The 56,108-nt window shown below is 74.6% G+C and carries 54 protein-coding genes and 4 tRNA genes (2 of these 58 cut by a window edge); 14 read left to right on the top strand and 44 right to left on the bottom strand.

Features of this window, described 5'->3' with window-relative positions; genetic code table 11:
• The 7 genes from J3473_RS08905 to glgX form a co-directional block, all read right to left on the bottom strand.
• Positions 1–488, bottom strand: partial view of an ABC transporter ATP-binding protein gene (locus tag J3473_RS08905; RefSeq protein WP_030527449.1) — the 5' portion only. 196 nt of this gene lie to the left of the window's left edge; 488 of the gene's 684 nt are visible here — the first part of the coding sequence; it begins with the start codon at positions 486–488; its stop codon lies beyond the left edge, outside the window.
• Positions 485–1,414 carry an ABC transporter ATP-binding protein gene (locus J3473_RS08900; protein WP_207022785.1) on the bottom strand — a complete coding sequence of 310 codons (930 nt, stop codon included), beginning with the start codon at positions 1,412–1,414 and terminating at the stop codon, positions 485–487. The genes J3473_RS08905 and J3473_RS08900 overlap by 4 nt, the downstream gene beginning before the upstream one ends.
• Positions 1,411–4,260 (bottom strand): hypothetical protein, encoded by a 2,850-nt coding sequence (locus J3473_RS08895; RefSeq protein WP_207022784.1) that lies wholly within the window; start codon positions 4,258–4,260, stop codon positions 1,411–1,413. Before J3473_RS08895 ends, J3473_RS08900 begins: the two co-directional genes overlap by 4 nt.
• Positions 4,257–7,406, bottom strand: a complete 3,150-nt coding sequence (locus J3473_RS08890) for an FtsX-like permease family protein (protein WP_207022783.1) — start codon at positions 7,404–7,406, stop codon at positions 4,257–4,259. Before J3473_RS08890 ends, J3473_RS08895 begins: the two co-directional genes overlap by 4 nt.
• A 56-nt stretch (positions 7,407–7,462) precedes the next feature.
• A complete protein-coding gene (treZ, locus tag J3473_RS08885) occupies positions 7,463–9,256 on the bottom strand; it encodes a malto-oligosyltrehalose trehalohydrolase (RefSeq protein ID WP_256437938.1) in 1,794 nt (597 codons plus the stop codon).
• 134 nt (positions 9,257–9,390) lie between these two features.
• The gene (gene treY, locus J3473_RS08880) at positions 9,391–11,913 is read right to left on the bottom strand and encodes a malto-oligosyltrehalose synthase (protein WP_207022782.1); all 2,523 of its coding nucleotides are present in this window, start codon (positions 11,911–11,913) and stop codon (positions 9,391–9,393) included.
• A 3-nt stretch (positions 11,914–11,916) separates the two neighbouring features.
• Positions 11,917–14,067, bottom strand: a complete 2,151-nt coding sequence (gene glgX, locus J3473_RS08875; RefSeq protein ID WP_207022781.1) for a glycogen debranching protein GlgX — start codon at positions 14,065–14,067, stop codon at positions 11,917–11,919.
• A gap of 189 nt (positions 14,068–14,256) precedes the next feature.
• Here glgX and fabG point away from each other — a divergent pair, with 189 nt between their 5' ends.
• The gene (gene fabG, locus J3473_RS08870; RefSeq protein ID WP_207022780.1) at positions 14,257–15,012 is read left to right on the top strand and encodes a 3-oxoacyl-ACP reductase FabG; all 756 of its coding nucleotides are present in this window, start codon (positions 14,257–14,259) and stop codon (positions 15,010–15,012) included.
• 186 nt (positions 15,013–15,198) lie between these two features.
• Here fabG and J3473_RS08865 read toward each other — a convergent pair whose 3' ends face one another.
• Complete coding sequence (locus J3473_RS08865; protein ID WP_207022779.1) at positions 15,199–16,344, bottom strand: acyl-CoA dehydrogenase family protein; 1,146 nt, start codon at positions 16,342–16,344, stop codon at positions 15,199–15,201.
• Positions 16,345–16,437: 93 nt separating this feature from the next.
• Here J3473_RS08865 and J3473_RS08860 point away from each other — a divergent pair, with 93 nt between their 5' ends.
• Both J3473_RS08860 and J3473_RS08855 read left to right on the top strand, forming a co-directional pair.
• Complete coding sequence (locus tag J3473_RS08860) at positions 16,438–17,094, top strand: TetR/AcrR family transcriptional regulator (protein WP_030527458.1); 657 nt, start codon at positions 16,438–16,440, stop codon at positions 17,092–17,094.
• 68 nt (positions 17,095–17,162) lie between these two features.
• Entirely contained in the window at positions 17,163–17,888 is a 726-nt protein-coding gene (locus tag J3473_RS08855; protein ID WP_207022778.1) for a class I SAM-dependent methyltransferase, read from the top strand.
• Between the two features lie 17 nt (positions 17,889–17,905).
• Here J3473_RS08855 and J3473_RS08850 read toward each other — a convergent pair whose 3' ends face one another.
• From J3473_RS08850 to J3473_RS08825, 6 genes are all read right to left on the bottom strand, one after another.
• On the bottom strand, positions 17,906–18,862 hold the full coding sequence (locus tag J3473_RS08850) for an NAD-dependent epimerase/dehydratase family protein (RefSeq protein WP_207022777.1): 957 nt from the start codon (positions 18,860–18,862) through the stop codon (positions 17,906–17,908).
• Positions 18,859–19,854 (bottom strand): glycosyltransferase family 2 protein, encoded by a 996-nt coding sequence (locus J3473_RS08845; protein WP_207022776.1) that lies wholly within the window; start codon positions 19,852–19,854, stop codon positions 18,859–18,861. Before J3473_RS08845 ends, J3473_RS08850 begins: the two co-directional genes overlap by 4 nt.
• Before the next feature lie 42 nt (positions 19,855–19,896).
• On the bottom strand, positions 19,897–21,579 hold the full coding sequence (ettA, locus tag J3473_RS08840; protein ID WP_030527462.1) for an energy-dependent translational throttle protein EttA: 1,683 nt from the start codon (positions 21,577–21,579) through the stop codon (positions 19,897–19,899).
• Between the two features lie 61 nt (positions 21,580–21,640).
• Positions 21,641–22,144, bottom strand: coding sequence for a single-stranded DNA-binding protein (locus tag J3473_RS08835; RefSeq protein ID WP_207022775.1), 504 nt, complete (start codon positions 22,142–22,144; stop codon positions 21,641–21,643).
• Positions 22,145–22,318: 174 nt separating this feature from the next.
• Entirely contained in the window at positions 22,319–23,983 is a 1,665-nt protein-coding gene (locus J3473_RS08830; protein WP_207022774.1) for a GTPase, read from the bottom strand.
• Positions 23,980–25,686, bottom strand: coding sequence for a dynamin family protein (locus tag J3473_RS08825; protein ID WP_207022773.1), 1,707 nt, complete (start codon positions 25,684–25,686; stop codon positions 23,980–23,982). The genes J3473_RS08830 and J3473_RS08825 overlap by 4 nt, the downstream gene beginning before the upstream one ends.
• A 69-nt stretch (positions 25,687–25,755) precedes the next feature.
• Here J3473_RS08825 and thpR point away from each other — a divergent pair, with 69 nt between their 5' ends.
• A complete protein-coding gene (gene thpR / locus J3473_RS08820) occupies positions 25,756–26,322 on the top strand; it encodes an RNA 2',3'-cyclic phosphodiesterase (RefSeq protein ID WP_207022772.1) in 567 nt (188 codons plus the stop codon).
• Positions 26,323–26,520: 198 nt separating this feature from the next.
• Positions 26,521–26,594 (top strand) — tRNA-Arg (locus J3473_RS08815).
• A 454-nt stretch (positions 26,595–27,048) separates the two neighbouring features.
• Here J3473_RS08815 and J3473_RS08810 read toward each other — a convergent pair.
• Positions 27,049–28,263, bottom strand: coding sequence for a M20 family metallopeptidase (locus J3473_RS08810; protein ID WP_242525781.1), 1,215 nt, complete (start codon positions 28,261–28,263; stop codon positions 27,049–27,051).
• A gap of 16 nt (positions 28,264–28,279) precedes the next feature.
• Positions 28,280–29,440, bottom strand: a complete 1,161-nt coding sequence (locus J3473_RS08805) for a PrsW family intramembrane metalloprotease (protein WP_207022771.1) — start codon at positions 29,438–29,440, stop codon at positions 28,280–28,282.
• A gap of 61 nt (positions 29,441–29,501) precedes the next feature.
• Between J3473_RS08805 and orn the strand changes: the two genes are divergently transcribed.
• On the top strand, positions 29,502–30,188 hold the full coding sequence (gene orn / locus J3473_RS08800) for an oligoribonuclease (protein ID WP_207022770.1): 687 nt from the start codon (positions 29,502–29,504) through the stop codon (positions 30,186–30,188).
• Between the two features lie 103 nt (positions 30,189–30,291).
• Positions 30,292–30,367, top strand: a tRNA-His gene (locus J3473_RS08795).
• A gap of 87 nt (positions 30,368–30,454) precedes the next feature.
• Here the strand turns inward: J3473_RS08795 and J3473_RS08790 are convergent.
• The 4 genes from J3473_RS08790 to J3473_RS08775 all read right to left on the bottom strand — a co-directional run bounded on the left by J3473_RS08790 (position 30,455) and on the right by J3473_RS08775 (position 33,357).
• Positions 30,455–30,832, bottom strand: a complete 378-nt coding sequence (locus J3473_RS08790) for a hypothetical protein (protein WP_207022769.1) — start codon at positions 30,830–30,832, stop codon at positions 30,455–30,457.
• Complete coding sequence (locus J3473_RS08785; RefSeq protein WP_207022768.1) at positions 30,829–31,344, bottom strand: hypothetical protein; 516 nt, start codon at positions 31,342–31,344, stop codon at positions 30,829–30,831. Before J3473_RS08785 ends, J3473_RS08790 begins: the two co-directional genes overlap by 4 nt.
• A gap of 23 nt (positions 31,345–31,367) precedes the next feature.
• Positions 31,368–32,858 carry a hypothetical protein gene (locus J3473_RS08780; protein ID WP_207022767.1) on the bottom strand — a complete coding sequence of 497 codons (1,491 nt, stop codon included), beginning with the start codon at positions 32,856–32,858 and terminating at the stop codon, positions 31,368–31,370.
• Positions 32,859–32,964: 106 nt separating this feature from the next.
• A complete protein-coding gene (locus J3473_RS08775; protein ID WP_207022766.1) occupies positions 32,965–33,357 on the bottom strand; it encodes a hypothetical protein in 393 nt (130 codons plus the stop codon).
• A gap of 147 nt (positions 33,358–33,504) precedes the next feature.
• On the opposite strand from J3473_RS08775, the gene J3473_RS08770 reads away from it, so the two are divergent.
• The 4 genes from J3473_RS08770 (at position 33,505) to J3473_RS08755 (ending at position 36,587) form a co-directional block, all read left to right on the top strand.
• The gene (locus J3473_RS08770; protein WP_207022765.1) at positions 33,505–34,260 is read left to right on the top strand and encodes a hypothetical protein; all 756 of its coding nucleotides are present in this window, start codon (positions 33,505–33,507) and stop codon (positions 34,258–34,260) included.
• A complete protein-coding gene (locus J3473_RS08765) occupies positions 34,257–34,820 on the top strand; it encodes a hypothetical protein (protein ID WP_207022764.1) in 564 nt (187 codons plus the stop codon). The genes J3473_RS08770 and J3473_RS08765 overlap by 4 nt, the downstream gene beginning before the upstream one ends.
• Positions 34,821–34,917: 97 nt before the next feature.
• Positions 34,918–35,982, top strand: a complete 1,065-nt coding sequence (locus J3473_RS08760) for an OmpA family protein (RefSeq protein WP_207022763.1) — start codon at positions 34,918–34,920, stop codon at positions 35,980–35,982.
• An 8-nt stretch (positions 35,983–35,990) separates the two neighbouring features.
• Positions 35,991–36,587, top strand: a complete 597-nt coding sequence (locus tag J3473_RS08755; RefSeq protein WP_207022762.1) for a hypothetical protein — start codon at positions 35,991–35,993, stop codon at positions 36,585–36,587.
• 77 nt (positions 36,588–36,664) lie between these two features.
• Here the strand turns inward: J3473_RS08755 and J3473_RS08750 are convergent, their stop codons facing one another.
• From J3473_RS08750 to J3473_RS08700, 11 genes are all read right to left on the bottom strand, one after another.
• Complete coding sequence (locus J3473_RS08750; protein WP_030527495.1) at positions 36,665–37,261, bottom strand: pilus assembly protein TadG-related protein; 597 nt, start codon at positions 37,259–37,261, stop codon at positions 36,665–36,667.
• A 95-nt stretch (positions 37,262–37,356) separates the two neighbouring features.
• The gene (locus tag J3473_RS08745; RefSeq protein WP_030527496.1) at positions 37,357–37,560 is read right to left on the bottom strand and encodes a hypothetical protein; all 204 of its coding nucleotides are present in this window, start codon (positions 37,558–37,560) and stop codon (positions 37,357–37,359) included.
• Between the two features lie 132 nt (positions 37,561–37,692).
• On the bottom strand, positions 37,693–38,328 hold the full coding sequence (locus J3473_RS08740; protein WP_207022761.1) for a response regulator transcription factor: 636 nt from the start codon (positions 38,326–38,328) through the stop codon (positions 37,693–37,695).
• Positions 38,328–39,524, bottom strand: a complete 1,197-nt coding sequence (locus J3473_RS08735) for a sensor histidine kinase (RefSeq protein WP_207022760.1) — start codon at positions 39,522–39,524, stop codon at positions 38,328–38,330. The genes J3473_RS08740 and J3473_RS08735 overlap by 1 nt, the downstream gene beginning before the upstream one ends.
• Complete coding sequence (locus J3473_RS08730; protein WP_030527499.1) at positions 39,514–40,419, bottom strand: type II secretion system F family protein; 906 nt, start codon at positions 40,417–40,419, stop codon at positions 39,514–39,516. The genes J3473_RS08735 and J3473_RS08730 overlap by 11 nt, the downstream gene beginning before the upstream one ends.
• A complete protein-coding gene (locus J3473_RS08725) occupies positions 40,416–41,336 on the bottom strand; it encodes a type II secretion system F family protein (protein ID WP_207022759.1) in 921 nt (306 codons plus the stop codon). Before J3473_RS08725 ends, J3473_RS08730 begins: the two co-directional genes overlap by 4 nt.
• On the bottom strand, positions 41,333–42,664 hold the full coding sequence (locus J3473_RS08720; RefSeq protein ID WP_211250980.1) for a CpaF family protein: 1,332 nt from the start codon (positions 42,662–42,664) through the stop codon (positions 41,333–41,335). Before J3473_RS08720 ends, J3473_RS08725 begins: the two co-directional genes overlap by 4 nt.
• Positions 42,661–43,005: a TadE/TadG family type IV pilus assembly protein gene (locus tag J3473_RS08715; RefSeq protein ID WP_030527502.1), complete on the bottom strand. Its 345-nt coding sequence runs from the start codon at positions 43,003–43,005 to the stop codon at positions 42,661–42,663. Before J3473_RS08715 ends, J3473_RS08720 begins: the two co-directional genes overlap by 4 nt.
• Positions 43,002–44,711 (bottom strand): response regulator, encoded by a 1,710-nt coding sequence (locus J3473_RS08710; protein ID WP_207022758.1) that lies wholly within the window; start codon positions 44,709–44,711, stop codon positions 43,002–43,004. The genes J3473_RS08715 and J3473_RS08710 overlap by 4 nt, the downstream gene beginning before the upstream one ends.
• Positions 44,711–45,442 carry a Flp pilus assembly protein CpaB gene (gene cpaB, locus J3473_RS08705; RefSeq protein ID WP_030527504.1) on the bottom strand — a complete coding sequence of 244 codons (732 nt, stop codon included), beginning with the start codon at positions 45,440–45,442 and terminating at the stop codon, positions 44,711–44,713. Before cpaB ends, J3473_RS08710 begins: the two co-directional genes overlap by 1 nt.
• Positions 45,439–46,245 (bottom strand): hypothetical protein, encoded by an 807-nt coding sequence (locus J3473_RS08700; RefSeq protein ID WP_207022757.1) that lies wholly within the window; start codon positions 46,243–46,245, stop codon positions 45,439–45,441. Before J3473_RS08700 ends, cpaB begins: the two co-directional genes overlap by 4 nt.
• Before the next feature lie 97 nt (positions 46,246–46,342).
• On the opposite strand from J3473_RS08700, the gene J3473_RS08695 reads away from it, so the two are divergent.
• Positions 46,343–46,921: a hypothetical protein gene (locus J3473_RS08695; RefSeq protein WP_207022756.1), complete on the top strand. Its 579-nt coding sequence runs from the start codon at positions 46,343–46,345 to the stop codon at positions 46,919–46,921.
• A 200-nt stretch (positions 46,922–47,121) separates the two neighbouring features.
• Here the strand turns inward: J3473_RS08695 and J3473_RS08690 are convergent, their stop codons facing one another.
• Genes J3473_RS08690 through J3473_RS08670 form a run of 5 tightly spaced genes read right to left on the bottom strand, consistent with a single transcriptional unit; the run spans position 47,122 to position 50,738 of the window.
• Positions 47,122–47,484: a DUF192 domain-containing protein gene (locus J3473_RS08690; protein ID WP_084696647.1), complete on the bottom strand. Its 363-nt coding sequence runs from the start codon at positions 47,482–47,484 to the stop codon at positions 47,122–47,124.
• The gene (locus J3473_RS08685; protein WP_207022755.1) at positions 47,481–48,179 is read right to left on the bottom strand and encodes an A24 family peptidase; all 699 of its coding nucleotides are present in this window, start codon (positions 48,177–48,179) and stop codon (positions 47,481–47,483) included. The genes J3473_RS08690 and J3473_RS08685 overlap by 4 nt, the downstream gene beginning before the upstream one ends.
• Positions 48,176–49,402 carry a hypothetical protein gene (locus tag J3473_RS08680; RefSeq protein WP_030527508.1) on the bottom strand — a complete coding sequence of 409 codons (1,227 nt, stop codon included), beginning with the start codon at positions 49,400–49,402 and terminating at the stop codon, positions 48,176–48,178. The genes J3473_RS08685 and J3473_RS08680 overlap by 4 nt, the downstream gene beginning before the upstream one ends.
• Before the next feature lie 59 nt (positions 49,403–49,461).
• Entirely contained in the window at positions 49,462–50,076 is a 615-nt protein-coding gene (locus tag J3473_RS08675) for a hypothetical protein (RefSeq protein ID WP_207022754.1), read from the bottom strand.
• Positions 50,077–50,129: 53 nt separating this feature from the next.
• A complete protein-coding gene (locus J3473_RS08670; protein ID WP_207022753.1) occupies positions 50,130–50,738 on the bottom strand; it encodes a hypothetical protein in 609 nt (202 codons plus the stop codon).
• Between the two features lie 137 nt (positions 50,739–50,875).
• On the opposite strand from J3473_RS08670, the gene J3473_RS08665 reads away from it, so the two are divergent.
• Together J3473_RS08665 and J3473_RS08660 are read left to right on the top strand one after the other, a co-directional pair.
• Positions 50,876–51,529: a copper resistance CopC family protein gene (locus J3473_RS08665; protein WP_207022752.1), complete on the top strand. Its 654-nt coding sequence runs from the start codon at positions 50,876–50,878 to the stop codon at positions 51,527–51,529.
• 46 nt (positions 51,530–51,575) lie between these two features.
• Positions 51,576–51,651: transfer RNA gene (locus tag J3473_RS08660), tRNA-Lys, on the top strand.
• Between the two features lie 77 nt (positions 51,652–51,728).
• Here J3473_RS08660 and J3473_RS08655 read toward each other — a convergent pair.
• The 8 genes from J3473_RS08655 to J3473_RS19735 all read right to left on the bottom strand — a co-directional run.
• Entirely contained in the window at positions 51,729–52,034 is a 306-nt protein-coding gene (locus J3473_RS08655) for a co-chaperone GroES (RefSeq protein WP_051750375.1), read from the bottom strand.
• A gap of 43 nt (positions 52,035–52,077) precedes the next feature.
• Positions 52,078–52,341, bottom strand: a complete 264-nt coding sequence (locus J3473_RS08650; protein ID WP_030527513.1) for a DUF3618 domain-containing protein — start codon at positions 52,339–52,341, stop codon at positions 52,078–52,080.
• Entirely contained in the window at positions 52,338–52,820 is a 483-nt protein-coding gene (gene bcp / locus J3473_RS08645; RefSeq protein ID WP_030527514.1) for a thioredoxin-dependent thiol peroxidase, read from the bottom strand. Before bcp ends, J3473_RS08650 begins: the two co-directional genes overlap by 4 nt.
• 145 nt (positions 52,821–52,965) lie before the next feature.
• Complete coding sequence (locus tag J3473_RS08640; protein WP_207022751.1) at positions 52,966–53,646, bottom strand: snapalysin family zinc-dependent metalloprotease; 681 nt, start codon at positions 53,644–53,646, stop codon at positions 52,966–52,968.
• A 211-nt stretch (positions 53,647–53,857) separates the two neighbouring features.
• Positions 53,858–53,942: transfer RNA gene (locus J3473_RS08635), tRNA-Leu, on the bottom strand.
• Positions 53,943–54,001: 59 nt separating this feature from the next.
• The gene (gene rdgB / locus J3473_RS08630) at positions 54,002–54,649 is read right to left on the bottom strand and encodes an RdgB/HAM1 family non-canonical purine NTP pyrophosphatase (RefSeq protein ID WP_207022750.1); all 648 of its coding nucleotides are present in this window, start codon (positions 54,647–54,649) and stop codon (positions 54,002–54,004) included.
• The gene (gene rph / locus J3473_RS08625; RefSeq protein WP_030527517.1) at positions 54,646–55,392 is read right to left on the bottom strand and encodes a ribonuclease PH; all 747 of its coding nucleotides are present in this window, start codon (positions 55,390–55,392) and stop codon (positions 54,646–54,648) included. Before rph ends, rdgB begins: the two co-directional genes overlap by 4 nt.
• A gap of 67 nt (positions 55,393–55,459) precedes the next feature.
• Positions 55,460–56,108, bottom strand: the 3' portion of a protein-coding gene (locus J3473_RS19735) for an MBL fold metallo-hydrolase (protein WP_207022749.1). Its footprint extends 623 nt past the window's final position; the window shows 649 of its 1,272 coding nt (coding positions 624–1,272); the start codon falls outside the window, past its right edge; it ends in the stop codon at positions 55,460–55,462.

The raw sequence follows: 56,108 nt of genomic DNA, 5'->3' as shown, positions 1-56,108 counted from the left end.
TCCGCCACGAGCGCCCGCGCGAGGCCGACGCGCTGCTGCTGGCCGCCGGACAGCTCGTCCGGGCGGTGCTCGGTGTGCCCGCCGAGGCCGACGTGCTCGAGCGCCTCGGTGACGCGGCGCTCGCGCTCGGCGGGGTCGACCGCGCGCAGCCGCAGGGGGACGCCGACGTTCTCGCGGGCGGTGAGCACCGGCACGAGGCCGAAGGACTGGAACACGTACGACACGGGCCCGCGGCGCAGCGCGAGGAGGTCGGCGTCGGTCATCGTCGTCACCTCGAGGTCGCCGAGGTGCACCGTGCCGGCGTCCGGCCGGTCGAGCCCGCCGATGACGTTGAGCAGGCTCGTCTTGCCCGAGCCCGATCGGCCCCGCAGCGCCACGAGCTCACCGGGCGCGACGTCGAGCGAGACCCCGCGCAGCGCGTGGACGGCCGTCTCCCCCGACCCGAACGTGCGGTGCACCTCGCGCACCCGCAGCGGCTCCCCGGTCATGCCTGCTCCTCGTCGTCGCTGGTCGGTCGCACCGCGATGTGGTCCGGCTCGAGCCCGAGCCGCACGCGGTCACGCATCCCGAGGGCGCCGGTGAAGGCGGCGGGCAGCTGCAGGCGCCCCGCGCGGTCGAGCACCGCGAACTCCTCGACGACCCGGCCGGTCTCGCCGTCCGCGCCGACGGCGTCGCGCCGCAGCACCTCCGTGGCCGTGCGGCCGTCGCGGATGCCGACGGTGCGAGACACCTGCTCGCTGACGTGCGCGTCGTGGGTGACGACGAGGGTGGTCGTCCCGAGCTCGGTGTTGGCGCGGCGGATGGCCTCGAAGACCTCGTCGCTGCTGCGGGTGTCGAGCTCGCCGGTGGGCTCGTCGGCGAGCAGGACGCTCGGCCGGTTGGCGACGGCCACCCCGAGCGCGACCCGCTGCTGCTGGCCGCCCGACAGCTCACCGGGCCGCCGGTCGGCGCACTCGGGGATGCCGAGGACGCCGAGGGTCTCGCGGGCCCGGCGGGCGCGCTCCCCCGACCGGACGCCGGCGAGCATCATCGGCAGCTCGACGTTCTCGGCGGCGCTCAGGTAGGGCAGCAGGTTGGCGGCGGCCTGCTGGAAGAGGAAGCCGACCGTCCGCCGCCGGTACTCCAGCCGCTCGCGCCGCTGCATCGCACCGAGGTCGTGCCCCGCGACCCGGGCCACGCCGGCACTCGGCCGGTCCAGCCCCGAGAGGATGCCGAGCAGGGTCGACTTGCCCGACCCCGACGCGCCGACGAGGGCGACGAGCTCGCCCCGGGTCACCCGCAGGTCGAGGCCCTGCAGGGCGACGACCTCGATGCCCTCGGCCCGGTAGATGCGGACGAGGTTCTCGCAGAGGATGTCCGGGCCGTCCGGGCGGCCGGAGTCGCGGCGGCGGCGGGGCGTGGTGGTCGTGGTCATGCCGTGTCTCCCGTGCGCAGGTGGTCGGCGAGGTGGCCGCGGCGGGCCGCCGCGGCGTCGAGGACGAGGGCGAGCGCCCCCAGGACGAGGACGAGCAGCGCGGCGCCCGCGGCGGCCGGGAGGCTGGGGTCGACCGGCGGGAACGGCGCGGAGCCCGTGAACGGCGCGAGGTCGACCGCCGGACCCACGAGGGCGGGCGCGAGGGCGCCGGCGGCCGCCCCCGCCAGGGCCGCGACGGCGACGACCGGGAGGACCTCGGTCCAGGCCAGGCGCCGCTCGAGCCCGTGCGGCAGGCCCATCGTCCGCAGCCGGACGACGAGGGCCGCGCGGTCGGGACGCGTGGCGACGAGGAGGAGCGCGAGGGCGAGCAACGTGAGGACCCCCGCGAGGACGGCACCCACGGAGTAGGTGAGCGCCACGAGCCGGGAGAGCGCGCGGTCGGCGACGCGGTCCTGCGCGGCGAGGACCGAGTCGACGGAACCGACCCGGCCGCTCGGGGTCGCCGCCCCGGGGTCGCGCAGGCCGGTCAAGGCTCGTGCGGCGGGCGCGTCGGCCGCGACGAAGGCGGTCTGCGGGGTCGCCGCCGGCGCCAGGGCGGTCAGCCGGTCGAGCGGCACGAGCACCGCCGGGACCTGACGACCGGCCTCGAGGCGGACCAGGCCAGGGTCGACCACGGTGCGACCCAACGGGATCCGCTCGCCGCGCACCACCACCTCGGCACCGTCGCCGGCGTCGACCCCGGGGCCCACCACGGCGACGAGCCCCTGACCGGACGCTGCGGGCGGGCCCTGCACGGCCAGCGGCGTGCCGGCGACGAGGTCGGCGTAGGCGCCCGGGTCGGTGGCCACGAGGACGACCGGCGTGGCCCGGCTCCCGGACGAGACGGTGGCGTCCGCGACGTAGGCCGCCACGACACCCCGGACCCCCGGACGCGCGGCGAGCGCCCGCACGTCGTCGTCGCCGACCCGGACCGCGTCGACCCGCACGTCCGCCCCCACCTGCCGCTGGGCGGAGACCTCGCGCTGGTCCTGCACCGCGAGGGTGAGCGACGCCAGCAGGGCGAGCATCGCCGCGCCGACGACGACCGCGAGGACGGGCAGCGTGGCACTGGCCCCGGTGCGCGCCGCCCGCGCGAGCCCGACGAACGTCACGAGTCCCCTTCTGCGTGAGGCGAACCGGGCAAGCGCGCGCAGCGGGGCGGGCAGCAGGCGGAGGACGAGGAGCGCGGCGACCGCGGCGGCGAGGTCGGGGGCGAGCGCGGCCCACCAGTCGGTCGTCCCCGCCGCGATCTCCGCGCCCCGACGGCGGACCGTCGCGACGGCGGCCAGCGCGAGGGCCAGGACCGCGAGCTCGGCGACCACCCGCCGGGCCGCGCGCACGAGCCGTCGCCGGCGGACCGACTCCTCGGACGAGTCGTCGCGCTCGACGGCGCCGACCCGCAGGAGGACCGCCACCGACCCGGCGAGCACGGGGACGAGCGAGACGGCGACCACCTCGAGCCACGAGCCGGCGCCGAGCCGCCCGGGGACGAGGAGCACCGCGAGGACGGCCCCGAGCCCGGCGGCGACGAGCGCGGGCAGGGCGCTGCCCGCGACGACCTGTCCGACCACCTGGCCCACGGTCCCCCCACGCGCCCGCACGAGGGCGACCTCGGGTCCGCGCCGTGCCACGGCGACGACCGCGGTGAGCGCGAGGACGAGCACGGCCAGCGCGGTGAGGCCCGCCGTGGCGAAGGTCGTCATCACGTCGGTCGCCCGGACCGAGGCCTCGTAGTCGTCGAGCACGGAGGCGAGCCCGGTGGAGACCTCGAGGGGCGAGAGGCCCGGGCGGTCGAGGCGGGAGTCGGTGTCGAGGCGGACGAGGGCGTCACGCAGCGGGGCGACGTCGGCGGCGCGCAGCCGGGCGGCGTCGAGGGGGTAGCGCCACGACGCCGCGAGCACGGTCGAGTCGCCGGCGAGGACCACGCCGGGGACGGGCCGGGCCATCCCGTCGGACACCGCCCCGTAGGAGGAGGCGTCCGCGACGACGGCGCCCTCGGTGACGACGCCGCCCTGCAGGGTCTCGATCCGCGCGAGGCCGGTCATCCGCGGCTCGGCCTGCCAGAAGCCGTCGGTCGGGTCGACGGGGTCGAAGGTGCCGGTGACGACGACGGCGAGGGGCAGCAACCGGTCTCCGGGCTGCACGACGAGCCGGTCGCCGGTGCGGACACCCCAGAAGCGGGCGGTCGCGTCGGCGAGCGCGACCGGGACCTCGGCCGTCACGTGGCCGCGCAGGACGGGCGCGAGGGAGCGCGTACCGCTCGGGGCGCCGGGGGCGGCACCCGAGGTCCACCGGACGTGGGCGTCGAGCCCGCTCTGCACCCGGACGACGGCCCGCGAGCCGTCGGGGCGCAGCGTGGCCCCGTCGGTGCGGGTCAGCGTGGTCGAGCCGCTCTGCGCCGCCCACGTGGGGTCGGCGAGGAGGCGCCCGACCGTGGGTCCGAGGACGCTGCGGACGGCCTCGTCCACCGCGGTGAAGGGCGCCGCCGGACCGTCACCGGGTGTCTCCGAGGGGGACGGGACGTCGGAGGAGGGAGCGGCGGCGGCCCGCACCCCGACCTCCCGCGCCTGGGCCCGGGCGGCCGCGACGGTGTCACCCACGGCGTCGTCCGTGGCCACCGAGACGGCCCGGGGGGTGGCGACGAGGTAGGCGGCCGTGAGTGCGGCCAGCAGCGCGAGGACGACGGCGGGGGCCCGCGAGGTCGCCAGCGCCCGGAGCGCGAGCGCGCGGGCGCCGAGGGCCGCCACACCCTCGGCGCGGCCGCCCCGGGCGGTGACGTGCCGGCCCGGTGCCGTGCGGCCGCTCACGGCGACTCCCCCCGCCGCAGCTCACCCGCGAGGTCGCGGCTGGTGCTGCGCAGCACGGCGGCGCCCACCGCCGAGAGGGCGAGGACGAGCAGGAGCACGTACCCCGCGAGCAGGCCGGCCGGCAGCTCGACGCGCACCGGCGGCACCTGCGGGTGCCCGTCGCCACCGACGAGCAGCGGCACGACGGTGACGGCCGCGACGACACCCAGCACGAGGCCCACGACGACGGTGACGGCCACGACGAGGACGCGCTCGAGGACGAGCACGGCCCGGATGCGCTCCGGCGGTGAGCCGAGTGCGAGGAGGACGGCGTTCTCGTGCCGCCGGGCCCGCCCGAGCGCCGCGGTGCTCGCCGCGAAGCCGACCCCGGCCAGCAGGACCGAGGCGAGGGTGACGAGGAGCATCGCCGAGCGCATCCCCGCGTTGACAGGATCGCGCAGGCGCTGCGCGGCCAGCTCGTCCTCCACCTCGAGGCTCGTCCCGTAGGGCAGCCCGGCGCGCACGGCGGAGGCCACCTGCACTGGGTCCGCCGGGGCGGCCCACCACTCCTGGGGCTCGAGCACGAGCCGGCTGCGGACGTCCGAGCCACCGCCGACGCGCTCGGCGGTCGCCTCGACGGTCGGCAGGTCGAGGAGGACGCCCCGCCCCGGCCGCTGCGCGGTCGGGAGCGAGTCGACGACGGCGACCACCTCGACCGGCAGCTCGCGCAGGCCGAGGGGCAGCGTCACCCGCCCGCCGAGGCCGGTCCGCAGCGCGTCCGCCACCTCGCGCGTCACGACGGCGGGGACGGCGCTCGTCCGGCCGGGCGCGGCGGCGAGCCAGAGCCCGGCACGGTCGGAGTGCGGCGCCAGCACCCGACCCAGCGGCACGTCGGTGCCGTCCGCCGCCAGCGACGTGAGCACGAGCTCGAAGGTCGGCTCCGGCACGAAGAAGTAGACGAAGTCGGGCAGCGGGACCGACAGGCCCACGACGCTCACGGGAGCGACGAGACCGAGACGGGACAGGTCCGCGGTGAGGGTGCGCTGCTCCGGGCCCACGGCGCCGAGGGGGACGGACGTGACGATGCCGCGCGCGTCCCGCACGGCGAGGGACGCCGCGAACCCCTCGGGGCCGACGGCGCTCGAGCTGCCGGTGGCGACGATCTTCGCCGTGACCGAGACCTCGCGCGGCGAGCCGGGGAGGGCGAGGCCGTCCCCGAGGTCACGCCCGGCGAGGAGGCGAGCGGTGACCTCCGCCCACGGCGCGTCGAGCGTGTCCGGCCGGGGCCGGAGGACCCGGGCCGCGGAGCGGGCGTCCATCCCGAGCACGGTGACGCCCTCGACGCTGCCGAGGTCGAGGGACGTGCGCCAGACCGGGGTGACGCGCCCCGGGTCCCCCGCGGCGCGGTCGACGAGCGCGCCGGTCGCGCCCGCGGAGGGGCCCGCGACCTGCTGGACGACCCGCAGCGGTGCGCCCGTGTCGAACGCCGACTGGTCCGCCACGGCGCGGCCGACGGTCGCCGAGTGCCCGAGAGCGATCGTGCCCATCGCGACGGCCAGCAGGACGAGGAGGAGAGTGCCACCCTGGGTGGCCGCGCGACGGGCGAACTGCCATCCGCCCCAGGCGGCGTCGAGCCCCGGGCGCCGGGCGCCCCACCGCGCGACGACCCGGGCGAGGAGCGGGAGCAGCCGCAGGGCCAGGACGGAGAGCCCGGCGACGACGAGGGCCGGAGCGATGGTCGTCACGGGGTCGACGCTGCGCTGGCCCACCGCGTCGTAGCGGCGCAGCTGGACGGCCGCCAGCGCGCCGAGCACGACGAGGACGACATCGAGGCCCGACCCCGCGGCGAGCCGCAGGCCGGACCGACGGCTGCGCGCGTCCTCGCGGGAGCGGCCGACCCAGAGCGTCGTGGCCACCGTCACGGCCACCGCGAGGAGGGCCAGCGGCACGAGGGCCCGCCAGAGGGTGGCGTCGCGCAGCACCGTCGCCGACCACCACGCCCCGCTGCCCGAGACCGCGCGCGTGACCACGGGGGCGACGAGCACTGCCCCGAGGACGCCGACCACGGCGACGACGACGGCATCACCCAGCGCCAGCCCGGCGAGCCGCCGGGTCGAGGCCCCCCGGACCCGCAGCAGCCGGGTCTCGCCGTCGCGCAGCGTGGCGAGCAGGGCGGCGGCGCCGACGAGGGCGACGCTGCCGAGGAGCACGAGGAGCACGGCCGGGGTGAGCAGCGAGACGCGCACGCGGTCGCCGACGACCGTGGCGCCGTCGACGAGCGCGGGCAGGTCGCTCGCCACCCGCGGGCTGCGCAGCGCAACCGTGGCCGGCCCGGCGCTCGCCTGCACCCCCGCGACGGTCGGCAGCCCGGTGAGGGCGCGCAGCCGGGTCAGGACGTCGTCGGCCCGGGCGCCGGCCCCGGCGAGCCCTCCGGCCCGCACGTCGCCGAGGTCGGGCACCGCCCGCCACGTGACGGTCGAGGTGCCGACGAGGGAGCCGTCGAAGGTGCCCGGGGCGACGACGAAGGGCCCGTAGGACGTGAAGTCGGACGCCACGACGCCGTCGAGCGCCAGCGGCAGGTCGCTCCACAGCCCGTCCTCGGCGTCGCGCGGCCGGAAGGTGCCGACCACCTCGGCCGTCACGCGCGGGGCCTGCGGGTCGACGAGGTCGGTCAGGTCCAGGCTCCCCCCGGGCGCGACGGCCAGGGCCGTGGCGGCCGCGTCGGGCAGCACGACCTCGACCCGCCGGGGGGCGGCCGACGACGTGGCGGGCCGCTGCGGCCAGCGTCCCGCGGTCAGCTCGGCGGCCTGCCGGAGCCCCTCGACGTCGGCGAGGGCGGCCCGGTCGCCCGAGCCGCGCCCGGCGATGCCCCGCGAGGTCGCGGTGCCGACCCGGGTGACGGTCGCGCCGGCCAGCGGCGCGAGCGCCGCACGGACAGCGGCGTCCGTCGCGCCGAGCTCCCCCGGGCGGAGCGACCCGGTGACGACGACCGACCGGTCGACGGGCGGGACGTCGAGCGCCGAGCGCACGCCCGCGTCGGTGATCCTGGCCGAGAGCAGCTGCAGGGCCGTGACGACGACGAGGGAGGCGAGCACGGAGACCGTGATGGCGGCGACGGCCACCGGGTGGGCGCCCAGCCGGCGGCGGAGCAGCCGTGCACCACCCACGCCGAGCGCTCCTCCCGCGGGCGGACCCTCCGCCCCCGCGGCACCCTAGCCGCGGGTCAGGACCGCTCCACGCGCACGACGGACACGCTTCGGCAACGATGCCCGACCCGGTCGGCGTCCACCTCGACCCCGTCGCCCCAGGCGAGCAGGACCTCGGCGGCGCCGGCGACCGGCACGTCGGCGCCGTCCTCCCCGAGCGTCACCACGACCGCGTAGGGGTCGCCGCCGGCCGGGGCGTGGCGGCGGACGAGCCAGCGGGCGTCCTCGTCGAAGGACACCTCGACGTCGGCGAACCGCGTCGGGCCGGCCGGCAGCAGCCCCCGCCGCAGGGTCGTCAGGTCGGTGTACCAGCGCAGCATCCGCGCGTGGTCGGCGTCATCGAGCTCGCTCCAGCGCAGGACCGACCGGTCGCGGGTCGCGGGGTCCTGCGGGTCGGGCACGGCGTCGGCCGACCAGCCGTGCGAGCCGAACTCGGCCCGGCGCCCCTCGCGCACGGCGTCGGCGAGCCAGTCCTCGGCGAAGCTCGTGAAGAACTGCCACGGGGTCGAGGCGGCCCACTCCTCGCCCATGAAGAGCATCGGGGTGGTCGGGCCGAGAAGGTACAGGGCTGCGCCGGCCGCCTGCAGCGCGGGGTCAGCCACGAGAGCCGAGATGCGTTCGCCCGTGGCCCGGTTGCCGACCTGGTCGTGGGTCTGCAGGTACCCGAGCAGGCGCCGGGCGTCGAGGTGCTCGCGGTCGACGGGAGCGCCCCAGGGGCGGTCGCGGAAGGACGAGAAGGTCCCGTCGTGGAGGAAGCCGCGGGTCAGCACCTTGGCCAGCACCGCGAGCGGGCCCTCCTCGCCACTGCCCGGGGTGCCGCCGAAGTCGGCGTAGTAGCCCTGGGTCTCGCCGGTCAGCGCCACGTGGAGGGCGTGGTGGACGTCGTCGTCCCACTGCGCCGTCATCCCGCGCCCGCCGTCGGCGGTGGGCCTGACCATCGAGGTGTCGTTGAGGTCGGACTCGGCGACGAGCTCGAGCGGGCGGCCGAGCTCCTCCGCGAGCGCGGCGACGGCGTCCGAGAGCTCGGCGAGGTAGTGCCGCGGCGAGTCGTCCTTGAGCTCGTGGACGGCGTCGAGGCGCAGCGCGTCGACGTGGAGGTCGCGGAACCAGCGCAGCGCGTTGCCGACGAGGAAGCGGCGGACCTGCGCGGAGCCCTCGTGGTCGAGGTTGACCGCCGCGCCCCACGGCGTGTGGTGGGCCTCGGTGAAGTACGGCCCGAAGCGCGCGAGGTAGTTGCCGCTCGCCCCGAGGTGGTTGTGCACGACGTCGAGGCAGACCCCGAGGCCGCGCGCGTGGCAGGCGTCGACGAACCGCGCGAAGGCGTGCGGGCCGCCGTACGCGTCCTGGACGGCGTAGAGGCCGACGCCGTCGTAGCCCCAGCCGCGGTCGGTCGGGAAGGCCGCGACGGGCATCACCTCGACGACGTCGACCCCGAGGGCGACGAGGTGGTCGAGGCGGTCCACGGCGGCGTCGAAGGTGCCCTCGGCCGTGAAGGTGCCGACGTGCAGCTCGTAGACGACGCCCCCGAGGACGCCGGCACCGTCGCGCGGGCCGCGCCAGGCGGAGTCGGTCCACGGGAAGGACGCCGGGTCGACCGTGCGGCTGCGGCCGTGCACGCTCTCGGGCTGCCACGCGCTGCGCGGGTCCGGGAGCGCGGGCTCCTCGCCGTCGAGGACGAACGCGTAGTCGAGCTCGCCGCTGCCGGACGGCGGCGTCCAGCGCCACCACCCGTCGTCGGCGGCCTCCATCGGCTCCCGCCGCCGCTCGGCCTCCACCCGTGCGTCTTCCGACGAATGTGTCGATTCCTGCACACCGGACCCCTCGTCCGCGTGTGCATCTTTCGACACATTCGTCGGTTCCTGCACACCGTCCGACCCGGGGACCGGGGACCACTCGATGTCGACGCGGGTCGCGCTCGGCGCCCACACCTCGATGACGTGCTCGCTCACGACGGGTGTCCCTCCGCGGTGTCGTCGTCGGCGCCGGCGTCCTCCACGCCAGCGTCATCGGCCTCGGCCTCCGGGTCCTGCCGGACGAGCAGGGCGACCGGACGGTCGGCGAGCAGCCCCTCGAGCGGCGCGGCTCCGGCGGCCACGGGACGGCCCGACAGCACCTCGGTCCACTCCCCCGCCGGCACCTCGAGCGCGGCGTCGCCGAACCCGCCGGCGTCGGCGAGCCGGCCCGCGGCGCGGGTGACGACGACGAGCACGCGGGCGCCGTCGGCGTCGCCGCGGGCGAAGGCCAGCGCGTGCTCGCTGCCGGTGTCGACCGGCTCGTACGTGGCGTCCGGCCCGACGAACGCCTCCGGGTGCTCGCGCCGCAGCCGCAGCGCGAGCGCGGTGAGGCGCATCTTGTCGTCGTCGAGGTCGAAGCAGGGCTCGTCGTCGTCGACCCGCGCGAGCCGCTCGGCGCGGTCGGACCAGTCGACGGGCCGACGGTTGTCGGGGTCGACGAGCGCGAGCATCCCGATCTCGCAGCCCTGGTAGACGTCCGGGACACCGGGCATCGTCAGCTGGACGAGCTTCTGCCCGAGGATGTTCGCGCGCACCGAGGCCTCGTGCGGCCCGGTCCACGCGTCGAGGTGCTCGTGCACGGCGAGGTCGCGCCCGACGGCCCGCGCGAACGCGACGACCTCCGACTCGTAGTCCTCGTCGCCGTCGACCCAGGCGGTGTGGACCTTGGACTCGCGCACCGCCTTGAGGAGGTACTCCTCGAGGCGCGCCCCGCTGACCGGCCACGTCCCGACGAGCGTCTGCCACACGAGGTACTCGGTCGGGGCGTCGACGCGCTCGGTGCGGTACTGCGCCGCGAGCTCGCGGGCGTGGGCGAGCCACTGCTCCCAGCCGCGGGCGTCCTCGGCGAGGACCATGAGACGGGCCCGGGTGTCCTCGGAACGCTTCGTGTCGTGCGTGGTCAGCGTCGTCATCGACGTCGGCCACTCGGCCTGCTGCCGGGCGCACCACGCGTGGAAGGCGTCGACGTCGGAGGCGAGGACCTCGGGGTGGCCGCCGACCTCGTTGGCCCCCGAGAGCCGGAACCACCGGTAGAACGCGGTGTCCTCGATGCCCTTGGCCATGACCGGCCCGCAGGTCTGCTGGAAGCGCACGCGCAGCTCGTCGGCGACCCGGCCGGTGTCGGGGGCGGCCTCGGGGACCTCGCGGTCGAGCACCAGGCGCACGACGAGGTCGAGCGCGTCCTCGTCGCTCGGCGCGAGGATGCCCCGCGCGCGGGCGGCGGCGTCGTCGACGACCGCGGCCTGCTCGGGGTCGACACCCCGACCGGGCACGACGTAGGCGCGGTAGCGGTCCATCGAGACGAGCAGCGCCTCGAGGGCACGGCGGACGGCGACGGCGTCCGCGTCCGGGACGACCCGGCGCGCCAGGCGCATCAGCCGGTCGACCTCGGCGGCCTGGACGTCGTCCACCACGAGCCGCTTGCTCTCCTGGACGACCCCTTCGAGGGACTCCTCCCCCGGGGCGACCTCGGCCCACAGGCGGTCGAGCGTGCCGGTCTCGTCGGCCGGCGTGAGCACCTGCTGGACGCGCAGCAGCGCGTCGTAGCCGGTCGTGCCGGCGCAGCGCCACGCGTCGGGCAGCCGCTCCTCGCCCTCGAGGATCTTCTCGACGACGACCCACGCGTCGCCGGTGGCGTCGGCGAGCCGCTCGAGGTAGCCGCCGGGGTCGGCGAGGCCGTCCGGGTGGTCGATGCGGAAGCCGTCGACCTGGCCGTGCCCGTGCAGCGCGAGCAGCAGGGCGTGCGTCGCGGTGAAGACGACGGGGTCCTCGACGCGGACGGCGACGAGCGTCGTCACGTCGAAGAAGCGCCGGTAGTTGAGGGCGTCGCCCTCGCGCCAGCTCGAGAGCCGGTAGGCCTGCGCCTCGACGAGCTCGGCGAGCGGGAGCTCCTCGGTGCCGGGCGCGACCGGGAACTCGTGGTCGTAGTAGCGCAGCACCGGGTCGGCCCCGCCCGGGCCGCCGTCCGCGGCGAGGACGAGCTCACCACGGTCGAGGACCTGCTCGAGCGACGCGCCGAGCACGGGCATGAGGATGCGGTCGTCCTCGGCGACCCAGTCGACGTCGAACCAGCCGGCGTACGGCGAGCGTCGGCCCTCGCGCAGGAGCGACCAGAACGGCGCGTTGAGGTGCTCCGGCGAGGGCACGGCCATGTGGTTCGGGACGACGTCGACGACGACGCCGAGCCCGGCCCCACGGCACGCCGCGACGAGCCGGTCGAACGCCTCGCGCCCGCCCGCCTCCTCGCTGATCCGCGTGTGGTCGAGCACGTCGTAGCCGTGCATCGACCCCGGCGCGGGCTGGAGGATGGGCGAGAGGTAGACGTGCGAGACGCCGAGCGAGGCCAGGTACGGGACCTGCGCCGCGGCGTCGTCGAAGCCGAACCCGCCGTGGACCTGGAGCCGGTAGGTCGCCGTCGGGACGACGCGGGAGGGGTCGGGGCGGTGGGCCACCACGGGTCAGACCCTCGTCGCGCCGGCCGCTCCCGCCGCGGGGGTGAGCACCTCGCGGGGGTCGCGCAGGACGATGACCGAGCGCGCCGAGACCGTGACCGTCGAGCCCGCGTCGTGCCACTCGGGCTCGACGCTGTCGGCGGCGGTGTCGATCTCGGTACACCAGCGCTCGCCCCACTCGTCGCCGGGCAGCACGAACTCGTGGTCCTCGTGGTCGGCGTTGAACAGGACGAGGAAGTCGTCGTCGACGACCGGTCGGCCGCGCAGGTCCGGGCTGGGGATGGCCTCGCCGTTGAGGAAGACGGTCATCATCCGCGCCTCGCCGTCGCTCCAGTCGCCGTCGCCCATGCGCTGACCGCTCGGCTGGAACCACGCGATGTCGCCGAGCTCGGACTGGCCGCCGTGGTCGGCGCTGCCGGCGAAGAAGCGGCGCCGGCGGAAGACCGGGTGCTCGCTGCGCAGCTTCGCGACCGCGCTCGTGAAGGCGAAGAGGTCGCGCTGCTCGTCGTCGAGGTCCCAGTCGACCCACGAGAGCTCGTTGTCCTGGCAGTAGACGTTGTTGTTGCCCTGCTGGGTGCGGCCGATCTCGTCGCCGTGCGCGATCATCGGCACGCCCTGGCTGAGCAGGAGGGTCGCGAGGAAGTTGCGCTGCTGGCGGCGGCGCAGGGCGCGCACCTCCGGGTCGTCGGTCTCGCCCTCGACGCCGCAGTTCCAGGAGCGGTTGTGGCTCTCGCCGTCGCGGCCGTCCTCGCCGTTGGCCTCGTTGTGCTTCTCGTTGTAGGACACCAGGTCCCGCAGCGTGAAGCCGTCGTGGGCGATGACGAAGTTGATGCTCGCGATCGGCTTGCGGCCGTTGTGCTCGTAGAGGTCGCTCGAACCGGTGAGGCGCGAGGCGAACTCGCCGAGCGAGCCCGGCTCCCCGCGCCAGAAGTCGCGGACGGTGTCGCGGTACTTGCCGTTCCACTCGGTCCACAGGGGCGGGAAGCCGCCGACCTGGTAGCCCCCGTCGCCGACGTCCCAGGGCTCGGCGATGAGCTTGACCTGGCTGATCACCGGGTCCTGCTGGATGAGGTCGAAGAAGGCCGAGAGCTTGTCGACCTCGTGGAACTGGCGCGCCAGCGTCGCCGCGAGGTCGAACCGGAAGCCGTCGACGTGCATCTCGGTGACCCAGTAGCGCAGGCTGTCCATGATCAGCTGGAGCACGTGCGGGTGGCGCATGAGCAGGCTGTTGCCGGTGCCCGTCGTGTCGTAGTAGTGCTCCTTGGCGTCGTCGACGAGCCGGTAGTACGCGGCGTTGTCGATGCCCTTGAAGCTGATCGTCGGGCCCATCTCGTTGCCCTCGGCGGTGTGGTTGTAGACGACGTCGAGGATGACCTCGATGTTCGCCTCGTGCAGCGCCTTGACCATCGCCTTGAACTCGGTGACCTGCTCGCCGCGGTCGGCGCGCGCGTACGCGTTGTGCGGCGCGAGGAAGCCGATCGTGTTGTAGCCCCAGTAGTTCGTCAGGCCCTTGGCCTGCAGGGAGGTGTCCTGGACGAACTGGTGCACCGGCATGAGCTCGATGGCCGTCACGCCGAGCTTCGTCAGGTGCTCGACGATCGCCGGGTGGCCCAGGGCCGCGTAGGTGCCGCGGATCTCCTCGGGGATCTCGGGGTGGGTCATCGTCAGGCCCCGCACGTGCGCCTCGTAGATGACGCTCTCGTGGTACTCGTGACGCGGCGGGCGGTCGTGGCCCCAGTCGAAGTACGGGTTGATGACGACGCCGAGCATCGTCTTGCCGAGGCTGTCGTCGGTGTTGCGGACCTCGGGGTCGTCGAAGTCGTAGCTGAACAGGGCGGGGTCGTTCTCGACCTGGCCCTCGACGGCCTTCGCGTAGGGGTCGAGGAGGAGCTTGCTCGGGTCGCAGCGGTGCCCGTTCTCGGGCTCGTACGGGCCGTGGACGCGGTAGCCGTAGCGCTGCCCCGGCTGGATCGCCGGCAGGTAGCCGTGCCAGACGAAGCCGTCGACCTCCGGCAGGTCGATGCGGGTCTCGGCGCCGTCGTCGTCGATGAGGCAGAGCTCGACACGCTCGGCGACCTCGCTGAACAGCGCGAAGTTCACGCCGGAGCCGTCGTAGGTGGCGCCCAGGGGGTAGGAGGTGCCGGGCCAGATCTCCACAGGTGATGCCTTTCGTGGGGTGTCGCTGCAGGGCCAGCGGCGCTGCCGGCGTCGCGCGGCCGACCGGCCGCTGCGGACTACTCAACCTACCGGTGACGTGCGACGCGACGGACCAAGCCGTCGAACCCTCGTCACGGGTCTCGGTTACTGTCGGGCCAGCCCTACCCCCCGACCCCGAGGAGCAACCCCATGTCCGACCAGCGCGTCGCCGTCGTCACCGGAGCCGCCCGCGGGATCGGTGCCGCCACCGCCGAGCGGCTGGCCCGCGACGGGTTCGCCGTGGCCGTCCTCGACCTCGACGAGGCCGCCTGCGAGGAGGTCGCCGGGCGCATCCGCGACGCCGGGGGCCGCGCGCTCGGGGTGGGCGTCGACGTCTCGGACGCGGCCGCCGTCGAGGCCGGCGTGGCGCGGGTGGCCGACGAGCTCGGCCCGCCGGTCGTCCTCGTCAACAACGCCGGCATCATCCGCGACAACCTCATCTTCAAGATGACCGAGGGCGACTGGGACTCGGTGATGGCCGTGCACCTCAAGGGCGCGTTCCTCATGACCAAGGCCTGCCAGGCGCACATGACGCAGGAGCGATACGGGCGCATCGTCAACCTCTCCTCGTCCTCGGCGCAGGGCAACCGCGGCCAGGCCAACTACTCCGCCGCCAAGGCCGGCCTCCAGGGCTTCACGAAGACCCTCGCGATCGAGCTCGGCAAGTTCGGCGTCACCGCGAACGCCGTGGCGCCCGGCTTCATCGAGACCGACATGACGCGGGCGACCGCCGAGCGGCTCAAGGTCTCGTTCGAGGACTTCCTCACCCACACGGCGTCGCAGATCCCCGTCGCGCGCGTCGGGCAGCCCGCCGACATCGCCGCGACGATCTCCTTCCTCGTCTCCGAGGAGGCCGGCTTCGTGTCCGGCCAGGTCATCTACGTCGCCGGCGGCCCCCTCGACTGACCTCTGCTCCCCACCCGTCTCCCCTTTTCGGGGTCACCCCGAAATGTCCGCGAGACCCCGGTTCCGAACCGGGGTCTCGTGGACGAACCGGGGTCTCGGCACCACCGGGCCGCCGAGACCCTGACCGGACGGACGCCACGACGCCCCCGGACCGCTGCGGTCCGGGGGCGTCGTGGTGTCAGGTGCTCAGAGGCCGAGGTCGCGGCCGATGAGCTCCTTCATGATCTCGTTCGAGCCGGCCCAGATCTTCGAGACGCGGGCGTCGCGCCAGGCGCGGGCCACGCGGTACTCGTTCATGAAGCCGTAGCCACCGTGCAGCTGGACGCACTCGTCGAGCACCTCGTTCTGCACCTGCGCCGAGAACCACTTCGCCTTCGCGGCGTCGACCGGGGTGAGCCTGCCCTCGGCGTGCGCGGCGATGCAGTCGTCGACGTAGGCCTGGGTGACCTCGAGCTTGGTCAGCAGCTCGGCCATCTTGAACTTGTTGTGCTGGAACGAGCCGACGGGCTGCCCGAACGCCTTGCGCTCCTTGGTGTACTCAACGGTCTCGCGGAAGATCTGGAAGGCGTGCGCGGTGTTGGCGACGGCGGCGCCGATGCGCTCCTGGGGCAGGCGCTGCATCATCGCGATGAAGCCCATGCCCTCCTCGCCGAGCCGGTTGGCGTCGGGGACGCGGACGTCCTCGAAGAACAGCTCGGAGGTGTCGGCCTCCTCCTGCCCGACCTTGTCGAGCTTGCGACCGCGGGTGAAGCCCTCCATCCCCTCCTCGACGACGAGCAGGGTGATGCCCTTGGCGCCCTTGGACGGGTCGGTGCGGGCCGCGACGATGACGAGGTCGGCCTGGTAGCCGTTCGTGATGAAGGTCTTGCTGCCGTTGAGGACCCAGTGGTCGCCGTCGCGCACGGCGGTGGTCTTCAGCGCCGCGAGGTCGGAGCCGCCGGAGGGCTCGGTCATCGCGATGGCGGCGATGAGCTCGCCGTTGGCCATGCCGGGCAGCCAGCGCTCCTTCTGCTCCTGCGTGCCGAGGTCGACGATGTACGGCGGGCAGACGTCGGAGTGGATGCCGAAGCAGGACGACACGGCGAAGTTGAAGCCGGCGATGACCTCGGCCGCGATCGCGTTGAAGCGGTAGTCCTCGGCCCCCATCCCGCCGAACTCCTCGGGGATGTCGAGGCCGAAGAGGCCCTGCTTGCCGGCCTCCTTCCAGATGTCGCGCTCGACGGCCTTGACCTCGAGCATCTGCTCGGCGCGCGGCTTGAGCGTGCGCTCGACGAACTCGGCGACGGAGGCGCGGAAGTCCTCGTGCTCGGCGGCGTAGACGTTGCGGGGCATGCGGCTCCTCGGCTCGGTGGGCGGACGGCGGCGGCACGCCACCGTTGACTAAGCGCTTGCTTAGTCTGACGCCGGTGCGGCATGCTGTCAACCGTGCCCGCGACCACTCCTGCGACCGAGACCGCCGTCCTCGCCGCGCTCGCGCCCGAGGGCGGGCGGCCGGGTGGCGCCACCGACGTCGGCGACACCGCGACGCGGGTGATGCTCGCCGCCGCCGACGCGTTCGCCGAGAACGGCTTCCCCGCGACGACGACGCGCGACATCGCCTCGCGGGCCGGCCTCTCCCCCGCCGGCGTCTACGTGCACTTCTCGTCCAAGGAGAAGCTGCTCTTCGAGATCAGCCGGCGCGGCCACGCCCGGGCCCGCGACCTCCTCGTCGCCGCGGCCTCCGACGCCGCCTCCCCCACCGAGGCCCTCCGCGCGATCATCGGCGGGTTCTCGCGCTGGCACGCCGAGCACCACCAGCTGGGCCGGATCGTCCAGTTCGAGTTCCGTCACCTCTCCCTCGAGCACCAGGCCGAGGTCATCGACCTGCGCAAGGAGATCGACCGGGTCGTCGCCGACGTGCTGCGCGACGGCGTCGAGTCCGGCGAGCTCGACGTCGAGGACGTCCCCACGACCGCGCTGGCCCTGCTGTCGATGGCCATCGACGTCGCCCGCTGGTACGTCCCCGGCGGCCGACGCACCCCCGAGATGGTCGAACGCACCTACGGCGACCTCGCCGTGCGCCTCGCCGGCGGGCGCCGCTGACCCCTCGCCCGCACCGGGCGCCCCGGCCGCTGCGCGGACCGGCCCTCTCCGGCCGATAGCCTGACGCGGTGACGGAGCACGGCCACGGCGGATCCCCCTCGATCGCGACCCCCGACTACTGGTGGTACGTCGCGCGGGCCGACCTGCTCGAGGTCGCCCTGCGCGACCTCGTCGACGGGGCCGACACCGCCCTCGACCTCGGCAGCGCGGACGGCCCGAGCGCCGCCTGGTTCCGGGAGGCCGTGGGGCGCACCGCCTCCCTCGACATCGACCCCCGCGGCCTCGCCGCGAACGGGGTCTGCGGCTCGGCGCTCGCCCTGCCCTTCGAGGACGCCTCCTTCGACGCCGTCGCCGCCTTCGACGTCATCGAGCACTGCGCCCCCGAGGCCGACGCGCTCGCCGAGGTGCGCCGCGTCCTGCGGCCGGGCGGGCGCTTCCTCATGTCGGTGCCGGCCTACACCTGGGCGTGGTCGGACTTCGACGTCGCCAACGGCCACCACCGCCGCTACACGAGACGGCGCGCGGTCGCGTCCCTCGAGCGGTCCGGCTTCCGGGTCGAGCGCGCGACGTACGGCTTCGGCACCGTCTTCCCCCTCTTCGTCGCCGAGCGCGCGGCCCGCAAGGTGGCGGGCCGCACCGCGGACGGCGCCGCCGACATCGTCGAGGTCCCGCAGGTCCCGCGGCCGCTCAACGCGACGCTGCGCGCGATGTGCCGAGTCGACCGAGCGCTCCTGCGGCGGACCGACCTCCCCTTCGGCTCGTCGGTCTTCGTCGGGGCGACGCGGGTCGGCTGACCGCGCCCCCGCCGGGCTCAGCCGTCGAGCGGCCCGCCGGAGACGACCCGGGCGCGGACGTCGGCGGCCGTCGCCGCCAGGCCGGCGGCAAGCGGGGTCGAGGCGAGGACGTCGACCTCGGGCCACGTCACCGACGCCAGGCGCAGGTCGAGGACCTGCCCGGCCCCGCCCGGCGCCATCGCCGTGCGGACCGGCCGGTGGAAGACCCGCCGGGCCTCCGAGACGAGGTGGCCGACGGTGACCGGACGCCCGGAGGCGACGACCTTGGGGACGAGCACGCCGGGCGCCTCCGCCCGGACCAGGTCGGCGCAGCGCCGGAGCATCTGCGCGACGTCGGCGACGTAGACGTAGTCGCGGATCGTGTCGAGCGAGACGAAGACCGGCAGCGGGCGGGTCATCGCGTGCGCGAGGCACAGCTGGGACAGCAGCCCCTGCGGCTTGCCCAGCGTCTGGCCGGGTCCGTAGACGTTGGCCAGCCGGGCGGCGACGGCCCGGCTGCCGGTGCGGGCGACCGCGGCGGCCAGCGCCTCCTCCATCGCCAGCTTGGTGCGGCCGTAGGGCACGAGCGGGGCGGGCGGGGTGGCCTCCGTGAACGGCGGCGCCCCGGACCCGGCGTAGAGGCCGCCGGCCGACGACGCGAGGACGACGACCCCGTCGCCGTCCGGGTCCTCGGGCAGGAGCGCGCAGAAGCGCTCGAAGACGCGCAGCTCGGCGGCGAGGGCGTCCGCGCCGGTGGCCACCACCCCGGCCCCGGCGCACCACGCGAGCACCCAGGGACCCCCGTCGGCACGCCGGACATAATCGTCGAGGTCGTGGCGCAGCACCTCGAGCGAGCGCTCCTCGTCGGCCCACGGGACCCGCGAGGTGGCCACCTCGTGGCCGGCCGCGCGCAGGGCGCCGACGAGATGGCGCCCGACCAGCCCGCCGGAGCCGACCACCCAGGCACGCGGCGGCCCGGACGGGCCCGGGCTCACGCCTGGTCCCGCCCGAGCGGGCCGTCGCGGCGGTCGCGGACCGGCAGGTACAGCGGCTTGCCCATCGCCATGTTGACCGCCATGCCGACGTACTCGGCGATCACGCCCAGCGCGAAGAGGATGGCGCCCGTCGAGGCCATGAGCAGGACCATCGTCGAGGTCCAGCCCGGCGCCTCCCAGCTGCCGGACACCCGCCCGACGACGAGCACGAGCGCGACGAGCGGGGCGAGGACGACGGCGGCCGCGCCGGTGACGCTGACGAGGCGCAACGGGGTGGTGCCGCTGCTCAGGACGAGGCGCCAGAAGTGCGAGGCGAGGCGGCGCAGGTCGTAGCCCGAGGGGCGCCCGCCCTCCTCGCGCATCGGGACCCCCGCCGTCGTGGTGCGGCGCGCCACCCACGAGATGGCGACGTCGAGGTAGATGCCCGGCCCGGCGTACGCGGCGACCGAGCGGGCGACCTCCCCGAGGACGAGCCGGAAGCTGTTGAAGTCGGCGGCCGGGGCGCCCTTGGCCATCCGCCCGACGATCCACTTGGCCGACCGGGAGGCGAGGTTGCGGGCGGCGCCGTGCGGGGGCTGGTTCGACGGCCTGGCGTAGACGACGTCGGCCTGCTCGGACATCGCCGCGTCGAGCAGGACGCCGATGTCGGCCGGGTCGTGCTGACCGTCCTCGTCCATCGTCACGACCCACTCGCCGCCCGAGGCCGAGATACCGGCAAGCGTCGCCGCGTGCTGGCCGAAGTTGCGGCTCAGCCAGACGGCGCGCACCCAGTCGTGCTCGGCGGCCAGCTCGCGGACCACGGCGTCCGAGCCGTCCGGGCCGCAGTCGTCGACGAGCACGAGCTCGTCGACGACGTACGCGCGGCCGGCCGGTGTGGTCCCGACGCTCGTCAGCGGCTCGAGCTCCGTGACGAGCGCGGGCAGCGTCGAACGCCCTTGGTACACCGGGACGACGACCGAGATCCGGTGCGGGAGTTGCTCATCGGACGGCACGGCTGCTCCGGAGGGCTCGGGCGACACGGGTCGCGACGTCGGTCAGTCGCGGGTCAGCTTGCGGTACGTGACGCGGTGCGGACGCGCCGCGTCCTCACCGAGGCGCTCGACCTTGTTCTTCTCGTACGCCTCGAAGTTGCCCTCGAACCAGTACCAGCGCGACGGGTTCGCCTCGGTGCCCTCGTAGGCGAGGATGTGCGTCGCGACGCGGTCGAGGAACCACCGGTCGTGGCTGATGACCACGGCGCAGCCCGGGAAGTCGAGCAGCGCGTTCTCGAGCGAGCCGAGGGTCTCGACGTCGAGGTCGTTGGTCGGCTCGTCGAGGAGCAGCAGGTTGCCGCCCTCCTTGAGCGTCAGCGCCAGGTTGAGGCGGTTGCGCTCACCACCGGAGAGGACACCGGCCTTCTTCTGCTGGTCCGGGCCCTTGAAGCCGAACTGGCTGACGTAGGCGCGGCTGGGGATCTCGACCTGGCCGACGTTGATGTAGTCGTGGCCGCCGGAGACGGTCTCCCAGAGGTTCTTCGTCGGGTCGAGGCCACCGCGGCTCTGGTCGACGTAGGAGATCTTGACGGTCTCGCCGACGTCGACGCTGCCGCCGTCGGCCTCCTCGAGGCCGACGATCGTCTTGAAGAGCGTCGTCTTGCCGACGCCGTTCGGGCCGATGACCCCGACGATGCCGTTGCGCGGCAGGGTGAAGGAGAGGTCCTCGATGAGGACGCGGTCGCCGAAGCCCTTCGTGAGGTTCTTGACCTCGATGACCTTGCTGCCCAGGCGCGGCCCCGGCGGGATCTGGATCTCCTCGAAGTCGAGCTTGCGGGTGCGCTCGGCCTCGGCGGCCATCTCCTCGTAGCGGGCGAGGCGCGCCTTGGACTTGGTCTGCTTCGCCTTCGCGTTGGAACGGACCCACTCGAGCTCCTCGGCGAGGCGCTTGGCGAGCTTGGCGTCCTTCTTGCCCTGGATCGCCAGTCGGGCCTGCTTCTTCTCGAGGTAGGTCGAGTAGTTGCCCTCGTAGGGGTAGGCGCGGCCGCGGTCGAGCTCGAGGATCCACTCGGCGACGTTGTCCATGAAGTACCGGTCGTGCGTCACGGCGACGACGGCGCCGTGGTAGCTCGCGAGGTGCTGCTCGAGCCAGAGCACGGACTCGGCGTCGAGGTGGTTGGTCGGCTCGTCGAGGAGCAGCAGGTCGGGCTTCTGCAGGAGCAGCTTGCAGAGGGCGACGCGGCGGCGCTCACCACCGGAGAGGACGGTGACGTCGGCGTCCGGCGGCGGGCAGCGCAGCGCGTCCATCGCCTGCTCGAGCTGGGAGTCGAGGTCCCAGGCGTCGGCGGCGTCGATGGCCTCCTGCAGCTGCCCCATCTCGGCCATCAGCGCGTCGAAGTCGGCGTCCGGCTCGGCCATCTCGGCGGAGATCGCGTTGTAGCGGTCGACCTTCGCCTTGATCTCGCCGGCGCCCTCCTCGACGTTGCCGAGGACGGTCTTCTCCTCGTTGAGCTCGGGCTCCTGCATGAGGATGCCGACCGTGTAGCCCGGGGTCAGTCGCGCCTCGCCGTTGGACGGCTGGTCGAGGCCGGCCATGATCTTGAGGACGGACGACTTGCCGGCGCCGTTCGGTCCGACGACGCCGATCTTGGCGCCGGGCAGGAACGAGAGCGTGACGTCGTCGAGGATGACCTTGTCGCCGTGCGCCTTGCGGGCACGCGACATCACGTAGATGAACTCGGGCATGGGCCCCAGCCTAACGAGCCGGGACCCCCTGCCCGAATCCGCGGCGCCCGCCGCCGCGCCCTCAGGCGGCGTCCTCGCGGGCCGGGGGCACGAGCGGCCCGGTGTCGGCCGCCGCGGCCCGGTGCCCGTCGTCCTCGCCGACCACCTCGTAGGCGTCGCGCAGCGCGTCGCCGAACCCGCTCGCCGGCAGGGCGGGCGCGAGGTCGCCGTTGCGGGTGTAATTGGTGCTGCCCCACCGCAGGTCGTGCCCGAGGGCGTCTGCGGCGATCTCGACGACCGCGCCGGACGAGCCGTCGTCGCGCCGGAACTGGCGCACCCGCTGCCGGCCGGTGACGACGACCGGGTGCCCCTTGCGCAGCGACCGCGACGCGTTGTCGCCCATGGTGCGGTAGGCCGTGACGTCGTAGTAGCTGGGCTCGGAGTCGGTCCACCGCCCGGGCTCGGAGCGGTCCTGGTGCCGCTCGGACTGGGCGATGCGGAAGACCGTGAACGGCCCGGCGCGGCCCTGCTTGACGACGGGGTCGGCCACGAGGCGCCCCTGGACCGTCACGTGCGTCTCGTACATCGTGTGCTCCTCCCCGGGTCCCGTCCGTCGGGACCCCTCGGGACCACCCTCGGCTCCACGGTGCACGGCGACAACGGGTCGAGCACGATCTGTGGACGACGGTGATGGACGGGCGCGCCTGTGGACGACGCCGACCGAGAGGCACCGGGGCACCGAGGCCGCGAGCGGGCCGGTTCAGACCTCCGCGGCGCGGCGCAGGGCCGTGCGGGTCGCGGCGTGGCGCTCGAGCACCAGCCGCACCGGGGCGAGGACCTCGGCGTCGGCGACGCGCGCGATCGACGCGCGCAGCCGCGCGTCCATCACCGCACCCCGCCGTCGGGCCCCCACCGCCGCCAGCCACGCCGCGAGCAGCGCGAGGAGCGGCCCGAGCAGCAGGCCGCCGAAGAGCAGGAGGAACGGCACCGGCAGCGCCCCGACCCGCGGCACGTCGGGAACGACCGTGTCGAGCTGCAGCCACCCGGCGACGACGTACGCGAACAGCCACAGCAGTCCCACCAGGGCGGCCGCGGCCAGCAGCGACTGCAGGACGCCCACGACCCGCCACCAGACCGGGGGCCGGGCGTGCAGCGAGGTGCCGACGACGGCCTGGTCGAGCGCGTCACCGATCTCGGGGCCGGCCGGCGTGGCCGCGCGCTCGACGGCCTCCGACCACGGCACGGGCAGGTCGCTGCCGGCGCGGTCCGCGACCCGACGGGTGGCGAGGGCGACCGCGGCCCGGGCGGCCGGGGTCGGCGGGGGCAGCGACGAGCGGCCGAGCACGGAGCGCACGTCGGACTCGGTGACCCGCACGTCGCGGCCGTCGAGCCGCAGCCGACGCAGCGGCCGGGCCCGCAGCCGGTGCACCCAGCGGCTGAGCGGCCACCCGGTGCGGGACGCGGCCTCCATCCGGTAGTCCCGGACGACGGCGTCGACGACGGTGGGCACGCCCGCCGCCCGGGCCAGCGCCTCGAGCAGCTCGGCGCGGGTCGCGTCGTCGACCTCGGGCTCGGCGTCGGCCACGGCGCCCCCGAGGGAGCCGGCCACCGTGCGGACGTCGGCCGCGAGGCGGGCGCGGGCGGTGGCCCGGCTCGCGACGGCGTTGGCCAGCCGCTGGCGCAGCTCGTCGAGGCCCGCGCCGCTGGCCACGGAGGTCGCGAGCACCGTCGCGCCGGGCACGCCGTCTCGCTCCATGAGGCGCACGAGATCGGTGCGGCAGCGCGTGACGTCCTCGGCCGCGAGCCGGTCGGCCTGGTTGAGGACGACGACCGTCACGGCCTCGTGGGCCGCCAGCGCGGCGACGTGGTCGTCGTGGAGGCGGGCGTCGGCGTACTTCTGGGGGTCGGTGACCCAGACGAAGAGGTCGACGAGCTCGAGCACCCGGGCGGCCTCGTCGCGGTTGCTGCTCTCGCGGGAGTCGACGTCGGGGAGGTCGAGGAGCACGAGGCCCTCGAGCGTGCCGAGCTGGCCGCCGGGCCCCTCCCCCTCGACGAGGTGGCGCGAGCCGACGCCGAGCCAGTCGAGCAGCTCCCCGGCGGGCTCGTCACCCCACACGGCGGCGGTCGGGGTCGAGGTCGTGGGGCGGCGCACCCCGACGGTGGCGACGTCGGCGCCGACGATCGCGTTGAAGAGCGAGGACTTGCCGCTGCCGGTGGCGCCGGCCAGCGCGACGACCGTGTGGGCACCCGCGATGCCCGTGCGCTGCCCCACCTTGGCGACGACCTGCGCCGCCCGTGCGGACTCGGTCGCGGGCAGCTCGCGGCCACCGGCGTCGACGGCCGCCGCCAGCGCGCCGGAGGCGGCGGCGAGGCGCTCGGGCGACACCGTGGCGCCGTGCGCCCGGCCCTTGAGGAGGGGGCTCACGGGCGTGCCTTCCGCAGGCGCGCCGCAGCCGCGGCGATGGCGTCGGCCTGCCCGGCCGGCGCGGCGTGCGCGGCCAGCGCGGTGGTGAAGCGCTCGCGCTCCTGCGCGAACTGGTCGTCGGCGAGCTCGAGCAGCCGGGCGCGCGCCTTCGCCGCCATGTCGCGGACGGCCTGGTCACCGAAGATGGCCTCGAGCACGCGCTGGGCCAGCACCGACGTGCCCCCGGCGATCCCGATCTCGGCCCCGACGAGGCCACCGGTCTGCGCGAAGGCGACGAGCATGAGGAACAGCCCGATCGCGTTGACGCCGTAGGCCGCGACCCGCGCGTTGGTGCGCCGGCCCTTGCCCTCGGTGCGGACGAGCTCGAGCACCTCGCCCTGCCAGTCGCGCACGAGGCGCTCGACGGCGGAGGCGTCGCCGCCCGCGCTGGACCCGGGAGGGACGTCGGCGAGGACCGCCGGGCCGCCCGGCAACCGTCGCCAGGTGCGGGCGGTGTCGGCCTGCGCCGACTCGAGGTTGGCGAGCAGCATCGCGGCGACCCCCGTGTGCAGGGCCTCGCCCAGCCCCTCGGCCGGCGCGGTGCGGCCGGTGACGGCGGCGGTGATGCGGTCGCGCCATCGGCTGACCGTGGACTCGACCTGACGGAAGAACTCGCCCGTGCCCACGAACTCCTGCCAGCGCGCCAGCACCTCGCCGCGCAGCAGCGTGCCGTCGGTCATCCCGTCGGCGACCCGGCGGTGGCCGGCGCCGAACGCGTCGACGGCGGCGGCCTCGAGGGCGTCACGGGCGGCGTCCTGCTCGCGGCTCGCGGCCACGAGCTCGTCCGCGCGACCGGTGAGGGAGGCGACGGCGCCGCGCAGCGTCTGCGACACGACGATGTCGCGGGCCCGGGCGTCACCGGCGAGCGCCTCGAGCCAGGAGCGCAGGCGGGCGAACGACTCGGCGGGCAGGCGGCCGGCGTCGTCGAGGGGCGTCTCGGGGACCGTGAACACCGGTGCGGTCGGCAGGCCCTGGTCGCGCAGCATCGACGCGAGGTGCGGCCGGATCTCGTCGACGGCCTCCGGCGGCACCCGGTCGAGCACGACGGCGACGGCGGTGCCGCGGTCGGCCGCGGTGCGCAGCAGGTCCCACGGCACGGCGTCCGCGTAGCGCGCGGCCGTCGTGACGAACAGCCACAGGTCGGCCGCGCCGAGCAGCTGGGTCGCGAGCTCGCGGTTGGCCGAGACGACGGAGTCGATGTCGGGAGCATCCAGGAGCGCGAGACCGGGCCGCAGCGCCGGCGACGCGACGAGGCGCACCGTGCCCGGCTGGTCCTCTCCGGGGTCGTGGCCGGTCAGCCGGGCGAGGCCCGGCAGGACGCGGGCGTCCTCGAACCAACGTCCGTCGTCGGGGTGGTGGACGAGCACCGGCGAGGTCGTCGTCGGCCGGAGCACGCCGGAGCGGCTGACCGCCTCGCCCACGACGGAGTTGACGAGCGTGGACTTCCCGGCGCCCGTCGAGCCGCCGACGACGGCGAGCAGCGGGGCGTCGAGCGAGCGCAGGCGGGGCAGCACGTAGTCGTCCAGCTGGTCGAGCAGCTGCCGCCGCGTGACCTCGGCCTCGGCCCTCCCCGGGACGTCGAGCGGGAGCGTCGCTGCGTCGACAGCGGCCCGCAGCCCCTCGACGGCAGAGACCACGCCCTCCACGTCCCGGTCCGCACCCACCCTCGAATCCTATAGAGGCTTCCGTGTCCGGTCGTCCATTCGCCGTGCTCGCGGACGATGATGTCGCTCGTGCGCGTCTTCGTCGCGGTCCTGCCGCCCCCCGAGGTCGTCGAGGACCTCGACTCCTTCCTCGAGCCCCGCCGTGACGTCGAGGGCCCCCGATGGGGGTCGCCCGCCCAGTGGCACCTCACGCTCGCGTTCGCCGGCGGCATGCCCGCGCACGTGCTCGAACCGCTCGTCGACGCAGTGGAGTCCGTTGCGGCAGAGCGCTCCACGCTGTCGTTGCGGCTGGCGGGCGGAGGGTGCTTCCCCGACCCGACGCGCGCCCGCGTGCTGTGGACCGGTGTGGAGGACGGCGGTTCGCTCGAGCCCCTGTCGCGCGCCGTGCGCTCCGCGGCCGCGGTGGTCGGTGCTGCACCCGAGGGCGGTCCCTTCGTGCCGCACCTCACCCTGGGGCGCTTCCCGCGGCCGGTCGACCCGACGCGCTGGCTGCGCGTCCTCGACACCTACCGCGGGCCGCAGTGGGTCGCCGACGAGGTCGTCGTCGTCCACTCGCACCTCCCGACCGAGCGCGGCCACCGGCCCCGGCACGAGGTCGTGGCCCGGTGCGCCCTCGGCGCCCAGACCGCCGGCTGACCGCCCGCTTCGCCCCGCCCGCTCCGGTCCTCCTGGCATCTCGGTCGTCCTCCGCGTCTCCTTCCCCACTTCTTGCGAGTTCCGCCGCCGACACGCCGCGCGGACGGCGCGTCGACCGGCGGAACTCGCAAGAAGTCGGTGATGGGGTTCGGCCCGGGGCGGTCCCTACACTGTGGGCCGGCGCCTCGACGGCGCCCGGCCCCCGTAGCTCAGCTGGATAGAGCAAGAGCCTTCTAATCTCGAGGTCGCAGGTTCGAGTCCTGCCGGGGGCGCCGATCCGGATGCGCGGAGCGCATCGGAGCGGGCGACCCCGGCGGGACGACGGGAGCCGGAGGGCTCGCCGCGACGAAGGAGCGGAGAGCCCGACGGCGGATCCTGCCGGAGGCGCCCCTCCCGGGGGCGCCCCAGCGACGGGTCGAGGTATCCGGGCGATGCCTCACCACGGCGGGATACCTCGACCCGATGCGCCCATCATCCGCGTCGAGGTGAAAGGAGACCGGCTGACGGTCGGGTTTCACCTCGACCCGGCACACCCCAGCGCGCGTCGAGGTGAAAGGAGACCGGCTGCTGGTCGGGTTTCACCTCGACCCGGCATCCCCCAGCGCGGTCGAGGTGAAAGGAGACCGGCAGACGGTCGGGTTTCACCTCGACTCGGCACACCCCAGCGCGGTCGAGGTGGAAGGAGACCCTCTGACGGTCGGGTTCCATCTCGACCCGTCCGGCGGGTCAGCCCCCGGCGAGCATCCGCGAGCGCCGCAGCGCCATCTCGGCGAGCGCGGCGGCGACGTCGGGCACGACCGAGTCGTCGAACGCGGCGCGCGGCGAGTGGTTGTCCTCGGCGAGGGTGTGGTCCTCGAGCGCGCACGCCGACACGTTGAGGTACGCGCCCGGCACCTCCTCGAGGACGAACGACATGTCCTCCGAGCCCGCCTCGGGGTTGGCCATCTCGGCCCACCGGTCGGCGCCGAACAGGTCCAGCACCACCGAACGCGCGACGTCGAACTCGGTCTCGTCGTTGACGGTCACGGGGTACCCGTTGGCGATCGTCACCTCGGCCCGCAGCCCGTGCGCGGCCGCGACCCCCTGGGCCAGGCGCGAGAAGACCGCGTGCGCCTTGGCCCGCTGCTGCGCCGAGAACGTCCGCAGCGTCGCCTCGATGCGGGCGTCGTCCGGGATGATGTTGTCCTTCGTCCCGGCAGCGACCTTGCCGACGGTGAGCACCACCGGGTCCCAGATCGAGAACTGCCGGGTCAGCGCGTTCTGGAACGCGAGGACGATCTCGCAGGCCACCGGCACCGGGTCCTTGGCCCGCTCGGGCGCCGACCCGTGCCCGCCGACGCCGCGGACGTCGACGAACAGCTCGTCGGCGGCCGCCATGAGCGGCCCGGGCCGGCCGAACCACGTGCCCCGCGGGTGGTCGGCCGAGTAGACGTGCACCGCGTAGGCGGCGTCGACCCGACGGCCCGCGGCCTCGAGCAGCCCCTCGGCGATCATCGGCTCCGCGCCGCCGGGACCCTCCTCGGCGGGCTGGAACATCAGGACGACGTCGCCGACGAGCTCGTCGCGCAGCTCGTGCAGCACCCGTGCCGCACCCACGAGCCCGGCGACGTGGAGGTCGTGGCCGCAGGCGTGCATCGCCCCGACCCGCTCGGAGCGGTAGTCGACGTCGACCTCCTCGGTGACCGGCAGCGCGTCCATGTCGCCGCGCAGCAGCACGACCGGGCGCTCCCCCGCGTGCGGCGCCCGCCCGCGCAGCACGGCGACGACGGACGACAGCCCCTCCCCCGTCGTCACCTCGAGGTCCAGCCCGGCGAGCTCCTCGAGGACGACCGCCTGCGTGTCGGGCAGGTGCAGCCCGATCTCCGGCATCCGGTGCAGCCGGCGGCGCAGCGCGACGAGGTCGGGTCCGAGGCGGTGGGCGGTGTCGAGGGAGGCGGTCACCCGGCCCACCCTGCCATCACCAGCCGGCCGTGCCGACGAACTCGCCGCGCCGCGCGGTCAGCGCCCCGAGCAGCTCGCGCTCCTGCCCGAGGGCGTGGTCGTCGGCGGCGTCGTGGTGCATCCGGCGCCGCAGCAGCGCGAGCTCGCTCGCGGTGTCCTGGAAGGCCCGCATCGCCGACAGGCCACGCGACCCGGCGTTGGCGCGCGCCCACAGCCGGGCCTCGCGCCGACGCGTCATCGACGAGAGCATCGACACCTCGGACCGGGTCAGCCACCCCGCGTCGGCGTACGGCCGCAGGTACTGCCCGATGAGGCGGCCCTCCCGGCGTCGCGCCCAGACGACGAACGCGACGTAGGCGAGGAAGACCGGCACCTCGACGAGGACGTAGACGGTGACGAGCCCGGCGCCGCCCGAGACCGCCGCGAGGTTCCACAGCCCGTGCGCGACGACCGCCAGGAGGTAGCCCGCGACGGGGGCCAGCAGCCGCATCCCCCACGAGCGGCTCGTCGCGGCGACCCCGATCCCGGCGCCGGTGAGGATCGTGAACATGGGGTGCGCGAAGGGCGACAGCAGGCAGCGCGCGACGAACGTCGCCGTCAGCGCCTCGCGCCCGCCGTCGGTGTACGCCTGGGCGAGGTACTGGATGTTCTCGGTGAAGGCGAACCCCGCGGCCGTCACGCCGGCGTACACCATCCCGTCGGTCACGCCGTCGAACTCGCGCCGCAGGAACCACCACACGAGCAGGACGAACGCCCCCTTGAGCGCCTCCTCGACGAACGGGGCGACGAGCACCGCCGTCGTCGCGAGGGCCGCGTCGGGGTCGGTCGCGCTGCGCAGCACCACGATCGCACTCGTGTTGAACACCGCCGCGACGAGCGTCGCCACCAGCGCTCCCCAGAGGAACGCGGCCACGAGGTAGCGCGTCGGCTCGGACTCGAAGCGGTCCAGCCAGAGGAAGGTCGGGATGACGATGCCGAGCGGCACGACCGCGACGGCGAGGGCCAGCAGCACGGTCTGGACGCCGAACGTCGCTCCGAGGTAGGCGGACACGACGAGGGCGGCGACGAGGAAGCCCACGCCGGCGACGCTCGCCACGACCCAGGACCGCAGCGCCGACCGGGTCGTCGGGTCCTCGCGCCGCGTGACGACCGGCGCCGCCCGCAGGTCCTCGCTCATGCGCCGAACCCTAGCGGGGATGCGGGGTTCGGGGCCCTGACCACGGTCGGGTCGGCCTAGCATGGCCCGCATGTCCGCCACCACCGACCGCACCCACACCGACCGCATCGTGTGGATCGACTGCGAGATGACCGGTCTGTCCCTCGAGGCCGACGCACTCGTCGAGGTGGCGGCGCTCGTCACCGACTTCGACCTCACCGTCCTCGGTGACGGCGTCGACGTCGTCGTGCGCCCGCCGGACGCCGCCCTCGAGCAGATGAACGACTTCGTGCGCGGGATGCACACCACCTCCGGGCTCCTCGACGAGCTCGCCGCGGGCGTCTCCCTCGAGGACGCCGAGGCGATGGTCCTCGACTACGTGCGCCAGTGGGTGCCCGAGCCGGGCCGGGCACCGTTGGGCGGCAACACGGTCGCGACCGACCGCGCCTTCCTCGCCCGCGACATGCCGGCGCTCGAGTCGCACCTGCACTACCGGATCATCGACGTGTCCTCGATCAAGGAGCTCTCGCGACGCTGGTTCCCGCGGGCCTACTTCTCGGCGCCGACCAAGAGCGGCGGCCACCGCGCGCTGGCCGACATCCGCGAGTCCATCGCCGAGCTGCGCTACTACCGGGAGGCGGTCTTCGTCGCCCCGCCCGGTCGCTCGAGCGAGGAGCTGCGCGAGCTCGCGGCCCGGCACGTCGTCGACCACTCCGCCCCGGTGTCGGCCGCGAGCGGGGCGTCCGGCGCCACCGCGTCGGACGCCTGAGGGGCGCCGGTCCCGGGGGTGGTCACGACCACCCCCGCGGACCCGGTACGATAACTGCGCCACGGGCTCACGGGGCCTCTGCGCAGGTCCGGATCCCGTCGTGGTGGGCGTAGCTCAGCTGGTAGAGCATCGCGTTGTGGTCGCGAGGGTCGCGGGTTCAAGTCCCGTCGCTCACCCCACGAAGCCGCAGGTCAGAGCGGCCGAGGGCCCGGTGCCCCCCGAGAGGGGGCACCGGGCCCTCGCTGTGCTGGGCTCGCCCAGCCGGCCTAGCGCAGCCTGCTCGGGCTGTCGGAACCGCGCTCGACGACGTGGCCGCCCAGCCACACCGCGCCGGCGCCCAGCCCGGCGGACAGCATCGCGACGACCACCCAGCCGGCCAGGTACTGGGTCGCGAGGACGTGGGTCCCGGCTGCTGCGAGGCCGACCATCGACGCGAGGGTGGTGGCGAGACCGACGCCGACGGCAGCGACGATGACGTCGGCCTCGCGCCGCCTCTCGAGCGCCACCAGCAGCCCCGCGCCGAGCACCGAGGCGACCACGGTCGCCACGAAGGGGAACACGACGAGGAACCGCTGCAGCACGACGACCCCGACCGTGGCCAGCAGCAGCGCCGCGAGGACGGAGCGCGCACGCACGGCCGTCACTGCCCCTGGGTCTTCGTGAACTTCAGCGTGTCCACGACGTGCTGCACGACCTGCGGGTCGAGCGTCTCGCCCGTGATGGTCACCGCCGCGGTGCTCGGGTACGGGTACTGCCCGGCGACGACCCAGACGCCGTGGCGGGTCGCGCCGTCCTGGGTGAAGGTGAAGTCGCTGCGCACGGCGCTGTCCGCGCCCTCGACCGTCGCGTTCTGGACGGCACCGCCCTCGTAGCCCGTCAGGCCCACGGTCGCCGGGAGGTCGAGCCGGCTGAGCGCCGCCGAGGCCGTCGGGTCCTCGCTGAAGGCGCCGGAGACCTGGATCTCCATCGAGTCACCCACCCAGCGCTTGGTGAACAGGTCCCCCGTCGGCGGCTCCTCGCGCCAGTCCGAGGGGTGTTCGAGCGTCAGGTGGCCGACCTCGGCCGAGCCCCAGCCGGCGTCCGGCCCACCGCAGCCCGCGACCCCGAGCGCTCCGGCCCCCAGGACGGCGAGCACGATCGTGCGTCGCATCAGCATGGATGTCCTCCCTCGTCGCGTCGTCACTCTACGCACGCCTCGTACGGGACCACCGGGCGTGTGCCGTCGGGGCGGGGCGCCCCGAGGTAGGCGGCCTCGGTGGCCGTGGTCTCCGAGCTCTCCATCGAGAAGTCGGCCCCGAAGGCGAGCCCGAACTTGACGTTGAGCGCGAAGCCCTGGACGTCGGTCACCTTGTCGTAGGCGACGGTGCTGCTCGTGGCGTCGGTGTGCATGAGCATCGCGAACGGGTCGGACGGGTCGGCCACCGACGGGTCGACGGCGCCCAGCGAGACGAGACCGGGCCACTCGTAGTTGCCCGAGCCACCGAGCCAGTCCGTGACGACCTGCTGCGTCGCGGCGTCGGAGGGGTCGAGGGCGAGCACGTTCTCGGTGACGACCACGTCACCGTCGGTCGTCCCTCCGCTGATGCTGCCGCCCCCGCTGGTCTTGTCGTCTCCGGAGCCGTTGCTCACCGTGCCGCCGCCCTTGCCGCCGCTGCTGTCGGTGACCTCGCTCGTGGAGACGATCTTCACCTGGGTGATCTTGCCGTCGGCGTTCTTCGTGATGGCGAGGGACATGCCGACCATCGAGCCGTAGCCGCCGGTGGCCAGCCCGATCTGCGCCGTCAGCTTGGGGTTGAGCGTCATCGCGGTGACGTAGGTACGGGTGTCGTCCCGGGCGTCGTCGGGCGTGCCCTTGTTGTCGTTGGTCACGGTCCACTTGGAGTCGGCGCTCAGGGCCCCGGAGACGTTCTGCTCGGTCATCTTCGCCTCGGTCAGCGGCGCCGTCCCCGTCGTCGCGGAGATGCCCAGCTGGGCGTTGACCTCGCCGGTGACGGCGATGCCACCGAAGGTGGTCGACGGCACGGGCGGCGGCTTGACGCCCTTGACCGGGCGCGGCATGCAGACGCCCATGCCGCACACCGGATGGGTCATCGACCACTGGTCGAAGAGGTAGTCGTCGAGCTGCTTGCGGAAGCTGTCGGCCTGCGCCTTGGACTCGAAGTTCCACGTGCTGCCGTAGTCGAACTTCAGGCCGCCCCCGAAGTCGATCTTGGCGCCGGCCTCGAGCTGCCCCCAGGCGGCGTCGGCCCCGAAGCCGCCGGTGGCCCCGATCTCCGAGCCGTTGGTCGCCATCATCGTCACGGTGCCGTCGCTGTACTCGGTGACGACGAAGCCGGCGTTCTCGCCGATCTTGATGAAGCCGATCTTGATGACCGAGCTGTACTTGTCACCGGTCTCGTGGATGCGGCACTTGTCCGGCTCGAAGTCCTCGTCGGTCGGCGTGTCCTCCGGGCCCGCCTCCGTCGAGCCGCCGTCGCAGCCGCCCCCGCCCGCCCCGGTGATGAGGCACCAGGCGCGGCGGATCTCGGGGTTGACCGCGGAGGAGTTGACCGTGAGCGCCAGCGCGGCGATGACGACACCCACGAGCAGGACGATGCCGACGTACTCGGCCGCGGTGGCTCCGCGTTCGCCGCGACACCGCACCGCGCCCCCCGCGTCTCGCTGGTCCATCCGACGGCCCTCCCCGAAGCTGCACTCGTGTCGCACGCCACGCTATGAGGCCGGCACCGTTGCGCCACAGGGTCCGGGGGCCTGCCCGGGCCCAGGCCCGAGGGCCTCAGTCCTCGCGTCCCCGGAGCCCGAGCAGCACCGCACCGCACACGACGACGAACCAGACCACGACGTCCAGGACCGTTCCGAGAGAGGTCGATCCGGTCAGCCACACGCCGAACAGAGGGCCGCCTGCCGCGGCCGTGGCGGTCCACGTGAGGGGGTCGAGGACGACCGCACCGGTCAGCAGCGCGACGGGGACGACCGCCGACCACCACGGGCCGCGTCGGCCGACGACGAGGGCGACGACGGCCAGCCCGACGAGCGTCAGCACGCTCCGACCGACGACCGACGCCACCACGCTCGTCGTCGACGCACCCACCGCCAACCCGAGCACCCCGAGGAGCCCCGCCCCCAGACCGCCGAGCAGGCACAGGCCGGCCCATCTCGTCGTCCGCACGTCGGCACCCCTGTCCCCGTCCGCTGTTCCTGCGGGCCGATCCTGTCACGCGCCCTCGTCGCGGACGTCGACGCCGCCCCGGCGCCGTCGGCGCGAGGTAGTCTCGGGCGCGTGGGAGGAGGACGGAGGGGGGCGCTGGCCGCATGCGTGGCGACTGCCGCCTGCGTAGCCCTCGCGCTCTCCGTCCCCGCGTCCGCCGTCCCGCGCGACGTCCCGGTCGGCACCGGGGTGCCCGTCCTCGGGCAGGTGCTCGTCAGCGGGCTCGGTCAGGGCGAGGAGCGGCCACCCTCGATGGTCGTCACGGTGCACGCCGTGCGCCGGACCGAGGGCGCCACGATCCTCTACTACTCCGTGGGGTTCGCCGGCGAGGCGCCGGACCCGGAGGTCCTGCCGGTCACCGCGTACGGCTCCGGCCTCGACACCTTCGGCACGCTGCAGGCCTCCTCCGGCGCGACGTTCATGGACACCGCCGCCCTCGTCGACGTGCCCGGGAAGCGCTCGTACGGCGCACTGCGCACCGCGGCCGGTCGCGCGGTCGCCGCACCGCCCCCGGTCGCGGGGACCGACCGCGTCCGCCTCTCCGGCCGGGCCGTCATGCAGTGGGTCGCGCTCGCCCCGGTCCCGGCGAAGGTCAGGACGGTCGACGTCCTCGTCGGCAGCGCCTTCGTCCCGGGCATCCCCGTCGGCGACGGGCTCCTGGAGCCGACCGTCGAGGACCCGGCACCGGTGGTGGGGACGGGATGGCCCCGCGTCGACACCGTGGCCATCGGCGGGGCGCGCGCGGACTCCACGATCAAGACCCTCCAGGTACACGTGGCCCGCCGCCCCGTCGCGAGCCCGCCCCCGGAGCCGACCGCCAGCCCCGGCGCGTCTCCCTCCCCGACGGCGAGCCCCGCCCCGTGAGCCGCCGTCCCACGCTGCTTCGCGCAGCCGTCACCGCCTTGGCGGCAGCCCTCGCCCTCGGCGGGTGCACCGCCGACGAGGGGACCCCGGCGCCCGAGCCCAGCCTGACGCTCGCCAAGAGCCCCACCCCCACCGATGTCGGCCCCACCGCCGACTTCCTCGACGTCGAGGAGGACCGCCCCCTCGCGACGACCCCGGCGCGCGACGACTCCTCCTACTCCGGGGCGACCTTCGCCATCCTGGAGGTGCGGAGCACCGAGCGCTCGACGCTCGTCGTGTGGTCAGCCACGCACCCCCGGACGCTCTCGGCCGGGTCGGACTTCGACGTGACGGCGTGGCGCAACTTCCCGGTGCTCTCCACGAAGTCCAGGGCGTACTCGGTGCTGACCTACGAGGCCACGACGGGGCAGGTGGAGTGCGCCTGCGTCGACATGCGGGCGATGCGCGCCGAGCCGAACCCCCAGGGCGCGCTGTACCCGCCGCTGCCCGCGGACACCGCGTCGGTGACGCTCACCTCCCCCTGGTTCCGCGACGTCACCGTGCCGGTCACCCACGGGTAGCCGGGACGCGTCCGGTCCGGAGGCTGGGCCTTCCGTTCTCGGCCCGGGTCAGTAGGGTGGCGACGGATCCATTCGCCATCGAGGGGGAACCGCCGCGATGAAGACCCTTGCCACCGTGCTCGCCACGGCCGCCGCGCTGGCGTGCGCGGTGCCGGCCGTGGCCGCCACCGCGCCGCCGCTGCCGAGCGTGCCCGACGTCCCGGTGCTGGGTCAGGCGTGGATCGGCAACGTCACCGACCAGCGCCTGGCCGTCCTCTCGGTCCACGGCGTGCGCCGGGTCGAGACGGCGACCGTGCTGTACTACTCGCTCGGCCTGCGCAGCGAGGATCGCAGCGGCGCCGACGCGGCGTTCTTCAGCTCCTACGGCAACGGGAACTACTACGCGCTCAACCAGAACGGGTCCAGCGGGCTGCAGTGCACCGCCGCGGCCATCGACGTCTCCGGGGGCCTGGCCTACAGCGCCCTGAAGACCGACGAGGTCGGCCGGTGCATCTCCACCAACAACCTCGAGCTCGAGGCCCCGCGCGACCAGCTCGGCCGCGCGACCGTGGGCTGGGTCCTCCTCGCGCCGGTCCCGCAGGACGTCACCACCGTCGACGTGCTCGTCGGCTCCTCCCTCGTGCAGGGCGTGCCCGTCGAGGACGGCGCGCTCGAACCCACGGTCGCCGAGCCCGCCCCCGCGGTCGGGACCGGCTGGCCGACGGTCGACACCTCGCGGGTGGCCGAGGCCGTCGACCCCGAGGACGCGGTCTTCGACCTGCGCAGCCAGGTGCAGGACGTCAAGAAGAAGGTCACCCAGGCCAAGCGCGACGGGCGGGAGGAGCTCGAGCTCGACGCCTCGGTCCTGTTCGCCACCGACAAGGCGACGCTGACCAAGGCCGCGACCGGCATCATCGCCGAGGCCGCGAAGCAGATCACCGCCGCCGGCAGCACCGGCACGATCACCGTCACCGGCCACACCGACAGCAACGCCGGCGAGGCCTACAACCTCGACCTGTCCAAGCGGCGCGCGGCCGCCGTCGCGAAGGCCCTCGCCCCCCGCATCCCCGAGGGCATCAGGATCACCCCCGTCGGCAAGGGCGAGAGCGAGCCCATCGCCGACAACGGCAGCGCCGAGGGGCGCGCCCTCAACCGCCGCGTGACGATCACCCTGCCCCAGTGAGGAATTCGATGACCCGACGCCCCCTCGCCGCCCTCGCCGGCGCCACGCTGGTCGCCGCCGTCCTCGGCGGGTGCACCGACGACCCGGCACCCACCGACCCCAGCCCCTCGGGCACCGGCACGGCATCCGGCGGCCCGAGCGCCAGCGCCTCGCCGACCCCGCAGGACCGCTCCACGGCCGTCGTCGACGGCGCCGCCCCCCTGGCCGAGATCGCCACCACGAAGGCCAAGGCCTCCTCCTCCTTCGAGGGCGCGACCTTCGGCTTCTACCGGCTCACCCGCTCCGACTCCTCGACCCTGCTCGTGTGGCGCGTCACCGGCGGTGACGGCTCCAGCAGCGCCCGCGACGCCAACATCCGCTTCTGGGAGAAGTACCCCGTGATGGTGACCGGCGGCAAGAAGTACTCCGTGGTCACCTTCGACAAGCAGGACGACGGCTGGTCCGCCCTCTCCGACCCCGCGCTCCGGCTCGGTCAGGGCGTCGAGAGCCCCCCGGTCTCCGCCCTCTACCCACCGCTGCCCGCCGGCACCACCGAGGTCACCCTGACCAGCCCCTGGTTCGACGACGTCACGGTCCCCGTCACCGACGCGGCCACGACCGGCTGAGCCGGCGGCTCCCGGCGCACGACAGCGGCCCCGGCCTCCGTGAGGAGGCCGGGGCCGTGACGCAGGCCGCGCGTCCCCTACTCGCGCAGCGTGACCCGGAACATCTTCTTGACCTCGGCAACCGTGGTCAGCAGGGTGACGTTCCCGGTGGTGTCGACGTACACCCGGACCGTGACGTCGCCGCAGTCGGCGGTCGTCTCGTAGCCGGTGGTCGAGCCGGGCACCGCGACGACGATGCACGGCCCGAGCCGGCGACCGGTCTGCGCGACGGCGTCGGCGCTCTCGCGCCGGCCGGTCTCGGTGACGAAGTCGCTCCGCACGCTGACCTCGACGCGGTCGGCGAGCGGGTAGTAGCAGTACGTGGTGACGTCGGTCGAGTTGCGGGACGCGAAGGACTGCGCGCGCCCCTGGCCGTCGCCACAGCTCCAGAAGCCGCGCGGGACGCGCGACTGGAGCGAGCGCACGATGTTGTCGTAGGCGTCCTCGCGCACCTGCTGGGCGCCGGCGAGGGCGGCCGCGTCGGCGCCCGACTGGATCTTGCTGACCTCGCTGCTCACCTTGCCGGTCCGGAACACGATGCCGAGGGCGGCCGCGACGAGGACGAGCACGACGACGATGGCCACGGCCGTGACGGCCTGGCCCTCCTCACGACGACGGCGGCGCTCCTGCACCATGCCGGCCTCCCCTCGAACGGTGCGGGTGGTGTCGACCCCGGACGCGCGGATCGCCGGGGCGGGTCCTGAGACCCCGCCCCGGCGACCCGGTCACGTCACTTGGCGCCGGTGATGTTGTCCCAGGCGCTCTTGATCTTGGTGCCCACGTCGGCACCGGTCACGACGCCGTAGATGGCGGCGATGACGACACCGGCGACGAGGGCCATGCCCAGGTACTCCAGCGAGTTCTGGCCGGCCTCGCGGCGGTCCTTGAGGGTGGCGGCGAGGGTGGTGTAGCGAGCGGCGAGCTGGTGGGTCATGGCGTTCTCCTTGGTCCTGATCCCCGGTGTCCGAGGGCCTGCGGTCCTCGTTCTTGACACCCTGAACGCTACGGACGGACGAGGGACGGGCACAGGGTCCGCAGGCCCAGCACCGGGCCCAATCCGTCCCGGTCAGGGCCCGGGCCGGGTCCCCAGCCAGGCCACGATCGCCTCGGCCCGGGTGGTCACGGCCAGCCGCGGGAAGATCTGGTTGATGTGGTTCTTCACCGTCTTCTCGGAGAGGAACAGCTCGCGGGCGATCGCCCCGTTGGTCTTGCCGGCGGCGACGAGGTCCATGACCTCCGCCTGCCGCTCGGAGAGGTCGAACCGGGCCCGCCCGGTCGGTCCCGCGACCGGCGCCCGGCCACCGCGCAGGGCCGCCAGCGCGGGCCCCGACAGGCTGCCCGTCCCCTCCGCGGCGGCCCGCACCATCGCTCCCAGGCGGTCGGCGTCGAAGGTCCCGTGCACGAGGTAGCCCACGGCGCCCTCGTCCAGGGCGGCGAGGACGACGTCGCTCTCGTCGGAGAAGGTGAGCATGAGCACGTGCGAGACCTCGGAGATCTCGCGCACGACCGAGACCCCGTCGCGCACCGGCATCCGCACGTCGAGCAGGACGACGTCGGGTCGTGTCTCGCGGACCCGGGCCAGGGCCTCGACGCCGTCCCCCGCCTCGGCGACGATCTCGAGCTGGTCGTCGGTCTCGACGAGCGAGCGGATCCCCCGCCGCATCACCGCGCTGTCGTCGACGATGCACACCGTCCAGGCCATCAGGCCACCACCTCTCGTTGGTCCTTCTCGACGAGGCCTCGGCGGTTGACCTCGAAGGTCACCGTCGTCCCCTGCCCCGGTCGGGTCTCGTGGCGGAAGCTCCCGCCGACCCCCGCCATCCGTTCCGCCATGCCGACGACCCCGAAGTGCCCGCGCGCGGGAGAGGCGGCGACGAACGCCGGCTCGCTGCCGGCACCGTCGTCGCTGACGACGAGCATGAGCCGGTCGGCACCCGCGGCCTCGAGGACCACCCGGACGGTGCACCGGCCGGCGTGCTGCCGCACGTTGTCGAGGGCCTCCCGCAACCCCATGAGCAGCTCGTAGCGCACGTGCCCGTCCGTGACGTCGACCGGGGCCAGCCGGGTGACGCAGCGCCGGCCCGTCGAGGACCGCCACTCGTCGACGACCTGGGCCACGGTGTCGCTGAACGACAGCTCGGCGACCGGGGTCCGCAGCTCACCCATGAGCTCGCGCACCTGGGCGATGACGAGGGTGCAGTCCTGCTCGAGCTCGCGGGCCCGGGCCACCGCGACGTCGGTGTCGCGGTGCAGGTGGTGCGGGATGCTCGACGCGGTGAGGGCCATCGCCTGGAGCGACTTGGCGATGGTGTCGTGCATCTCGCGGGCGATCCGGCCGCGCTCCTGCGAGGTGGCCGCCGCCGACATCGCGTCACGCAGCGAGGCCTGCGCCCGGGCCTCGGCGTGCCCGGAGCGCCGGATGGCCAGGCCGAGCAGCCAGAGCGTGACGAACACCGCCGGCACGACGACCACGTAGGCGACGAGACCGGCGTCGTCGATCGGCCGGCCCGTGAGCAGCACCAGGTCGATGGCCACCGTGAAGAGCACGACGAGCAGTCCCGGCGCCACGGGCAGCCAGAGACCGACGAGCAGCGCAGAGGTCGCGAGCGCGAGGACGAAGGGGGTGTCGACCCCGACGAGCGCCACGACGACGGCGACGAGGACGACGTCGAGCAGGACGAGCAACGGGTGCCGCATCAGCAGCACCCGGACCCGCGGCGAGCTGAGCGCGAGGTAGGACACGCCCGCGGCCGCGACGACGCCGAGGGCCCCCAGGCCGTCGCCGCGCGCGACCCACGCGAGCTCGAGGAGGAACAGCAGCGCGAGGCGCACGAGGAGGGCCACCTGGGCGACCCGCAGCTGCAGCCGCGTCGGCGGCAGCACGCCCTCAGAGACCACCGAAGGACCCGAGGTCGAGGTCGGAGCCGATGTACAGGCCGACGATGAGGAGGATCATCGCGCCGGGGACCATGACGACGGTCGTCAGCAGGGTGACCCGGGGCGCGATGGCGGCGGCCTTCTGCCGGGAGCGCTGCGCCGAGGCGCGGCGCATGTCGGTGGCGATCTGGTTGAGCGTGTCGACGAGCGGCGCGCCGAGCTCCTCGGCCTGGAGGTAGGCGGTCGTGAACTCCTCGATCGACTCCGAGGTGTTGCGGTCCCGCATGGCCCGGAAGGCCGAGCGCACGCTCGCGCCGTTGGTGATCTGGTGCAGCGTCGTCATGACCTCCTCGGACAGGGGCCCTCCGAAGCGTTCGGACACGACGCCGAGGGCCTGGCGGAAGCCGATGCCGGCGCTGACGGTGACGGCGAGGACGTCGAGGAAGTCCGGCAGGTCGCGGTCGATGCGCTCGCGCCGTCTGCGTCCCATCGCCGACAGGCGCGCGAGCGGCATGACGACGATCGCCGCGAGCGCCATGAGGACAGGCAGGAGGCGTCCCTGCAGCACGAAGATGACGACCGCCGGGGAGACGATGAGCATCCAGAGGACACCGCGGGCGATGACGGAGTCGACGTCGATGCCCTCCGGGCGCCCGGCCTGGTCGACCTGCCGGCGCACGAGCGCGACGGCCGACGACGGCAGGAGCCGGCGGACCCGCGGGGCGAGGCGGTAGGCCACCGCCGACACCGGCCCCTGCGAGCGGGCCCGCTTCTGGGTCGCGCCCTGGAGGATGGCGATGTCCTCGACCGCGAGGTCGCTCGCCGGGTCGGTGCGCAGCATCCGGTAGCCCCGGAGGAAGAGGTAGGCGGCGACCGCGGCGACGACACCCGGGACCGCGCCGACGAGCCAGCTCATACGTCGAACCGCGTCATCTTCCGGATGGCGTAGAAGCCGGACCCGAAGATGGCGAACGCGAGGAGGAGGGCGACCTGGCCCAGTGGCTGACGGGTCATCTTGTCGACCGTGCCGGGCTGCATCGCGTTGAGCATGAGGAGCATGACGACGCCCAGGACGATGACGAAGTACGACGTCACGACCGGCTGCGCGAGCACCGTCCGGACCTCGCGCCGGGTCTCCTTGCGCTGGTCGAGGGTCTCGGCGATGTCGCGCAGGGCGGTGACGAGCGAGCCACCGCTGCGGGAGGCGACGACGAGGGTCGAGATGAGCACCGAGGTCTCGCGCGAGCCGACCCGGTCGCGCAGCTCCTCGAGCGCGCGCTGCAGCGGGGCCCCGAAGCGCAGCCGGGTGGCGACCCGCGAGAGCTCGGTGCGGGCCGGCTCGGCGAGCTCGTCGCCGGCGATGGCGATGGCGGTCGGGAGCGAGAGCCCGGCGTAGCTCGCGTTGGCGAGCACCCGGGCGAGCTCGGGCAGCTGGGCGACGAACGCCTCCCGGCGGCGCTCCTTCGCGCGGCGCAGGTACGCCCGCACGGCGAGGACGCCGAGCAGGCTGCCGACGACCCCGAGGAGCGGGGCGAGCAGCGTCCAGAGGGCGATGGAGCCGACGGCGCCGACGGCCAGCCCGGCGACGAACACGACCGACGGGCGGCGGTTGATGCCGGCGACGTCGAGCTCGCGCACGAGCCACCGTCCGGGCCGCGTGCGACGGAAGCGTGCGTCGAAGACGTCGAGCAGGCTGGGCGCGTCGTCGTCGAGGCCGCTCTCGGCGCCGCTGATGGCGACGTGCCGGTCGCGCGCCGCCCGGGTGAACTCCCGGGCCCCGAGCAGGGCGAGGAGCGCGGCGAGCACGGACCCGCCGAGGATGGCGAGGATCATGACGCACCCTCCATGAACGCGGGGAGCGCGACCCCGGCCTCGGCGAGCCGGCGGCGCAGCGCGTCGGGCACCGGGTGGGTGACGAAGCGACCGCGGGTGCGGGCGACGTCGTCGACGTGCATCGGGTCCCAGGTGACGAGCGGGACGAGGTCGAACTCCTCCTGCCGGCGCGAGGCGAGGAAGCAGGTCTCGACGACCCGGCGCGCCCCGTCGGAGTGCCGGTTGAGCTGGACGATGACGTCGATGGCGGAGTTGACCTGGTCGCGGATCGCGTGGAAGGGGACCTCCACGTCGCTCATCGACGCCAGCGTCTCGAGGCGGGCGAGCGCGTCACCGGGGGTGTTGGCGTGGACGGTCGTCAGCGACCCCTCGTGGCCGGTGTTCATCGCCTGGAGCATGTCGAGCGCCTCGCCGCCGCGGCACTCCCCGACGATGATGCGGTCGGGCCGCATGCGCAGCGAGTTGCGGACGAGGTCGCGGATGGTCACCTGGCCGCGGCCCTCGACGTTGGGCGGCCGGGTCTCGAGCCGGATCGTGTGCGGCTGGTCCAGGCTGAGCTCGGCGGCGTCCTCGATCGTGACGATCCGCTCCTTCGGGGAGATGAAGCTCGAGAGCGCGTTGAGGAGCGTCGTCTTGCCCGAGCCCGTGCCCCCCGAGACCACGACGTTGAGGCGTGCCTCGACGCAGGCCTGGAGGAGGGCGGCGAGCTCGGCGTTGAGGGAGCCCCACTCGATGAGCCGGGGCAGCGAGATCGCCGTCGGGAAGAGGCGGATGGTGACCGTGGGCCCGTTGAGGGCGAGCGGCGGCAGGACGACGTTGACGCGCGCGCCGCGCGGCATGCGGGTGTCGGCGGGCAGGCGGGCGTCGGCCATCGGGCTGGACTCGTCGACCCGGCGGTTGACCGTCGAGACGATGCGGTCGATCGTCTGGAGCAGCTGCTCCTCGCTCGTGAACCCGGCCGGCCACAGCTCGAGGCGGCCGCTGCGCTCGACGTAGATCGTCTCGTGGCCGTTGATCATGATCTCGCTGACCGTGGGGTCGGCGAGGATCGGCTCGAGGACACCGAGGCCGACGGCCTCGTCGACGACCCGGCGGACGAGCAGGTTGCGCTCGCTCGTCGAGAGGATGACCCCTTCACGTGAGACGAGGTGGGCGATGACGCGTTCGAGGCGCGCGCGGCGCTGGCTCGGCTCGAGCTTGCTCAGCTCGTGCAGGTCGACCTCCTCCAGCAGGAGGCGCCGGAAGGTGGTGATGAGCGAGTCGTCCTCGGTGCCGAGCCGGCCGAGGGTGGCGGAGTCCCCGATGAAGGAGCGGTAGGACCTGCTCACGGTCGCTCCGCCGGCATCTCGACCGTCCGGCTCACCGGGTCGAGCCCGATCGCCGAGAACGTGGGCACCTCGACCCGCACCGTGTAGCGGAAGCCGTCGCCGGAGCGGCCGCCGACGAGCGTGTGCCGCCGCAGCCCGTCGGGCAGCGCCCGGGCAGCCGCGCTGCCGGGGTCCTGGCCGAGGCTCGCGGCCCGGGCCGCGGCGCGCGCCGCCTCGTTGGCCGAGGTCGCGGCCCAGGCCCCCACGGCCAGCTGCCAGACCATGAACCCGACGAGCAGGACGAACGGGGCGAGCGCCACGAACTCCAGCGAGGCGGTGCCGCGCTCGCGCCGGCGGCTCATCGCTCGCTCACCACGGACCGGGTCGACGTGAGCTCCTGGGGGAAGTGCAGATTGGCGGGGCCGGAGGCGGGGATCTGCATGCGCACGGTCACCCGGTCGCCGTCGACGGAGACGGTGAGGTCGTCGAAGGCCCACGGCGACCGGTCGCGGGCGGCGGCCTGGGCACTGGCCTGGCTGCCGGTGACCGAGTACTCGCGGGCGGCGACGCGGGAGGCGTTCCCCGACATGACGAACGTCAGCCCGATCGTCACCACCTGCCACGCGGCGAGGGCGATGAAGAGGATGAGGGGCAGGAGCACCACGTTCTCGAGGGCCACCTGCCCGCCTTCCCGGCGCCGCCGGCCACCGACCTCGGCGACCTCGGCGACCTCGGGGGCGGGGTCCTCCGTGACCGGGGCGTCGTCGTCCACCCTCGCGTCGACCACGTCGGTCGGTGCGGGCCGGCCGCGCCCGCGCCCACGACGGCGGCCGCGTGCCGGCACCTCCGCGGCGTCGGTCGTCCCGGGCTCGGCGGTGCGGCGTGGCCGCCCCTTCCGGGGTCCCTTCTCGACCGGTCGGGCGTCCTCGAGGTCGAGCTCACGGCGCAGCTGGGTCATGAGACGCCACCAGGCGACCTCGGTCACCGCCCGCGGGTCGCGTTCGTTCATCGCGGGCTCGAGCGCGCGCGTCGACAGCGGCACCACCGCGTCGAGCACCTGCGCCGAGGTCAGCTGCGCCACCGCGCTCGCCGGGAAGATGCTCGTCCGGTCGACCTTGTTGACGATGATCCGCAGGGAGCTCTCGTCCGTGACACCGAGCGCCTCCCACGCGAGGATGCGCTTGCGCATGGCGCGGACCGCGAGGACGTCGGCCGTCGTCACGACGACCGTCTCGTCGGCGAGCTCGACGACGGACGCCTGCGCGGGTGACACCGACCCGCCGCCGTCGACGAGGACGAGGTCGAACTCGCGTCGCAGCAGCGCGAAGATCGGGCGGAGCGCCTCGGCGGTGATGAGCTCGGTCAGCCGCACGTCCGCCGGGCCGAGCAGGAGGTTGAGCCCGCACTCGTGCTGGACGACCGCGTCGTTGACGGTGCTGCCGGAGAGGTCCTGGTGGACCTTGGCGAGATCGGCGATGGAGACCGCCTGGCGCACGTCGAGGACCGCGCTGACGTCGCCCTTCTCGAGGTCGAGGTCGACGACGCAGACCCGGCGGTTCGGGTTGGCCGTCAGGTGGTCGAGCGCGAGGTGCGTCGCGAGCGTCGTCGTGCCGACGCCGCCCTTCGCGCCGACGACCGCGAGGACCTTGCCCCGCGCCGAGCTGGCCTGGGCGATGGCGCCGGCGAGGATGCGCTTCATCTGGCGCGACCAGTCGTTGGCCGAGGTCACCTTGGCCGAGAGGTCGTCGAAGGCGAAGGGGTGCGCGATGACCCCCCGCGCCCCGGCCTCCATCGCGCGGATGACCGTGGCCGAGGTGCGCTCGGCCGAGACCTCGAGCACGGCGACGCTCGGGTGGCGCGCGCCGAGGTCGCGGATGGTCTGGAGCACCGGGTCCGGCCCGAGCTGCTCGTGGAGGACGACGATGTCGGGGTCGAGCCGCGAGGCGAGGTCGAGGACCATGCTGCTGGACTGGGCCACGCCGATGACCTGGGCCTCGTCGAGCTCCTCGAGGAGCGAGCGGAGGTCGGACTCGATGGTCCCGTTCGACATGCCGATGAGGATCTTCATCACTTGGCCTCCTCGAGCACGGCCTTGCCACCGAGCTCGGACGCGTCGTACTCGTTCGGTTCGCCCTGCCGGTTGGTGCCGACGTCGTTCGGGAGGGCGACGAGACGGACCTCCGCGGCGAAGGCCGCCGCGTAGGAGACCGAGAGGGCCTGGTCGGGCTCGAGGGCCAGCGTCACCGGCAGCACCTTCTGCTCGGAGGTGCCGCCCGCGGCGCTCTGCTGGGTGACCGTCTGCTCACCGGCGATCGAGACGATGCGGACGTCACGGACGAGGATCCGGACGGACTTGGCGAGCCCGGGGACGTCGGCGAAGACGGCGTAGATGTCGACGCGGTCGCCGGGGCGGACGCGGCCGGCGACGCCGGTCACGGAGTCGACGTTGATGGCGACCTCGCGCTCGGTCGACGAGAGCGAGCTGCTCGGGATGAGCATGTCGGAGCTGACCGTGGTGCCCGGGTTGAGCCGGAAGCCGACCCGCCGTCCTTGGAGCTCGTCGAGCGAGAGGACCGACGACTGCGAGACCCACCGCTCCGGGACCTCGACCGCCTCGATGTTGTCCGGGCCGAGCGGCGTGTAGGCCTCGACCGCCTGCCGCGCCTGGTACACCGTGACGCGCGAGCCCACCTGCGAGTTGACGTTCGCCACGTACGCGGACACCGCGAGGAAGGTGCCGACCGCGACGACGAACGAGACGAGGACGAAGAGCAGCCCTCGTCGTTGACGGGGGTTCATGCGGAGGTCTCCTCGACGAGCCGGGGATGGACGTGGCAGAAGGGGCAGACGTCCGTGTGGAGGACGTCGCCGCAGACCGGGCAGGCACCGCGAGAGGGCCCCGCCTCGGCGAGCGAGTCGGCGACGACGATGAACTCGGCCCCGGGGTTGCCGTAGAGCGCCCGGGCGTCGGCGACGACCGGCGGGACGTGGATGACGTCGTCGGACCCGTACCAGGCCCGCAGCCGCTGGGACGCCGTCGACTCCGGCGGCGCGGCGATGACGAGCTGGCGGGTGGGCGGCCCGGCGTAGCCCTCGGCCGCGGCGCGGACGACCCCGGCGTCGGGGCCGAGGAGCGCGAGGAAGCGCGGGCCACCGGGCAGCAGGGACCGCAGGTGCTGGCCGAAGCTCGGGCTCGGCACGGACAGCCGCGTGACCCGCGAGAGCCACGCCCCGCTCGTCGTGCCGCCGAGCGTCCCGGCGAGGCGGGCGAGCCGCGTGCCGTCGTCCTGGTTCTCGATGTGCGCCGCCTCGAGCCCGATGACCGCGGCGCCGAGGAGGCTCGACCGCACGGCCAGCCGGGCGACCGGGAGATGCGGCAGGGCCCCCGAGACGACGTTGGTCACGAGGGCGGCGGCGTCGAGGTCGGCGGGGCGGTGCAGCACGACGAGCCGGGCGTCGCCGCCGAGGTCCTCACGCAGCCGGGCCGCCACCTCCGGCCCGCCGAGCCGCCCGGTGACGAGGGCGACCTCCGAGCCGAAACCCCACTCCTCGACGGCCGTCGAACGACGCGAAGGGTCGACGACACACACGGACAACGACATACGAGAGCTCCCCCAATTTCGCCCCGGCGTGGACCGCGGCCCTGTCCTCGTGCTGGAGTTTAGCCAGAACCGTCCCGCACCGACCTCGGAAGAGACCATGCTGAACACGACGAAGCGACCGGCCCGCCGCCGCCGGACCGACAGCCGCCGATCCCACACCGTCGCGCTGTTCCTGGGCACCGTGTGCGCCCTGCTGGGGCTCGGCGCGGTGGTCGTCGGCGTCATCGCCTGGTCGATGGACCGGCCGGAGCCGCGGCAGCTCCTGGCCGGCGAGACGGCCCTGGCCGGCCGCACGCCGTGGTTCGACGCGGGCACCACGCTGTTCGTGGCGCCGCTGCGCGACGGCAGCGTCCCCGGCCCGGCGGACCTGGGGTGCTCGCTCTTCACGACCGAGGGCACGCGGACGCTGCGCGTCGCGTCCGACACCGACGTCCTCGGGACCCGCGTGGTGGCGCAGACCTCGCTCGAGCCGAGCGTGCAGGTCGGGCCGACCACCGGGACCGACCGCATCATGTGCAGCGGGCCGCGGATGCAGGAGGCCGTCGTCTGGGCGCTGCCGACGAACGCGGGACCGTCGAGGTACCCGCTCTCGGTCGTCGTCGCGGGGGTCGCCCTGCTCGGCCTCGCCGCGCTCCTCGACCCCAGGGCCAGGGGGCTGCGCCGCGGGCTCGCGTGACGCCGGCCCACGCCCCTGGCGCGGCCGACCCGGGCCGGCCCCCCTGCGATCGCCATGCGCGCCACGCTAATCGGGCGACCGGGTCCCGCACCCGGGCCTTGGGGCCCAAAGCGGACCCATCACCGTGGGCCTGCGTGCCACCTCTCGCCCCGGGGGTCCCGGTGGCCAGCCCAGCCCCATCCGTCACCGGAGGGCGGTCGTCAGCCGACGGTGAGCACCGTGCCCGGTCGCACGCCCCACCGGGCCAAGGACCCGGCAGCGGCCTCGACCGTCGCCGAGGCCCGCAGCCGGGGTCGCGTCATGCCCGTCCAGGGGCGGAGGGTGGCGGTCCGCAGCACCCGGCCGCGGCGGTCGACCACCGCGACGTCGATGGCGTAGCGCATGCCGACCATGTGGACGCTGGGACAGCGGGTGATCCACAGCGCTCCCTCGACGCCCCTCGTGCCGAGGAGTCCGTGGCGCCGCTCGGCCGGGGTGTCCGCCACGGCCAGCGGTGCGACGTCCCGTCCGTCGGCCAGCAGCCGGTGGGGTCCCGGTCCGAACAGCGGGCGGTCCGCGCTCACGGCGCGGCCCCCACGAGGGCGGCGACACCGGGCGCGGCGAGCACCGCGACCGCAGCCCCGGCGAGGTGCGGGCCGAAGGCGAGGTGCGAGCCCCGCCCGGACCGCCGCACGAGGACCATCCAGCCCCCCTGCACGCCCGCCGCGACGAAGGCGAGCACGGTCGCGACGACGACGTGCGCCGCCGACAGGGGGCCGAGGACGAGGCCGAGCGGGACGGCGAGCTTGGCGTCCCCGAGACCCATGCCGCCACCGCTGCCGACCATCTCACCGATGACCACGTTGACGAGGTAGAAGCCGCCCAGGGCGACCCCGGCCACCGCGCCGGCCACGAGGGGGGAGGCCGTTCCCTCGACGACGGACACGGCGGTGATGCCGACGAGCGCCGTTGCGGCAGAAGGGAAGACCCACCGGTCGGGGAGCCTGCGGGTGTCGAGGTCGATCGCCGACAGCACGGCCAGCACCGGCACCGAGGCCGCGAGCAGCACACCGAGGGCGGGGCGGTGCGGCACGTGCCCGGCAGCCACCAACCCGGTGGCCAGCGGCGTGACCAGCAGCACCCACCGGGTGTCGCGCACGGGGAGGTCGGCCTCGTCGGGGTACCGGTAGCGGCGGGTCCTCAGGTAGCGGTGCGCGACGACGCCGGCCACGCCACCGGCGAGGGCCCCGAGGAGCCCGGCCGCGAGCGCGGCGGTCACGAGGCGCAGCCGGCCGGGCGCGGCCCCCAGCCGGTGCCGTCCCAGGACTCGGGGGCTGCCGACCGCATGACGCGGGCCACGCCCGCCGTCAGGGGGTCCGCGTTGGGGTCGTCGACCACGACCTGCCCGGCGGGCGCCTGCCGGGTCACGTACCCGGTCGCGGTGGCCGCCCCGACGAAGGCGGGACCGCTCTGCGAGAAGGGAGTCGGCGCCTGGCCGGCCGTCGCCCCCAGGTTGGTCGCCCCCACCGTGGAGGCGAGCATCGAGACGACCGGGGAGTCCGACCCGGTGACGTCGAGGTGGGTCACGTAGAGGGAGCCGGAGCGCGTGGTGGCACCGGTCGAGGTGATGTCGCGGTCGGTGACCGTGCGGACCGACGTGACCTCGCCGGTGGGGCCGCGGTCGACCTCGAGGAGCATCGGGACGAGGTCCGACGCCCGGGCGACGCCGGCCGTCGGCGTCTCGCTGACGCCGACGTACTCGGTGCTCGACCCGTCGGCGTACCGCAGCGTGCCGACCGCCTCGCCCCCGGCGTCGAGCGCGAGGGTCTGGTCATAGGCGTTGAGCGAGAGTCCCGCCTCGGGGCTGGTGTCGGTGTAGACGGCGGTGGGCGCGGGCAGCCCGTCGCGGGCCCCGACGAGACCGGTCACGGCGTCCGCCGCGCGGGACACGACGGACCCACCGTCGCCGACGAGCGAGTCGCTCCACGTCTCGGCCCGGTCCGCGGTGAGCAGCTCGGCGAGGGCGGCGGGCTCGGAGGCCGACCAGACCCGGGGGTCACCGCCGGTGAGGAACGGCTCCGCCCCTGCGGCGGCGCTCCCGAAGGTGCGTCCGACCCACGTCGTGTCGGCCGGACGGCTGCGGCCGGCGCCCGACATCCGGTACGTGCCGTCGCCCATGACCGACACCACGGGTCCGGCCGCGGGGTCGGCCCCGTCGACCGGCACGAGCCCGCGCACGGGCCCCGCCGCCCCGCTGGGCGCTCCGACGCAGCGCGCCCCCACCGGGGGCGCACCGGCGCCCGGGTCACCCCCGACCGACCGGCATCCCCCGCCGCCGGTGATGGAGCACAGGGCCGAGGCGGTGCCGTCCGTCACCCGTTGGCCGTTGACCGCGAACGCGATGGCGGCGACGACCGTGCCCACGACGAGGAAGATCCCCACGAACTCGAGCGACGTGACGCCGGCCTCGGAGCCCGGGCGGCGACGACGGTGGCTGCTCACCCCGCCATGGTCGCCGAGGGGCGGGACGCGGCGCGAGGGCCCGTGGGCCCAGCCGGTCCTCACCGCTGGACCTCGACCGTGCCCATGACCTCGGGGACCCGGGAGGCGCCGAAGCCGTCCTCGGGAGCGAAGCCCACGACGTTGACGATGCTCGTCCCCGGCCCCGCGAGGAACAGCTGCCAGACCTCGCGGCGCTGCTCGTCACCCCGCGAGTTCTCGGTCCACTGGACGAGGACCCCGGGGCGCGCGGGGTCCGCCCCCGGGACGGTCGAGCGCTGCGGGCGGAGGTCGTTCTCGCGCAGCCGCTGCTCGAGGCGGTAGCTCTGCTCGAGCAGGCTCGTCGTCGGCTCGGTCTCGACGACGACGGACACCGCCACCCGCGTGCTTCCCGCCGATGCCGGCTCGCTCCAGCGGGCGACCTCGCCGGACGACACCGTGCGCCGCCGCTCCTCCCACTGACCCGGCACGGCCATCGTCCACCCGCGCCCGGTGACCTCGCGGCTGCCGACCGGGCGGCTCGGGACCGGCGTCACCGTCGCCGACGGGGACGCGGTCGGCCGGATGTCCGAGCCGGCGAACGGCTCGTCCGACGAGCACCCCGACGACCCGACCACGAGGACGAGCGCGGCCGTGCCGGCAGCCGCCCCGCGGACCGCGCGCCCCCCCGTCGCCATGCGCCGAGGATAGCCACGGACCGTCGCCCCCGGGGCCGGTGCCCCGCGACCGGTCAGGACACCCGCCGCATGACCGACCGGTACCCGGTGGCCTCCTGGGTGAAGCGGTCGCCCGAGCAGGTGAAGGTCACCGACCCCGTCCCCGGCTTCAGGTCCTCGGTGCGCGGCTCGGTCCCCGCGCCGCCCACGGTGATGCTCCCGTCGGCCGAGCGCAGCGTGAACGCCATCGTGTCGCCGGAGGTCGTGACGCCGTAGACGACGGTGCCGGCGTACGTCACCTCGGCCTCGCCCCCGTCCGTGACGGCCCTCGCGGGGCGGGTCCCGTAGGTCACCGTCTCGACCCCGTCGCGGGTGATGTCGAGCGTCCGGTCCACCCCCGAGATCGTCAGCCGACCCTGCTCGGTCTCGGCGCTCTCGGAGTGCTCGGTGGTCTGCCACCGCCCGACGAGGCAGGGGTCCAGACCACCTCCGGCCTCCGCCTCCCCACCGGGAGCGGAGCCGGCGGTCGCGTCCTGCGAGGTCGTCGCCGGTGCCCGGTCCGAGATCACCACCCCCACCACCACCCCGGCGACGAAGACCAGTGCCGCCACCACCACGGCGCCGAGGGTCGACGCGACGACCACCCAGGTGCGCGGGCCTCGTCGGGCCTGCGACTGCTCCATCCCGGTCCTCTTCGCTCGGCGGCTGTCGGCGGCCACGCTCGCACACCCGCGGCTCCGGCGGCAGGGCCCAGGGGCCCGGAGCCGCACGGGTCCGGGCCTCTCGGTCCCCCGCAGCACGGTCTGGGAGACTGGTCGCCATGTTCTCCCGCAAGGCGTCCGTCGTCGTCACCGTCCTCCTCGTCGCCCTCGTGACGATCGGGCTGGTGGCCTCCGCCCTGCCGACCTTCGCGAGCAGCGCGAGCGCGCTCCCGATGCACGCGCAGCTGCTGAAGACCTCCCCCGAGGACGGCGCGAGCGTGGAGACCGCGGACGCGGTGACGATGACCTTCAGCGAGGACGTCAACGAGGAGTTCCTCCAGGTCAAGGTCGAGGGCCCCGGTGGTGACGAGGCCGACGGCGCCCCGACGGTCGACGGCTCGACGGTGACCCAGGCCCTGCCCGCCGACCTCCCCGCCGGCGAGCACGAGGTCACCTACAGGGTCGTGAGCGTCGACGGCCACCCGGTCTCGGGCTCGCTCACCTTCACGACGACGCAGGAGGCCGCCTCCGCCGCACCGACGCCGAGCACGTCGCCGACGGGGTCCGCGTCGTCGAGCGCCACGCCGACCGGCACCGCCAGCCCCTCCCCGAGCGCCACGGACGTCGCGGCCGGCGAGACCTCGTCCGGTGGCACCGGGTGGATCCTGCCGGTCGGCCTCGTCGTGCTCCTCCTGCTCCTCGTCGGCGGGGGCGTGCTGCTCGCCCGGGGTGGTCGCGGAAGGGCGGACGGCCCCTCCGACCCGGTCGCCTGAGGTCGATTTCGCTCCGACGCACGGGGGCTGCTAATGTCTCCGACGCGCGCCATTAGCTCAATTGGCAGAGCAGCTGACTCTTAATCAGCGGGTTCGGGGTTCGAGTCCCTGATGGCGCACCACGCACGACGACGAAGGCCCCCCGGGTCACCGGGGGGCCTTCGTCGTGCGGCGACCGGTCGGCGCTCGACCACCGCGGTCACAGGTAGAGGCCGGGGCCGCCCTCCGCCGTCGGCTCGGCGGGCTCGGCCGCGACGGCGTGCAGGTCCCGCTCGCGCAGGAGCACGTACTCCGCCGCGCCGAGCTCGACCTCCGCGCGGTCCTCGGGGTCGAACAGCACCCGGTCGCCGAGCTCGACGTGACGGACGCCCGGGCCGGTCGCGACGACCGCTCCCCACGACAGCCGCTTGCCGACGTTCGCGGTCGCCGGGATGACGATGCCCCCACCGGAGCGCCGCTCCCCCGCCTCGCCCTCGAGGCTCACGAGCACCCGGTCGTGGAGCATCCGGATGGGCAGCCGCGACCGGCCGCCGGACGCAGCGGACACGTCAGCGCTTGCGGAGCTGCCGCCAGGCGACGAGACCGCCGACGACGGCGACGACCGCGACGACGGCCGCGAGGCGCTCGACCCGCAGCTCCCCCTCGGGGGTGGTGGCGACGTCGGCGAAGCGGGCTCGGGCGGCCTCCTTCTGACGTTGGAAGATCGCCTTGGGGGTCGCGCGGCCGACGAGCTCGTCGACGGTGTGGGCGAGGCGCTCGCGGCGGGCGACGACCTCGGCCTCGAGCTGGCTGATCGACGGGGTCTGGCTCATCGGGTCGCTCCCTCGAGCCCCAGGTCGCGTCGCAGCTTGGCGACGTGTCCCGTGGCCTTGACGTTGTACCAGGCGTGGGTGACGGTGCCCTCCTCGTCGAGGACGACCGTGCTGCGGATGACGCCCTGCACGACCTTGCCGTAGAGCTTCTTCTCGCCGAAGGCGCCCCAGGCGGTCATGACGGCCTTGTCGGCGTCCGACAGGAGGGTGAGGGTCAGGGCGTCCCGCTCGCGGAAGCGCGCGAGCTTGGCCGGTGCGTCGGGCGAGATGCCGAGCACGGTGTAGCCGTCGGCGGCGAGGGAGTCGAGGGACTCGCTGAAGTCGCAGGCCTGCTTCGTGCAGCCGGGGGTCATGGCCGCCGGGTAGAAGTAGACGATGACCTTGCGGCCGCGCAGGTCGCTCAGGGTCACGTCCTTCCCCGTGTCGTCGGGAAGGGTGAAGTCGGGGGCGGCGTCGCCGGCCTCGAGCCTCGCGCTCATGTCCTGCACTCCTGCGGGTGGGGGAACGGGTCCGTTGCGGCCAACCTACCGCGCCGTAGCGCTCCGCCGTCGAGGAGAGCCGCGTGGACCACCCGCCACCGCCCACCGCGCCGGGTCGACGCGGTGGGCGGGAGCGGGGTCGGGGTCAGCGCGTCGGGGCGAAGGCCGCCGCCGCGAGGCCGGGCACCGCGAACCCGCCGCCGAAGACCGCGTCGACCTCGGCGGACTCCTGGGCGTTGGGGTACGGGTTCGTGCACGAGGGGCCGGGGCCACCGCCGGACATCAGCTCGCTGCACGGGCCGGAGTAGTTGTCCGGCAGGCCGAGGATGTGCCCGGTCTCGTGCGCGGTGACGCGCAGGCTGTCGTAGGTCTGGTTCTGCGCGTAGTCGAGGAAGACGGAGCCGCTGCCCGGGCCGTAGACCTGCGCGTAGGAGCCGCGCGGGTCGTTGCCCTCGCGGTAGACGAGGTCGGCGCCGCTCGAGGTCGGCTGCAGCGTCACGTTGCCCACCGAGGAGTTCCAGATCTGCGCGGACTGCGAGATCTCGGTCCGGAACGACGGGGCACCGCTCGTCGAGTAGTAGACGACCGTGGCCGCGACGCGGTCGCTGATGCCCTTGCGCTCGTCGTTCTCGCGCCGCTCGAGGGCCCGGTCGACGATGGCCTGCAGGCGGGCGTTCTGTGCGTCGTCGGCGGGGCTCGGGGTGTATCCGGAGGTGCCGCCGGTCGAGGGCGCCGGCGCGGGCCGGGTGTCGGCCGCGGCGACGGGGCCGAGGGCCAGGGCCGCGGTCGCGGCCAGGACGCCGATGACGGTGGTGCGGTGCTTCACGGTGTGCTCCTGAGGGGTCGGCTGCACCGGGGGTGGCCGGTGCTCTGACAGGGCCCGCGAGGGGCCCGACCTCCACCGTCATCACGGGTCGGGCTCTGTCGCAACGCGACCGGACCAACCTGACCGACTCTTTGAGGTCCCGTAGGGGGGCCTTGACCCGACCCGGGCGTGTCTCCGGGGCGGTCTTGACCCCCGGTTGGGACGAGGAGCGTGGTGCGCGAGGCGGGACTCGAACCCGCACACCCGAAGGCACCAGAACCTAAATCTGGCGCGTCTGCCAGTTCCGCCACTCGCGCGCGGGCACCACTGTATCGGCGCCCCCGACCGCCGTCGGGGCGCCCTGCCGCTGCCGGGATCAGGCGGGGCCGTCGGCGGCCAGCAGGCCGCGCAGGACCGGCTCGAGCGCCCGGAAGGCGTTGCCGCGGTGCGAGATCGCGTTCTTCTCGACGTCGGTGTACTCGGCGAGCGTCCGGGTGTCACCGGTCGGCACGAAGACCGGGTCGTACCCGAAGCCGTTCGTGCCGCGTGGCGCCCGGACGATGGCGCCCTCGACGCGTCCCTCGACACCCTCGACCCGGCCGTCGGGCATCGCGACGACGGCCGCGCACACGAAGGCGGCCGACCGGTGCTCGTCGGGCACGTCGGCCACCTGCTCGAGCAGCAGCGACAGGTTGGCGCGGTCGACCTCCGCGCGCGCCGCCCCCTCGCCCGCGTGCGTGCCGGACCAGCGGGCCGAGAACACACCGGGCGAGCCGCCGAGGACGTCGACCGCGAGGCCCGAGTCGTCGGCGACCGACGTCAGGCCGGTGGCCTCGGCGAGCGCGACGGCCTTGAGGCGCGCGTTGCCGAGGAAGGTCACCTCGGTCTCGGGGACGTCGGGGCCGTCGACCTCCGCGGCCGAGACGATCTCGAGGTCGAGCTCGTCGACGAGCCCGGCGAGGATCTGCCGCAGCTCGTGGACCTTGTGCTCGTTGCGGGTGGCGAGGACGACGCGGCGGGTCACAGCACGCGCTCGCGGGCCGGGGCGTCGAGCGCCGCGGACTGGGCCCGGGTCAGCTCGGCGCACCCGGTCGTCGCGAGGTCGAGGAGGCGGCCGAGCAGCTCGCGGTCGAAGGGCACCCCCTCGGCGGTGCCCTGCACCTCGACGAAGCGGCCGTCGCCGGTCATCACGACGTTCATGTCGGTCTCGGCGGTGGAGTCCTCGGGGTAGTCCAGGTCCAGCACCGGCTCGCCCTTGACGACGCCGACGCTCACGGCGGCGATCGACCCGGTGAGCGGCTCGGCGCCGGCGGCGATGAGCCCCTTGGCGCGCGCGTCGGCGACGGCGTCGGCGAGCGCGACGTAGGCGCCCGTGATCGCGGCGGTGCGCGTGCCGCCGTCGGCCTGGAGGACGTCGCAGTCGAGGACGATGGTGTTCTCGCCGAGCGCGGCGGTGTCGATGACCGCGCGCAGGCTGCGGCCGACGAGCCGGCTGATCTCGTGGGTGCGGCCGCCGACCTTGCCGCGGCGCGACTCGCGGTCGCTGCGGGTGTTGGTCGAGCGCGGGAGCATCTCGTACTCGGCGGTGACCCAGCCGGTGCCCTTGCCCTTGAGCCAGCGCGGGACGCCCTCGGTGAAGGAGGCGGCGCACAGCACGCGGGTGCGGCCGAACTCGACGAGGACGCTCCCCTCGGCGTGGTCGAGCCAGTTGCGGGTGATGCGCACCGTGCGCAGCTGGTCGGCGGTCCGTCCGTCGTGTCGCGTCATGCGCTCAGGCTATCGGCGGGTCCGGACCTCGCCGCGGCCCGGCCCCGGGCCGGACGACGTCACGGCCTCAGGAGTCGGCGTGCTCCGGCGGCCAGACGACGCGGAAGCGCTCGAAGCACACCTCGAGGTCGTCGGAGAACTCGATGCCGATGCGCTCGCACGACCGGCGGAAGAACCGGCGGTGCCCGTCGAGCCAGGTCTCCAGCGACCGGTCGTACTCCCCCTCGTCCCACGCGAACCGCTCGTCGACGCTCGACAGCGGGCCGACCCGCAGCTCGGTGGTGCGCAGGACCACCGACGGGGCGCCGCTGCCGTCGCAGACGACCCAGTGGTCCCCGACCCGCGGCAGGCGCTCGCCCGCGTGGGCGTACTCGGCGACGAGACCGGCCGTCGCGCGCTTGGTCCCGCCGGTGACGAAGGCGAGCAGCTCGTCGGCGAGCCCCGGTGAGTCACCGAACCACGACACGTCGACGTCGTCCTGCGGGGGCAGCCCCGGCACGCTGGCGCGGTACTGCTCGAGCATCCGGTGGGCGGCGGCACGGTCGAGGACGACCGCCGGCGGCACGTCCGTGCCGACCTCGAGCACGTCGCCCGCCCGCGCGACCTCGACGGGCCCGCCCCACACCGCCTCGGCCTGCGCGCGGCAGACGTCCCGGTCGTTCCACGCCGGGACGTGGGTGAGGACGAGCCGGCGCACCCCACCGGCCCGCAGCGCC

Origin of the sequence: Phycicoccus sp. DTK01 (genome assembly GCF_017312765.1) — a bacterium.
In the GTDB taxonomy this organism is placed as follows: Bacteria; Actinomycetota; Actinomycetes; order Actinomycetales; family Dermatophilaceae; genus Phycicoccus; species Phycicoccus jejuensis.
The sequence above is the reverse complement of the archived record's forward strand: the minus strand, read 5'-3'. Positions and strand labels throughout refer to the sequence as shown.

Bases quoted from the DNA above. Each gene is read 5' to 3' on its own strand.
- J3473_RS08700 (WP_207022757.1), bottom strand. From the start codon at position 46,245: ATGTCGTTGTCCGTGTGTGTCGTCGACCCTTCGCGTCGTTCGACGGCC.
- J3473_RS08725 (WP_207022759.1), bottom strand. From the start codon at position 41,336: ATGATCCTCGCCATCCTCGGCGGGTCCGTGCTCGCCGCGCTCCTCGCC.
- J3473_RS08835 (WP_207022775.1), bottom strand. From the start codon at position 22,144: ATGTACGAGACGCACGTGACGGTCCAGGGGCGCCTCGTGGCCGACCCC.
- bcp (WP_030527514.1), bottom strand. From the start codon at position 52,820: ATGAGCGCGAGGCTCGAGGCCGGCGACGCCGCCCCCGACTTCACCCTT.
- rph (WP_030527517.1), bottom strand. From the start codon at position 55,392: ATGACGCGACACGACGGACGGACCGCCGACCAGCTGCGCACGGTGCGC.
- J3473_RS08780 (WP_207022767.1), bottom strand. From the start codon at position 32,858: ATGGACCAGCGAGACGCGGGGGGCGCGGTGCGGTGTCGCGGCGAACGC.
- J3473_RS08805 (WP_207022771.1), bottom strand. From the start codon at position 29,440: ATGAGCGAGGACCTGCGGGCGGCGCCGGTCGTCACGCGGCGCGAGGAC.
- J3473_RS08665 (WP_207022752.1), top strand. From the start codon at position 50,876: ATGTTCTCCCGCAAGGCGTCCGTCGTCGTCACCGTCCTCCTCGTCGCC.
- J3473_RS08715 (WP_030527502.1), bottom strand. From the start codon at position 43,005: ATGAGCCGCCGGCGCGAGCGCGGCACCGCCTCGCTGGAGTTCGTGGCG.
- fabG (WP_207022780.1), top strand. From the start codon at position 14,257: ATGTCCGACCAGCGCGTCGCCGTCGTCACCGGAGCCGCCCGCGGGATC.
- J3473_RS08650 (WP_030527513.1), bottom strand. From the start codon at position 52,341: ATGAGCCAGACCCCGTCGATCAGCCAGCTCGAGGCCGAGGTCGTCGCC.
- J3473_RS08750 (WP_030527495.1), bottom strand. From the start codon at position 37,261: ATGGTGCAGGAGCGCCGCCGTCGTCGTGAGGAGGGCCAGGCCGTCACG.
- cpaB (WP_030527504.1), bottom strand. From the start codon at position 45,442: ATGAACCCCCGTCAACGACGAGGGCTGCTCTTCGTCCTCGTCTCGTTC.
- ettA (WP_030527462.1), bottom strand. From the start codon at position 21,579: ATGCCCGAGTTCATCTACGTGATGTCGCGTGCCCGCAAGGCGCACGGC.
- J3473_RS08745 (WP_030527496.1), bottom strand. From the start codon at position 37,560: ATGACCCACCAGCTCGCCGCTCGCTACACCACCCTCGCCGCCACCCTC.
- J3473_RS08655 (WP_051750375.1), bottom strand. From the start codon at position 52,034: ATGCTCCACGACCGGGTGCTCGTGAGCCTCGAGGGCGAGGCGGGGGAG.
- J3473_RS08865 (WP_207022779.1), bottom strand. From the start codon at position 16,344: ATGCCCCGCAACGTCTACGCCGCCGAGCACGAGGACTTCCGCGCCTCC.
- J3473_RS08710 (WP_207022758.1), bottom strand. From the start codon at position 44,711: ATGAAGATCCTCATCGGCATGTCGAACGGGACCATCGAGTCCGACCTC.
- J3473_RS08730 (WP_030527499.1), bottom strand. From the start codon at position 40,419: ATGAGCTGGCTCGTCGGCGCGGTCCCGGGTGTCGTCGCCGCGGTCGCC.
- J3473_RS08755 (WP_207022762.1), top strand. From the start codon at position 35,991: ATGACCCGACGCCCCCTCGCCGCCCTCGCCGGCGCCACGCTGGTCGCC.
- J3473_RS08760 (WP_207022763.1), top strand. From the start codon at position 34,918: ATGAAGACCCTTGCCACCGTGCTCGCCACGGCCGCCGCGCTGGCGTGC.
- orn (WP_207022770.1), top strand. From the start codon at position 29,502: ATGGCCCGCATGTCCGCCACCACCGACCGCACCCACACCGACCGCATC.
- J3473_RS08785 (WP_207022768.1), bottom strand. From the start codon at position 31,344: ATGCTGATGCGACGCACGATCGTGCTCGCCGTCCTGGGGGCCGGAGCG.
- J3473_RS08675 (WP_207022754.1), bottom strand. From the start codon at position 50,076: ATGGCGACGGGGGGGCGCGCGGTCCGCGGGGCGGCTGCCGGCACGGCC.
- J3473_RS08900 (WP_207022785.1), bottom strand. From the start codon at position 1,414: ATGACCACGACCACCACGCCCCGCCGCCGCCGCGACTCCGGCCGCCCG.
- J3473_RS08740 (WP_207022761.1), bottom strand. From the start codon at position 38,328: ATGGCCTGGACGGTGTGCATCGTCGACGACAGCGCGGTGATGCGGCGG.
- J3473_RS08670 (WP_207022753.1), bottom strand. From the start codon at position 50,738: ATGGAGCAGTCGCAGGCCCGACGAGGCCCGCGCACCTGGGTGGTCGTC.
- J3473_RS08695 (WP_207022756.1), top strand. From the start codon at position 46,343: ATGCTGAACACGACGAAGCGACCGGCCCGCCGCCGCCGGACCGACAGC.